64 protein-coding genes (2 of these 64 running past the window's edge) are annotated in these 55,130 nt (G+C 60.9%); 42 read left to right on the forward strand and 22 right to left on the reverse strand.

The features are described from left to right. Together fabD and ASG19_RS01045 are read right to left on the reverse strand one after the other, a co-directional pair. Window positions 1-141, reverse strand: partial view of an ACP S-malonyltransferase gene (fabD, locus tag ASG19_RS01040; RefSeq protein WP_062453339.1) — the beginning only. It extends 819 nt beyond the left edge of the window; 141 of the gene's 960 nt are visible here — the first part of the coding sequence; its start codon is at window positions 139-141; the stop codon falls past the left edge of the window. A 108-nt stretch (window positions 142-249) separates the two neighbouring features. Beyond that, complete coding sequence (locus tag ASG19_RS01045) at window positions 250-1,551, reverse strand: Nramp family divalent metal transporter (RefSeq protein WP_062453340.1); 1,302 nt, start codon at window positions 1,549-1,551, stop codon at window positions 250-252. 212 nt (window positions 1,552-1,763) lie between these two features. On the opposite strand from ASG19_RS01045, the gene ASG19_RS01050 reads away from it, so the two are divergent. Together ASG19_RS01050 and ASG19_RS01055 are read left to right on the forward strand one after the other, a co-directional pair. After that, window positions 1,764-2,807, forward strand: a complete 1,044-nt coding sequence (locus tag ASG19_RS01050; protein WP_062453341.1) for an aldo/keto reductase — start codon at window positions 1,764-1,766, stop codon at window positions 2,805-2,807. A gap of 85 nt (window positions 2,808-2,892) precedes the next feature. Beyond that, window positions 2,893-3,147 carry a hypothetical protein gene (locus ASG19_RS01055; RefSeq protein WP_062453342.1) on the forward strand — a complete coding sequence of 85 codons (255 nt, stop codon included), beginning with the start codon at window positions 2,893-2,895 and terminating at the stop codon, window positions 3,145-3,147. Window positions 3,148-3,224: 77 nt separating this feature from the next. Here the strand turns inward: ASG19_RS01055 and ASG19_RS01060 are convergent, their stop codons facing one another. Continuing rightward, window positions 3,225-4,727, reverse strand: coding sequence for a Dyp-type peroxidase domain-containing protein (locus ASG19_RS01060; RefSeq protein ID WP_062453343.1), 1,503 nt, complete (start codon window positions 4,725-4,727; stop codon window positions 3,225-3,227). A 361-nt stretch (window positions 4,728-5,088) separates the two neighbouring features. Between ASG19_RS01060 and rpsF the strand changes: the two genes are divergently transcribed. The 5 genes from rpsF to ASG19_RS01085 all read left to right on the forward strand — a co-directional run bounded on the left by rpsF (window position 5,089) and on the right by ASG19_RS01085 (window position 9,336). After that, the gene (gene rpsF, locus ASG19_RS01065) at window positions 5,089-5,556 is read left to right on the forward strand and encodes a 30S ribosomal protein S6 (RefSeq protein ID WP_062453344.1); all 468 of its coding nucleotides are present in this window, start codon (window positions 5,089-5,091) and stop codon (window positions 5,554-5,556) included. Window positions 5,557-5,579: 23 nt separating this feature from the next. After that, window positions 5,580-5,828 (forward strand): 30S ribosomal protein S18, encoded by a 249-nt coding sequence (rpsR, locus tag ASG19_RS01070; protein WP_062453345.1) that lies wholly within the window; start codon window positions 5,580-5,582, stop codon window positions 5,826-5,828. Window positions 5,829-5,990: 162 nt separating this feature from the next. Continuing rightward, window positions 5,991-6,968: a DUF2232 domain-containing protein gene (locus tag ASG19_RS01075; protein ID WP_062453346.1), complete on the forward strand. Its 978-nt coding sequence runs from the start codon at window positions 5,991-5,993 to the stop codon at window positions 6,966-6,968. Window positions 6,969-6,988: 20 nt separating this feature from the next. Then, window positions 6,989-7,567 carry a 50S ribosomal protein L9 gene (gene rplI / locus ASG19_RS01080; RefSeq protein ID WP_062453347.1) on the forward strand — a complete coding sequence of 193 codons (579 nt, stop codon included), beginning with the start codon at window positions 6,989-6,991 and terminating at the stop codon, window positions 7,565-7,567. Window positions 7,568-7,833: 266 nt separating this feature from the next. Beyond that, window positions 7,834-9,336, forward strand: a complete 1,503-nt coding sequence (locus tag ASG19_RS01085) for a replicative DNA helicase (RefSeq protein WP_062453348.1) — start codon at window positions 7,834-7,836, stop codon at window positions 9,334-9,336. Between the two features lie 93 nt (window positions 9,337-9,429). Here ASG19_RS01085 and ASG19_RS01090 read toward each other — a convergent pair whose 3' ends face one another. Continuing rightward, complete coding sequence (locus ASG19_RS01090; protein ID WP_062453349.1) at window positions 9,430-9,804, reverse strand: tudor domain-containing protein; 375 nt, start codon at window positions 9,802-9,804, stop codon at window positions 9,430-9,432. Between the two features lie 255 nt (window positions 9,805-10,059). Between ASG19_RS01090 and alr the strand changes: the two genes are divergently transcribed. The 8 genes from alr to ASG19_RS01125 all read left to right on the forward strand — a co-directional run bounded on the left by alr (window position 10,060) and on the right by ASG19_RS01125 (window position 17,089). After that, complete coding sequence (alr, locus tag ASG19_RS01095; RefSeq protein ID WP_062453350.1) at window positions 10,060-11,226, forward strand: alanine racemase; 1,167 nt, start codon at window positions 10,060-10,062, stop codon at window positions 11,224-11,226. A 76-nt stretch (window positions 11,227-11,302) separates the two neighbouring features. After that, on the forward strand, window positions 11,303-11,560 hold the full coding sequence (locus ASG19_RS01100; protein WP_062453351.1) for a type II toxin-antitoxin system ParD family antitoxin: 258 nt from the start codon (window positions 11,303-11,305) through the stop codon (window positions 11,558-11,560). Window positions 11,561-11,607: 47 nt separating this feature from the next. Beyond that, window positions 11,608-11,853, forward strand: a complete 246-nt coding sequence (locus ASG19_RS23360; protein WP_244476105.1) for a type II toxin-antitoxin system RelE/ParE family toxin — start codon at window positions 11,608-11,610, stop codon at window positions 11,851-11,853. A 4-nt stretch (window positions 11,854-11,857) separates the two neighbouring features. Continuing rightward, on the forward strand, window positions 11,858-13,261 hold the full coding sequence (gene radA, locus ASG19_RS01105; protein ID WP_062453352.1) for a DNA repair protein RadA: 1,404 nt from the start codon (window positions 11,858-11,860) through the stop codon (window positions 13,259-13,261). Between the two features lie 154 nt (window positions 13,262-13,415). Then, the gene (locus ASG19_RS01110) at window positions 13,416-14,003 is read left to right on the forward strand and encodes a CvpA family protein (protein ID WP_062453353.1); all 588 of its coding nucleotides are present in this window, start codon (window positions 13,416-13,418) and stop codon (window positions 14,001-14,003) included. A gap of 135 nt (window positions 14,004-14,138) precedes the next feature. Continuing rightward, on the forward strand, window positions 14,139-15,641 hold the full coding sequence (gene purF, locus ASG19_RS01115) for an amidophosphoribosyltransferase (RefSeq protein ID WP_062453354.1): 1,503 nt from the start codon (window positions 14,139-14,141) through the stop codon (window positions 15,639-15,641). Between the two features lie 84 nt (window positions 15,642-15,725). After that, a complete protein-coding gene (locus tag ASG19_RS01120) occupies window positions 15,726-16,466 on the forward strand; it encodes an SDR family NAD(P)-dependent oxidoreductase (RefSeq protein ID WP_062453355.1) in 741 nt (246 codons plus the stop codon). 41 nt (window positions 16,467-16,507) lie between these two features. Continuing rightward, window positions 16,508-17,089, forward strand: a complete 582-nt coding sequence (locus ASG19_RS01125) for a DedA family protein (RefSeq protein WP_062453356.1) — start codon at window positions 16,508-16,510, stop codon at window positions 17,087-17,089. Window positions 17,090-17,110: 21 nt separating this feature from the next. Here the strand turns inward: ASG19_RS01125 and ASG19_RS01130 are convergent, their stop codons facing one another. Continuing rightward, window positions 17,111-17,338, reverse strand: a complete 228-nt coding sequence (locus ASG19_RS01130) for a hypothetical protein (RefSeq protein WP_062453357.1) — start codon at window positions 17,336-17,338, stop codon at window positions 17,111-17,113. A 357-nt stretch (window positions 17,339-17,695) separates the two neighbouring features. Here ASG19_RS01130 and cysS point away from each other — a divergent pair, with 357 nt between their 5' ends. The 7 genes from cysS to ASG19_RS01165 all read left to right on the forward strand — a co-directional run bounded on the left by cysS (window position 17,696) and on the right by ASG19_RS01165 (window position 23,900). Next, window positions 17,696-19,093, forward strand: coding sequence for a cysteine--tRNA ligase (gene cysS, locus ASG19_RS01135; RefSeq protein ID WP_062453358.1), 1,398 nt, complete (start codon window positions 17,696-17,698; stop codon window positions 19,091-19,093). 139 nt (window positions 19,094-19,232) lie between these two features. Then, window positions 19,233-19,745: a GFA family protein gene (locus ASG19_RS01140; protein ID WP_062453359.1), complete on the forward strand. Its 513-nt coding sequence runs from the start codon at window positions 19,233-19,235 to the stop codon at window positions 19,743-19,745. Then, the gene (locus tag ASG19_RS01145) at window positions 19,742-20,248 is read left to right on the forward strand and encodes a GFA family protein (protein ID WP_062453360.1); all 507 of its coding nucleotides are present in this window, start codon (window positions 19,742-19,744) and stop codon (window positions 20,246-20,248) included. The genes ASG19_RS01140 and ASG19_RS01145 overlap by 4 nt, the downstream gene beginning before the upstream one ends. Continuing rightward, entirely contained in the window at window positions 20,245-21,204 is a 960-nt protein-coding gene (gene pip / locus ASG19_RS01150) for a prolyl aminopeptidase (protein WP_062453361.1), read from the forward strand. Before ASG19_RS01145 ends, pip begins: the two co-directional genes overlap by 4 nt. Before the next feature lie 189 nt (window positions 21,205-21,393). Further along, the gene (locus ASG19_RS01155; RefSeq protein WP_062453362.1) at window positions 21,394-22,509 is read left to right on the forward strand and encodes a metallophosphoesterase; all 1,116 of its coding nucleotides are present in this window, start codon (window positions 21,394-21,396) and stop codon (window positions 22,507-22,509) included. A gap of 111 nt (window positions 22,510-22,620) precedes the next feature. Beyond that, the gene (gene rarD, locus ASG19_RS01160; RefSeq protein ID WP_062453363.1) at window positions 22,621-23,547 is read left to right on the forward strand and encodes an EamA family transporter RarD; all 927 of its coding nucleotides are present in this window, start codon (window positions 22,621-22,623) and stop codon (window positions 23,545-23,547) included. A 23-nt stretch (window positions 23,548-23,570) separates the two neighbouring features. Then, window positions 23,571-23,900: a DHCW motif cupin fold protein gene (locus ASG19_RS01165; protein WP_062453364.1), complete on the forward strand. Its 330-nt coding sequence runs from the start codon at window positions 23,571-23,573 to the stop codon at window positions 23,898-23,900. A 9-nt stretch (window positions 23,901-23,909) separates the two neighbouring features. Here ASG19_RS01165 and ASG19_RS01170 read toward each other — a convergent pair whose 3' ends face one another. Together ASG19_RS01170 and ASG19_RS01175 are read right to left on the reverse strand one after the other, a co-directional pair. Then, the gene (locus ASG19_RS01170) at window positions 23,910-24,542 is read right to left on the reverse strand and encodes a LysE family translocator (protein WP_062453365.1); all 633 of its coding nucleotides are present in this window, start codon (window positions 24,540-24,542) and stop codon (window positions 23,910-23,912) included. A gap of 41 nt (window positions 24,543-24,583) precedes the next feature. Continuing rightward, complete coding sequence (locus tag ASG19_RS01175; RefSeq protein WP_062454748.1) at window positions 24,584-25,204, reverse strand: TIGR00730 family Rossman fold protein; 621 nt, start codon at window positions 25,202-25,204, stop codon at window positions 24,584-24,586. Window positions 25,205-25,360: 156 nt separating this feature from the next. On the opposite strand from ASG19_RS01175, the gene ASG19_RS01180 reads away from it, so the two are divergent. After that, the gene (locus ASG19_RS01180; protein ID WP_062453366.1) at window positions 25,361-27,268 is read left to right on the forward strand and encodes a LysM peptidoglycan-binding domain-containing protein; all 1,908 of its coding nucleotides are present in this window, start codon (window positions 25,361-25,363) and stop codon (window positions 27,266-27,268) included. Between the two features lie 160 nt (window positions 27,269-27,428). On the opposite strand, the gene ASG19_RS01185 is transcribed toward ASG19_RS01180, so the two are convergent. Continuing rightward, window positions 27,429-27,653 carry a hypothetical protein gene (locus ASG19_RS01185; RefSeq protein ID WP_062453367.1) on the reverse strand — a complete coding sequence of 75 codons (225 nt, stop codon included), beginning with the start codon at window positions 27,651-27,653 and terminating at the stop codon, window positions 27,429-27,431. 200 nt (window positions 27,654-27,853) lie between these two features. On the opposite strand from ASG19_RS01185, the gene ASG19_RS01190 reads away from it, so the two are divergent. From ASG19_RS01190 to ASG19_RS24160, 5 genes are all read left to right on the forward strand, one after another. Next, complete coding sequence (locus tag ASG19_RS01190) at window positions 27,854-29,755, forward strand: ABC transporter ATP-binding protein/permease (protein WP_062453368.1); 1,902 nt, start codon at window positions 27,854-27,856, stop codon at window positions 29,753-29,755. 26 nt (window positions 29,756-29,781) lie between these two features. Beyond that, window positions 29,782-29,922, forward strand: a complete 141-nt coding sequence (locus ASG19_RS23755) for a hypothetical protein (RefSeq protein ID WP_156461813.1) — start codon at window positions 29,782-29,784, stop codon at window positions 29,920-29,922. A gap of 245 nt (window positions 29,923-30,167) precedes the next feature. Further along, window positions 30,168-30,869, forward strand: coding sequence for a phosphatidylserine decarboxylase (locus ASG19_RS01195; protein WP_199864750.1), 702 nt, complete (start codon window positions 30,168-30,170; stop codon window positions 30,867-30,869). Window positions 30,870-30,891: 22 nt separating this feature from the next. Next, window positions 30,892-31,710: a phosphatidylcholine/phosphatidylserine synthase gene (locus tag ASG19_RS01200; RefSeq protein ID WP_062453369.1), complete on the forward strand. Its 819-nt coding sequence runs from the start codon at window positions 30,892-30,894 to the stop codon at window positions 31,708-31,710. Window positions 31,711-31,899: 189 nt separating this feature from the next. Beyond that, entirely contained in the window at window positions 31,900-32,037 is a 138-nt protein-coding gene (locus tag ASG19_RS24160) for a hypothetical protein (RefSeq protein ID WP_192076685.1), read from the forward strand. Window positions 32,038-32,043: 6 nt separating this feature from the next. Here the strand turns inward: ASG19_RS24160 and ASG19_RS01205 are convergent, their stop codons facing one another. The 3 genes from ASG19_RS01205 to ASG19_RS01215 are packed head-to-tail and all read right to left on the reverse strand — an operon-like array spanning window position 32,044 to window position 33,859. Beyond that, window positions 32,044-32,667 (reverse strand): LysE/ArgO family amino acid transporter, encoded by a 624-nt coding sequence (locus ASG19_RS01205; RefSeq protein WP_062453370.1) that lies wholly within the window; start codon window positions 32,665-32,667, stop codon window positions 32,044-32,046. A 59-nt stretch (window positions 32,668-32,726) separates the two neighbouring features. Continuing rightward, window positions 32,727-33,491: an SOS response-associated peptidase gene (locus tag ASG19_RS01210; protein ID WP_062453371.1), complete on the reverse strand. Its 765-nt coding sequence runs from the start codon at window positions 33,489-33,491 to the stop codon at window positions 32,727-32,729. Between the two features lie 41 nt (window positions 33,492-33,532). Next, window positions 33,533-33,859, reverse strand: a complete 327-nt coding sequence (locus tag ASG19_RS01215) for a YnfA family protein (protein WP_062453372.1) — start codon at window positions 33,857-33,859, stop codon at window positions 33,533-33,535. A gap of 150 nt (window positions 33,860-34,009) precedes the next feature. Here ASG19_RS01215 and ASG19_RS01220 point away from each other — a divergent pair, with 150 nt between their 5' ends. The 11 genes from ASG19_RS01220 to ASG19_RS01270 all read left to right on the forward strand — a co-directional run bounded on the left by ASG19_RS01220 (window position 34,010) and on the right by ASG19_RS01270 (window position 43,483). Further along, window positions 34,010-34,435 (forward strand): NUDIX hydrolase, encoded by a 426-nt coding sequence (locus ASG19_RS01220; RefSeq protein WP_062453373.1) that lies wholly within the window; start codon window positions 34,010-34,012, stop codon window positions 34,433-34,435. Window positions 34,436-34,443: 8 nt separating this feature from the next. Next, window positions 34,444-34,914, forward strand: coding sequence for a TIGR02301 family protein (locus tag ASG19_RS01225; RefSeq protein ID WP_244476053.1), 471 nt, complete (start codon window positions 34,444-34,446; stop codon window positions 34,912-34,914). A gap of 103 nt (window positions 34,915-35,017) precedes the next feature. Then, the gene (locus tag ASG19_RS01230; protein WP_062453374.1) at window positions 35,018-35,275 is read left to right on the forward strand and encodes a hypothetical protein; all 258 of its coding nucleotides are present in this window, start codon (window positions 35,018-35,020) and stop codon (window positions 35,273-35,275) included. Between the two features lie 70 nt (window positions 35,276-35,345). Then, window positions 35,346-36,065 (forward strand): hypothetical protein, encoded by a 720-nt coding sequence (locus ASG19_RS01235; protein ID WP_139283844.1) that lies wholly within the window; start codon window positions 35,346-35,348, stop codon window positions 36,063-36,065. A gap of 104 nt (window positions 36,066-36,169) precedes the next feature. After that, a complete protein-coding gene (locus ASG19_RS01240) occupies window positions 36,170-37,021 on the forward strand; it encodes a folate-binding protein YgfZ (RefSeq protein ID WP_062453376.1) in 852 nt (283 codons plus the stop codon). Beyond that, window positions 37,018-37,629, forward strand: a complete 612-nt coding sequence (locus ASG19_RS01245; RefSeq protein WP_062453377.1) for an HD family hydrolase — start codon at window positions 37,018-37,020, stop codon at window positions 37,627-37,629. Before ASG19_RS01240 ends, ASG19_RS01245 begins: the two co-directional genes overlap by 4 nt. Then, a complete protein-coding gene (locus tag ASG19_RS01250; RefSeq protein ID WP_062453378.1) occupies window positions 37,626-38,171 on the forward strand; it encodes a tyrosine phosphatase family protein in 546 nt (181 codons plus the stop codon). Before ASG19_RS01245 ends, ASG19_RS01250 begins: the two co-directional genes overlap by 4 nt. A gap of 98 nt (window positions 38,172-38,269) precedes the next feature. Beyond that, entirely contained in the window at window positions 38,270-39,118 is an 849-nt protein-coding gene (locus tag ASG19_RS01255) for a mechanosensitive ion channel domain-containing protein (RefSeq protein ID WP_062453379.1), read from the forward strand. 82 nt (window positions 39,119-39,200) lie between these two features. Beyond that, window positions 39,201-41,969 carry a DUF2339 domain-containing protein gene (locus ASG19_RS01260; RefSeq protein WP_062453380.1) on the forward strand — a complete coding sequence of 923 codons (2,769 nt, stop codon included), beginning with the start codon at window positions 39,201-39,203 and terminating at the stop codon, window positions 41,967-41,969. Between the two features lie 8 nt (window positions 41,970-41,977). After that, window positions 41,978-42,628, forward strand: a complete 651-nt coding sequence (locus ASG19_RS01265) for an HD domain-containing protein (protein WP_062453381.1) — start codon at window positions 41,978-41,980, stop codon at window positions 42,626-42,628. Between the two features lie 9 nt (window positions 42,629-42,637). Then, window positions 42,638-43,483: an MOSC N-terminal beta barrel domain-containing protein gene (locus tag ASG19_RS01270; RefSeq protein ID WP_062453382.1), complete on the forward strand. Its 846-nt coding sequence runs from the start codon at window positions 42,638-42,640 to the stop codon at window positions 43,481-43,483. A gap of 63 nt (window positions 43,484-43,546) precedes the next feature. Here ASG19_RS01270 and ASG19_RS01275 read toward each other — a convergent pair whose 3' ends face one another. Then, on the reverse strand, window positions 43,547-43,798 hold the full coding sequence (locus ASG19_RS01275) for a hypothetical protein (RefSeq protein ID WP_139283842.1): 252 nt from the start codon (window positions 43,796-43,798) through the stop codon (window positions 43,547-43,549). Between the two features lie 278 nt (window positions 43,799-44,076). Here ASG19_RS01275 and ASG19_RS01280 point away from each other — a divergent pair, with 278 nt between their 5' ends. After that, window positions 44,077-44,976, forward strand: a complete 900-nt coding sequence (locus ASG19_RS01280) for a DMT family transporter (protein ID WP_062453384.1) — start codon at window positions 44,077-44,079, stop codon at window positions 44,974-44,976. 106 nt (window positions 44,977-45,082) lie between these two features. Continuing rightward, window positions 45,083-46,309 (forward strand): MFS transporter, encoded by a 1,227-nt coding sequence (locus ASG19_RS01285; RefSeq protein ID WP_062454751.1) that lies wholly within the window; start codon window positions 45,083-45,085, stop codon window positions 46,307-46,309. Here the strand turns inward: ASG19_RS01285 and recO are convergent. Continuing rightward, window positions 46,290-47,072, reverse strand: coding sequence for a DNA repair protein RecO (recO, locus tag ASG19_RS01290; protein ID WP_062453385.1), 783 nt, complete (start codon window positions 47,070-47,072; stop codon window positions 46,290-46,292). The two genes, ASG19_RS01285 and recO, sit on opposite strands and share 20 nt — an antisense overlap. Before the next feature lie 221 nt (window positions 47,073-47,293). Between recO and ASG19_RS01295 the strand changes: the two genes are divergently transcribed. After that, the gene (locus ASG19_RS01295) at window positions 47,294-47,686 is read left to right on the forward strand and encodes a hypothetical protein (RefSeq protein WP_062453386.1); all 393 of its coding nucleotides are present in this window, start codon (window positions 47,294-47,296) and stop codon (window positions 47,684-47,686) included. 10 nt (window positions 47,687-47,696) lie between these two features. On the opposite strand, the gene ASG19_RS01300 is transcribed toward ASG19_RS01295, so the two are convergent. The 9 genes from ASG19_RS01300 to ASG19_RS01335 form a co-directional block, all read right to left on the reverse strand. Further along, window positions 47,697-48,212, reverse strand: coding sequence for a PAS domain-containing protein (locus ASG19_RS01300; protein WP_062453387.1), 516 nt, complete (start codon window positions 48,210-48,212; stop codon window positions 47,697-47,699). A gap of 208 nt (window positions 48,213-48,420) precedes the next feature. Next, entirely contained in the window at window positions 48,421-48,936 is a 516-nt protein-coding gene (locus ASG19_RS01305) for a hypothetical protein (protein ID WP_062453388.1), read from the reverse strand. Between the two features lie 196 nt (window positions 48,937-49,132). Beyond that, window positions 49,133-50,128: a GTPase Era gene (gene era, locus ASG19_RS01310; RefSeq protein ID WP_244476106.1), complete on the reverse strand. Its 996-nt coding sequence runs from the start codon at window positions 50,126-50,128 to the stop codon at window positions 49,133-49,135. 9 nt (window positions 50,129-50,137) lie between these two features. Continuing rightward, window positions 50,138-50,857 carry a ribonuclease III gene (gene rnc / locus ASG19_RS01315; protein ID WP_062453389.1) on the reverse strand — a complete coding sequence of 240 codons (720 nt, stop codon included), beginning with the start codon at window positions 50,855-50,857 and terminating at the stop codon, window positions 50,138-50,140. Continuing rightward, window positions 50,854-51,609, reverse strand: coding sequence for a signal peptidase I (lepB, locus tag ASG19_RS01320; protein ID WP_062454754.1), 756 nt, complete (start codon window positions 51,607-51,609; stop codon window positions 50,854-50,856). The genes rnc and lepB overlap by 4 nt, the downstream gene beginning before the upstream one ends. Before the next feature lie 200 nt (window positions 51,610-51,809). Beyond that, window positions 51,810-52,217 carry a holo-ACP synthase gene (gene acpS, locus ASG19_RS01325; RefSeq protein WP_062453390.1) on the reverse strand — a complete coding sequence of 136 codons (408 nt, stop codon included), beginning with the start codon at window positions 52,215-52,217 and terminating at the stop codon, window positions 51,810-51,812. Between the two features lie 15 nt (window positions 52,218-52,232). Beyond that, on the reverse strand, window positions 52,233-52,781 hold the full coding sequence (locus tag ASG19_RS01330) for a DUF2062 domain-containing protein (RefSeq protein WP_162238113.1): 549 nt from the start codon (window positions 52,779-52,781) through the stop codon (window positions 52,233-52,235). Window positions 52,782-53,051: 270 nt separating this feature from the next. Further along, on the reverse strand, window positions 53,052-53,204 hold the full coding sequence (locus ASG19_RS23365) for a DUF3563 family protein (protein WP_082471869.1): 153 nt from the start codon (window positions 53,202-53,204) through the stop codon (window positions 53,052-53,054). 158 nt (window positions 53,205-53,362) lie between these two features. After that, window positions 53,363-55,130 carry the 3' portion of a bifunctional (p)ppGpp synthetase/guanosine-3',5'-bis(diphosphate) 3'-pyrophosphohydrolase gene (locus ASG19_RS01335; RefSeq protein ID WP_062453392.1) on the reverse strand. 494 nt of this gene lie beyond the right edge of the window, so the window shows 1,768 of its 2,262 coding nt (coding positions 495-2,262); its start codon lies off the right edge, out of view; its stop codon occupies window positions 53,363-53,365.

Consider the following 55,130-nt stretch of genomic DNA (forward strand, 5'->3'; position numbering starts at 1 on the left):
TTTCTGGCCGAGCGCCTCGTCGACTTCATCGAACACGGCACGGGCTTCGGGAAAGGCGTCGGCCAGTTCCTTGCCCATGCCGACGGCCTGGCTTCCCTGACCCGGGAATGTGAATGCGATACTGCTCGCCGGACTACTCATAAGGTCGTTTCCTTTCCCTATTTTTGCCCTTTCCATTCACATTCCCGCCTTGCAAGTCAAGGGTTTCGGGCATTTACCCCGCTTTTGGCCGGTGCTTACCCCCTGTTATCAGCCCGAAATCAGGCTGATCACTTCGTTGACGCAAAGAACGACGAACAGCAGCGCTGCAGCGCCGAGCAGGCCGTTCGACAGCCAGCCATTGCGCCATTCCTTCGGGACGCGGGCAGAGTTCAGCAGCCAGATCAACGTGACCGCCAGGAACGGCATGAAGAAGGCTCCGAGCGCGCCATAGATGATGACGAGCGTGAACGGGCGGCCGAACCACAACAGCGACATCGGCGGGATCGTCAGCCAGAACAGGTAGAACTTGAAGGCCGGCGTCTTTTCCAGTCCCTGACGCGAACCGCTGGTTCCGCCGCGCACGGTGCGGACGAAATCGGCAAACAGCAGCGACACGCCATGCCAGACGCCAAGGATGGAGGATATCGTGGTGGCAAAGAAACCGACCAGGAAGGCCTTTGCGACAAACGGGCCAAACCGTTCCTGCAGAACCGCGTCGAGATCGAGCAGGCCGCGGTCACCGGTCGAGAGCGCGATCTGCGCCGTGTAGAGAAGCTCGGCGCCGACGATCAGCATGGCAATGACGAAAATGCCGGTCATGATGTAGGCGACGCGGTTGTCGAGGCGCATGACGCCCATCCAGGACGGGGTGCGCCATCCCTTGGCATTCACCCAGTAGCCGTAGGAGGCCATTGTGATGGTACCGCCGACGCCACCGATCAGGCCGAGCGTGTAGATGGCCGAGCCCTCGGGGATGGTCGGGATCAGACCGGTCAGCGCATTGCCGACATCAGGCACAACAAGAATCGCGATACCGACGACGATGGTGAACATGATGGCGATGAAGACCTTCATCACGGTCTCGAAGACTTCGTAGTTGTTGAAGGCAACGAAGGCCGCGCAGACGAGGCCTGAGATCATGGCCCAGGCCCAGAGCGGCAGGAACGGGAAGAGAGCCGCCAGCGGCAGTGCCGTCGCGCTCATGGCGGTAGCGCCGTACACGAAGCCCCAGATCATGATGTAGATGCCAAAGTACCAGCTCGTCCATTTGCCGAGCGACCGCCAGCCGTCGAGCATGGTCGAACCGGTAGCGAGGTGATAGCGGGCCGATCCCTCGGCAAGCGCAATCTTGACGATACAGCCAATGACCGCTGCCCAGAGAAGCGCATAGCCGAAACGCGAGCCGGCAATCAGCGTGGCGATCAGATCGCCTGCGCCGACGCCGGTAACGGCAACCACGATACCGGGACCGATCAGTTTCCATCGACCCGTCTTCGGCGGTTCGCCGGCGTCAGGAAACCCCTTGTCGTCGTATTGTGTCGTCTCATGCTGCGTCGCGTTATCGACCATTCAAAATGCCCTCCAAAAATTTGTTCTGCGCCAGACGCAAATCCGGCCGCAAAATTGCCGTATCGGGAACAAGTTGGAAAAAATTCTCTCCCGTCCAGCAAACTCTTGATAAATTTTACGCTACCGACGCGCGAAACCGGCACCGATCTGCTCTTGCACTGCGTCAAATCCGATCTAAAGTCCGGCCACTTTTTCAGACGGGATCGATCTTCATGAAATACAATAAACTGGGCCACACCGACCTCTCCGTTTCGGAGATCTGCCTGGGCACGATGACCTGGGGAACGCAGAATTCCGAGGCCGAAGCCCATGAACAGATGGACTATGCTTTCGACAACGGCATCAACTTCTTTGATACGGCCGAACTCTACCCGACGACGCCTCCGGGTGCCGAAACCTACGGTGACACGGAAACGATCATCGGCACCTGGCTGCAAAAGAGCGGCAAGAGACAGGACCTGATCCTCGCCTCCAAGATCGCCGGCAGCGGTCGCTCCTACATTCGCGACGGCCGCCCGATTACCCGCGAGACGATTCGGGAAGCACTCGATGCCAGCCTCTTGCGCCTCAAGACGGATTACCTCGACCTCTACCAGATCCACTGGCCGAACCGCGGCACGTTCCACTTCCGCAATTCCTGGAAGTTCGATGCGTCGAAACAGGATCGCGAACAGGCACGCACGAGTTTTCTGGAAAAACTCGAAACGCTCGGCGAACTGGTGAAGGAGGGCAAGATCCGCGCGATCGGGCTTTCCAACGAAAGCACCTGGGGCACGATGCGCTATCTCGATGTGGCTGAGGAGAAGGGACTGCCCCGCGTCGCGACGCTGCAGAACGAATACAATCTTCTCTATCGCCAGTTCGATCTGGATCTTGCAGAAATGTCCCATCACGAGGATGTCGGCCTGCTCGCCTACTCGCCGCTCGCAGCCGGTCTGCTTTCCGGCAAGTATCAGGGCGGCGCACGACCTGAAGGCTCGCGCGGCGCGATCAACCAGGATCTCGGCGGTCGTCTTCAGCCGCGGCAGGAGCCGGCGGTCAAGGCCTATCTCGACATCGCCAAGAAGCACGGCCTCGACCCGTCTCAGATGGCGCTCGCCTTCTGCCTGACGCGCCCCTTCATGGCCTCCGTCATCATCGGGGCTACGACGATGGACCAGTTGAAAACCAACATCGCCGCTACCGACGTGACGCTGTCGGATGAGGTTCTGAGAGAGATCGCCGCGGTCTATCGCGACTATCCGATGCCGATCTGAGGTCGCGACGGATTGCGGATGACCGGCTGAAACACGCTGTCGTCATCCGCAAACTTGCGCTATTTCTTCCGGCGGAGGACAAGCCATGATCGACATTCCAAGGCCCGGAAGCCCGTTCCACGAGGCCTATCTGGTCGCAGCCGCGCAATGTGGTCAGCTGCCGATTACCGAGATATCCGACACGAACGAGAACTGCATCGTCAGCTCGATCGCCTGGATCGCCATGCGCGACCAGGTCAGGGCGGACCGGACCTTCGTGGCGGAGGCTGGATTTCCGCTCGCCGTTCTGCTCGCCGTGATTGCAGTGGTGCGATACTGGAAAAGCCGGGCGGCGCGGTAGGTCAGCATAAAGGTGGCCGGAACGATAAGTCCCGGCCGCCGGATATATCTCTGTCGCCGCTCAATCGCTCGGCTATTTTACGACAACTCAGCCGGCGGGTTTGCGATCAAGGATGGTGCCGACTGAAGGAAGCTGATCGATGGAGCGAAGAAGTACTCGCCGCCCATCAAGGTCACCGTCTGCACGAAATCCATCACGCCGACCTTTTGTGGCTGACTATGGCCATCGATCCATTCCTTTTCGGACGGATCGCCACTGTTTGCGACCTGGCTGATGATGAAATCGACACCTTTCTTCGCCGGAACCGCCGGCTGGAATGGAAACGACGTATTGTTCGCCCAGGCACTCTGGGTGAACTCGAACTGCTGATTGACGTCGGCCATGTAAGCCATGAAAATAAGACCGACTCCCTTGTCTGGCTCATCTGAAAAATCGGGTGCCCGATCGCCATAGGTTATGCCTCGGCGCGCCATGATATGCGAGCGCTCGAATTCGTCGCCCGGCGTGCGCGGATTGGTCTTCCTGACATGCGCTCGAACGGGACATTTCAGCCCGACCGGGTCGAGTGTGTAGTCGAAGTCATTGGTTGGCGCGCCCGCCACTGGACCGCTCTGCAGTGCCGGTGTTCCGTCCTCGAAGCGACCGACAACCATCGCACCCGCGCGGTCCTCATCGGGGTTCTGTGGATCCACCGACTGCGCAAGCAGACGTTCCCTCTGCTTGGACAGCTTCACGTTCTGCTCGAGCTTGCGGTAGACGAAATAGCTGCCGCATGAAAATGTCGTGGGATTGCCCGGATCCGATACGACAAACTGGGAGGCCTTGAACTCCTCGTCCCATTTGCCACGAGGTTTGGGCATTCCATTGTTGTCGAGGAAGTCTTCGGTCAGAAACAATGGCTGGCTGATGCCATCGACATAGCCGAAATGCTCGATGCCTTCGCCTCGAACATCGCCGCCCGCCTGCTTGCGCCTCTGCGCCAGGCCGATGTCCGAACCCAGAACCGTTGCGCCGTGCTTTGCGAAAACCTTCTGCAACGCGCTGTAGGAATTGCCCACAAGTGAGGCCTGTTCGTCTGCAATCAGAACCATGGCGTCGGGGTCGTCCTTGGCGCTGTCCCAAGCCTCACCCTTTTCCCAGTGCTCCTTTTCCGGATCATTGATTGGAGGACCGGCAAACGGAAGCGGCATCGGATTGAGCCGTCCGCGGTTCCGCATCCCGGCCCTGAATGAGGCATCGGCGGGAATGTTGGCATCCGGCAAACTAAGGGCTGCATACCCTTTTGCGCTGAGGAAGACGCTGACGACCGTTCCGCCGCCGAGTTTCGTTGCCTTGAATGCTTCTGCCTCGCGCAGTTGCGTCAGCGCGGATGTCGTCACGAACGAAAGATCCCGCAGCAGGCCGGCGACCGCATCAGACTTCATGCCAGCGAAACTGAGAAAGACATTCTTGGTATGATCTCTGCCGTGCCCCTTCAGGATATTGGCCTGCAGGTCCGACAAAAGCGAAAGAAGATCCGCATCCGACGTCCAATTTTTCCAGGTGATGGTAGTATTCAAAATAGTATCGAGCTTAGCCATGCCTCCTGCTCCTCTTGGCAAAGGGTCGAATTGACCCGAACCCAAATTACAACCCAAGGTGCTATGAAGTCCATTTAACTATTTTTGCGAGCGTCGACCCCCTCCCCCTTGCCTTATCGTCAAAAATCCGTATAAGCCGCCTTGTTCGAAACACCCGGTCTTCTGGCTGGTGGCTGAACGGAGGGTAGGTCGCGTGAGCGGCCGTAGGAACGAAAAGCGTTCCGGCCTCCCGTGTCTCCGCTCTCGACCGTCTCGATACAACAGCTTTTCTTGCCTGGGCTTGCCCCATTCCAAGAGCAGTCGTTGAGGCTTAGCCGCCGAACCCGGGTGACAAAACAACCGCAAGAAAGGCAAAGCTTACATGGCTCTTTATGAACACGTATTCCTTGCTCGACAGGATATGTCCGCACAGCAGGTTGATGCCCTCGTAGAACAGTACAAGGGTGTCCTCGAAGCAAATGGCGGCAAGGTCGGGCGCGTAGAAAACTGGGGCCTCAAGTCCCTCACATACCGCATCAAGAAGAACCGCAAGGCGCACTACGCCCTTATGGACATCGACGCACCGGCAGCTGCCGTGCACGAGATGGAACGCCAGATGCGCATCAACGAAGACGTTCTTCGCTACATGACGCTTGCCGTCGAGAAGCACGAAGAAGGTGCGTCTGCAATGATGCAGAAGCGCGATCGTGACGACCGTCCGCGCCGTGATGGTGACGACCGTGGTCCTCGCCGCGACTTCGGCGATCGTGGCCCGCGCCGCGATTTCGGTGATCGTCCCCCGCGTGAAGGTGGTTTCGAGCGCGCACCGCGCCCGCCACGTGACGCTTAATCGGTTCGAAGGAGAAAACACCAATGGCTGACTCATCCTCCTCCGCGGCACGCCGTCCGTTCCACCGCCGTCGCAAGACCTGCCCGTTCTCGGGCGCGAATGCACCGCGGATCGACTACAAGGACGTTCGTCTTCTGCAGCGCTACATTTCCGAGCGCGGCAAGATCGTACCTTCGCGTATCACGGCCGTTTCCCAGAAGAAGCAGCGCGAACTGGCCCAGGCCATCAAGCGCGCCCGCTTCCTCGGCCTGCTGCCTTACGTTCTGTCGTAATCTGATATCGGACCTGCCGGCTTTAGCGCCGGCGGGTCCATCTTCCCTTCCGCGTTGGGCGCGGATCGGCAAAACCAAAACCCATGTTGGGGATCAAGGCCATTGCGACATCCGTCCCGGCCTATCCCCTAACTGCTTGATGTGGCAGGACAGCGAGACAAAGTGACGAACAAGTTCCAGACAGTGCTGCCGACCGGTATCCTTGCCGGTGTTATCGCCACCGTGCTTGTCATGGGTGCGAGCGCACAGTCGTCGTTTGCCTCCATTCTCTATGCAGCTTCCGCTCTTCCGATCCTGATCGCCGGCCTCGGCTGGGGCAATCGCGCTGCGATCGTCGGCGTCGTGACCGCCGGAGTGCTTGGTGCACTTCTCGTGTCGCCGATGTTTGCGCTTGCCATGGCGGTGTTCACGCTGATCCCAGCCGGATGGTTGTCACATCTTGCCAATCTTGCCCGTCCCGCCTCCGAACTCGGCGGCCCGGACAATCTGATGGCCTGGTACCCGATTTCCGACATTCTGCTGCATCTCTGCGGCCTCGTCACGATTGCCGTCATCGCGCTCGGCTTTGCGATCGGCTATGGCCCGGAACTGATCGACCAGATGGTCGATGCGATGACGACAGCGCTTCAGGCGCAGGAGCCCACCATCGCCCCCGATGTCGCGAGCCTTTCCCAGACCAAGTCGCTGCTGGTGCTGATGCTGCCGATGTTCCAGGGCGGCATCTGGGTAACGCTGCTGTTTGCCGCCTTCTATATCGCGGTACGCGTCGTGTCGCGATCCGGCCGCGCAGTTCGCCCGCGCGAGGACATGCCGTCAGCGCTGCGGATGAACCGCAATGCCATCTTCATCTTCCTCGCCGGCACGGTGATGACCTTCTTCGGCGGCGCTCCGGCGATGATCGGCGCAGTCGTCTGCGGCACGTTCGGCGCCGGCTTCCTCATGGCGGGCTATGCCTCGCTGCATTTCCGCACCCGCGACAAGGACTGGCGCCCGCCGGTTCTCGTCCTCTGCTACCTGTCGTCGATGCTTATCCTGCCGGCGATCGCCATTGTCGTGCTGGGTCTTTCCGACACACGCCGCACCATTGCCCTGACGCCTGCAAAATCCGCAGACGGCAGAGACGAACCACCTACGAATTGAAACTTGAAAGGAACCACAACATGCAAGTCATTCTGCTTGAACGCGTGGCCAAGCTTGGCCAGATGGGCGAAACGGTAAAGGTCAAGGACGGCTTTGCCCGTAACTTCCTTCTGCCACAGGGCAAGGCGCTGCGCGCCAACGAAGCCAACAAGAAGCGCTTCGAAGCCGAGCGTGCAACGCTTGAAGCCCGTAACCTGGAGCGCAAGGGCGAAGCCCAGACCGTTGCCGACGCGCTTGACGGCAAGACCTTCGTGATCGTCCGCTCGGCTGGCGAAACCGGCCAGCTCTACGGTTCGGTCGCTGCCCGTGACATCCTCGAGGCACTCGCTGCCGAAGGCTTCAACGTCGGCCGCAACCAGGTCGATCTCAACACCCCGATCAAGGCAATCGGCCTGCACAAGGTCGTTCTGCACCTGCATTCGGAAGTAGAAACCGAAATCGCCGTTAACGTTGCCCGTTCCGCTGAAGAAGCCGAGCGCCAGGCCAAGGGCGAAAGCCTTACCTCGGCTGACGCCATCTACGGCGTCGACGAAGACGCGCTTCGTCCGGAAGACTTCTTCGATCCGGACGCAGACGGCAACGCTGAAGACGACGAATAAGCCGTCATCGTCTAACCAATTCGAGAAACGCCCGGGTCATCAGCCCGGGCGTTTTTTTGTCTTCTTGGGCTATACTGATGCGACCAATGACTGAGTCGCAGCGAAACACAGTCAACCGGATTCATCGTTTCACTGCGTTCTTTCTGGCACCGGCAAAATGGCGCTGTGGATAGCTGTGGAAAAGCCGCTGGGGCAAAAGGCCGGTTTCAGCACGGCGCATTTACCAGTAGAACCGGCAGCTTCGACGGACAGGACGGACAGAGATCATGAACGAAGTCGCGCGCAACATCCCATCGCTGAGCAACAAGGATGCAGCGCCGCACTACCGTGAGGCTCCCAACAACATCGAAGCCGAGCAGGCGCTGCTGGGTGCGATCCTCGTCAACAACGACGCCTATTACCGCGTCTCCGACTTCCTAAAGCCGACCCATCTCTACGAGCCGCTGCACCGCAAGATCTTCGAAGTGGCGGGCGACATCATCCGCATGGGCAAGACCGCCAACCCGGTCACCATCAAGAATTTCGTGCCCGCGGACGAGAAGGTCGGCGACATGACGGTGGCGCAGTATCTCGCCCGTCTCGCTGCCGAAGCCGTGTCAATCATCAATGCCGAGGACTACGGCCGGGCGATCTACGATCTGGCGCTGCGCCGGGCGCTAATCACCATCGGCGAGGACGTCGTCAACATCGCCTATGACGCGCCGCTCGACATGCCGCCGCAGAGCCAGATCGAAGATACCGAGCGTCGCCTGTTCGAGCTTGCCGAAAACGGCCGCTACGACGGTGGCTTCCAGTCGTTCAACGACGCGGTGGCGCTGGCGATCGACATGGCCGGCCAGGCCTTCGAGCGCGACGGCCATCTGTCCGGTATTTCCACCGGCATCATGTCGCTCGACGGCAAGATGGGCGGGTTGCAGCGGTCCGACTTGATCGTGCTTGCCGGTCGTCCGGGCATGGGCAAGACCTCGCTTGCCACCAACATCGCCTACAATATCGCAGCCTCCTACGAGCCTGAGGTCCAGCCGGACGGATCGATGAAAGCCAAGAACGGCGGTGTCGTCGGTTTCTATTCGCTCGAAATGTCGTCCGAACAGCTGGCGACCCGTATCATCTCCGAACAGACCGAAGTGTCCTCGTCGAAAATCCGCCGCGGCGACATTACCGAGGCCGATTTCGAAAAGCTCGTCGCCTGCTCACAGATGATGCAGAAAGTGCCGCTGTTCATCGACCAGACCGGTGGTATCTCGATCGCCCAGCTCTCTGCCCGCGCTCGCCGCCTCAAGCGCCAACGTGGCCTCGACTGCCTCGTGGTCGACTATATCCAGCTGATGACGGGGTCAGGCAAATCCGGCGAGAACCGCGTGCAGGAAATCACCCAGATCACCACGGGCCTTAAGGCGCTCGGCAAGGAGCTCAACGTACCCATCATCGCGCTCTCCCAGCTTTCCCGCCAGGTGGAAAGTCGCGAGGACAAGCGTCCGCAGCTTTCCGACCTTCGCGAATCGGGCTCGATCGAGCAGGACGCCGACGTGGTGCTGTTCGTGTTCCGCGAAGAGTATTACGTGAAGAACTCGGAGCCGCGCGATACGGCCGATCCGAAATACCCGGAATGGGAACAGCTGATGGACAAGGTGAAGGGGACGGCCGACGTCATCATCGCCAAGCAGCGCCACGGACCAACCGGCACCGTCAAGCTCGCCTTCCAGGCGGAATTCACGCGGTTTGCAGATCTGGCCGAACCAAGCTTCACGCAATACGAAGAGCATTGATGAGCTCAGTGCGGCACAAGCCTCTGTGATAAGATGGTCGATGCCCGCCGCCGCAGAGCGGCCGGCATCGACCAGTCGAGGGTCGCTGATCGACTACTGGGTCCGGCAGCGTCCGGTCCGGGTGCTTTCCTTGTCGCCGTCATCATAGGCGATTCCGATTTTCTCGCCTGCCAGCGCGGTGATCTTGCCCGGGTACCAGTCGCCGGCGCCCTTGTAGTTGCATTCGACCTTCATGCCGATCATCCAGTCGTACGGCCGCACCGCGCTCGAAGCCACCGTTTCCCGGTCACCGTCATCGTAGCGGATGGTAACGCTGCCGCCGCCAATCTTTTCGATGACACCCGGAAACCAGTAACCGGCGCCCTTATAGTTGCCGAGAACCCAGTCGCCCTTCGTCTGCGCCAAGGCTGCAGACGCGCCGTAAGCAAGAAAGCTTGCTGTCAATATGACTGAAAGTACATTTTTCACATTAGTCTCTCGAAATATATTTCTGACCTCCCCCTGCCCAATGACGCGGGGAAATTCAATTAATTGAACAGTAAATCTGATACACAATACAATCTGAACACTGAATTAATACGTTGTGGATGTTTCTGTTTTTATCGGATTGCTTGGAATGTTTGAAAAAAGCGTGCGGCGCGCAAAATCTCGCCCGTACGTCTTTTTCCGGCCGTGGAAACGGGTAAGGATTGGCGTCGATCCGATCCATTCTGCTGAGCGCTCATGACAGATTTCGACGACGACGCCCTGCCTTTCGACGAATTCGATATCGCCCCTGCCCGGCTGACCATCGATCTCGTAGCGCTTGCCGACAACTGGCGGGAGATGGCTGAGCGTTCCGGCAGTGCCTCGACTGCGGCCGTGGTCAAGGCGGATGCCTATGGGCTCGGTCTTGAGGATTGCGGTACGGCGCTTTACGAGGCCGGCGCGCGCGATTTCTTTGTGGCCGTGGTTCAGGAAGGTGTGACGCTTCGAACCTATGCGCCGGATGCCCGCATCTATGTGCTGTCAGGCGTCTGGCCCGGTCAGGAAGGGACGTTCTATGAACATGGACTGGTCCCAGTCCTCGTTTCAGAAGAGCAACTCAGCTTCTGGATGGCGGTGACCGCAGAACACGGCGATCATCCTTGCGCGCTGCATATCGATACCGGGTTCAACCGGCTCGGCATTCCGCTGGAGGACGCGCTCGCCTTTGCCGACGACGTGTCGCGGCCGGCGAGTTTCTCGCCCGTCCTCGTTCTGTCGCATCTGCACAGCGGCGATACGCCCTCCTCTTCCTTCAACCGCCAGCAGCTTGAATCATTCCAGAAGGTTGCGGCGGCTTATGAAGGCATTCCTGCAAGTCTTGCGGCGTCTTCCGGTATCATGCTCGGCTCCGAATACCATTTCGACCTCACGCGCCCAGGAATTGCCGTCTATGGCGGCGAGGCTGTCGGTGGCGTCAGCAATCCGATGCGGCCGGTCGCCAAGGCCGAGGCGCGCATCATCCAGATCCGCAGCGCCAAGACCGGCGAAACCGTCAGCTATGGCGGCACACACCGCCTGACCCGCGACAGCCGGCTGGCGATCGTCGCGGCGGGCTATGCGGATGGCTACAAGCGGTCGCTGTCCGGCTCCGGCGTTCCGATCCGCGACAGCATTCACGAAGGCGGTTTCGGTTTCATCGCCGGCCACCGCGTGCCGGTCGTCGGGCGCGTCACCATGGACCTGACGATCTTCGACATCACCGATGTGCCGGAACGCGATGTTCGCACCGGCGATTATATCGAGCTGTTCGGTCCCAACATGCCGCTCGACGACGTCGCGCGCGCGGCCGGCACGATCGGCTACGAACTCCTCACCAGCCTTGGCCTGCGATACGAGCGGCGGTATCTTTACGCCGACGAGTGAGACCGCAACTGCATGCGGAGATCCCCTCTTTCGCGGGCGAAATCTTCGTGCTAAATGAGAACAAAAGGAGATCGAAATGACCGAGATCCATCTCAATGACGAGGCTCTGGCGTTTATCGAAGAGCAGGTGAAGACGGGCGCTTATGAAAGCGCTGAGGATGTCGTCGCGGCGGGACTAAGCCGTCTTGGAAGCGAAGACGAGCTCTTGAGGACGATGATCGCCGAGGCGGATGCCCAGCTGGAGAGAGGCGAGTTCGTGCGTTTCGACAATGCCGACACACACGCGGATTCGATCATCGAACGGGGGATGCGCATATTGAACCGAAAGAGCTGATTTATTCCCCGCTGGCCGATCAGGATCTCCTCGACATATTCCTGTACATCGCCGTCGACGATCCGGTCGCGGCCGGCCACTTCGTCCGAGATCTTACTCGAAAGGCTGCGTGGATTGCCTTCACCGGTTTTCCAGGTTCGCCGCGCGATAATCTCACACCCGGTCTCAAAGCACTCCCATACCGCAAGCGCTGTATCTATTTCCGCCGAACGGAAACGGCTGTCCGCATCGTCCGGGTCCTGCACGGCCATCAAAACCTTCATCCCGACCTCTTCAAGACTGACGAAAACTGATCTCATGGCAAAACCTAAAACTCAATTCGTGTGCCAGAACTGCGGCACGGTGCATAGCCGCTGGGCGGGCAAGTGCGAAGGCTGCGGCGAGTGGAATACGATCGTCGAGGAAGATCCGATGGGCGGCATCGGATCGGGGCCTGGCAAGGTGCCGAAAAAGGGCCGCGCCGTGACGCTGACGGCTCTTTCCGGTGAAACCGAGGAAGCACCGCGCATCCATACCGGCATTTCCGAACTCGACCGTGCCACCGGCGGCGGGTTCGTGCGCGGGTCGGCGGTGCTGATCGGTGGCGATCCGGGCATCGGCAAGTCGACGCTTCTGATGCAGGCGGCAGCCGCCCTTTCGCGTCGTGGTCATCGCATCATCTATGTCTCGGGCGAAGAAGCCGTCGCCCAGGTTCGCCTTCGGGCCCAGCGGCTGGGTGCTGCCGATACGGAAGTGCTTCTGGCGGCCGAAACCAATGTCGAGGACATTCTCGCCACGGTGTCGGAAGGCAAGCGGCCGGATCTCGTGATCATCGATTCGATCCAGACGCTGTGGAGCGATACGGCCGATTCGGCGCCGGGCACCGTCACCCAGGTGCGCACCGGCGTGCAGGCAATGATCCGCTTTGCCAAGCAGACGGGTGCCGCCATGGTGCTGGTCGGCCATGTCACCAAGGAAGGCCAGATCGCCGGTCCGCGGGTGGTCGAGCACATGGTCGATGCGGTGCTTTATTTCGAGGGCGACCGCGGCCATCACTACCGCATCCTGCGCACGGTGAAAAACCGGTTCGGCCCGACGGACGAGATCGGCGTGTTCGAAATGTCCGACAAGGGTCTCCGCGAGGTCACCAACCCGTCAGAACTGTTTCTCGGCGAACGCAATGCCAAATCTCCGGGGGCCGCGGTCTTTGCCGGTATGGAAGGCACACGGCCGGTTCTGGTCGAGGTTCAGGCGCTGGTGGCGGCAACCTCGCTCGGCACGCCGCGCCGCGCGGTGGTCGGCTGGGACTCGTCGCGTCTCGCGATGATCCTTGCGGTTCTCGAAGCCCATTGCGGCGTGCGTCTCGGCCAGCACGACGTCTATCTGAACGTCGCCGGCGGCTACCGCATTTCGGAGCCGGCCGCCGATATGGCGATTGCCTCGGCGCTTGTTTCTTCGCTCGCCGGCATCGCTCTTCCGGCCGACCACGTGTTCTTCGGAGAGATCAGTCTCTCCGGTGCGGTGCGTCCCGTCTCGCAGACGGCGCAGCGCCTGAAGGAAGCTGAAAAGCTCGGCTTTTCCGGTGCCATGCTGCCGGCCACATCCGCCGAGTTGCCGAAGGGTTCCAGCGCCCGCTGGACGATGATCGAGGACCTGCCGGATTTGGTGTCGCGCATCGCCGGTTCGGTCAAAAAACTGGGGAAGCAGGAGGAAGATGATTGATCTTCCGTTAACGCCACGGCTGATGTAAGACACGCGCTCGACGCTCTGGATCAGGTTGGCAACTCCGCCCTGATCCAAGCACGAAAACGGCTGGCCCACATTGGCTTCACCAAGACGGCAGGCATGCAACGGCAGGTTCTGGAGTAGAGTTTACATGCCCATCACCATCTTTGACGGTATTGTCATCGGCGTCACCCTGTTTTCGGCCGTGCTTGCCATGGTTCGAGGTTTCTCCCGCGAGGTTCTGTCGATCGCAAGCTGGGCCGGCGCCATTGCCGCCGCCTACTATCTCTACCCGCTGCTTGTCCCTTACGCGGAAAAGTACACATCCGATCACCGCATCGCCATTGCCGGTTCGGCGGGCGTCATCTTCCTCGTGGCGCTGATCATCATCTCCTTCATCACATCCAGAATTGCCGACTTCATTATCGACAGCCGCATCGGTGCGCTCGACCGCACGCTCGGCTTCCTGTTCGGAGCTGCCCGCGGCATCCTGCTTCTCGTCGTGGCCGTCGCGTTCTGGAACTGGCTGGTCGCTGAAAGTGCCCAGCCGACCTGGGTCACCAACGCCAAGTCGAAGCCATTCCTCGATACGCTGGTCGGTCGCCTCGAAGCCGTGCTGCCCGCCGATATCGAGCCGCAGATCAGGGCCCGCATCCTCGGCAAGGAAGAAGCCCCCGCCGATGGCGCTGTCGGCACCGACCAGACACCGGCCGAAGACGCACCGGTTACAAATAATTGACGCTGTGTTGCGCTTGATGCAGCGCACACCATCACCATTTGTGGTAACATTCGAAATCTGATGATAGACGGGCTGGTCTCCGGGGGAAATCTCCCCCGGCCAGCCTTTCCATTTTTCCTGAAAGGGTACGGCCAGATGCAGCAGCCGGGATCGCAAACATTCGATGTCAACCGCTCCAACGTATGGGACGAAGACACCCTTCATGAAGAATGCGGCGTCTTTGGCGTCCTCGGCCACCCGGATGCGGCAACGCTGACGGCGCTCGGCCTGCATGCCCTGCAGCATCGCGGTCAGGAAGCCGCCGGTATCGTCTCGTTCGACGGTTTGCGCTTCCATTCGGAGCGCCGGATGGGCCTGGTCGGCGATCACTATACGGACCCGGTCACGCTCGCGAAGCTTCCCGGCAATATCTCGATCGGCCACAACCGCTATTCAACAACCGGCGAAGTCGCTCTTCGCAACGTCCAGCCGCTGTTTGCGGAACTGGAAGTCGGCGGTATCGCGATTGCCCACAACGGCAATTTCACCAACGGTCTCACGCTGCGCCGGCAATTGATCGCCGGCGGCGCCATCTGTCAGTCGACATCCGATACGGAAGTCGTCCTTCACCTCATCGCGCGCTCGCGCTACTCCTCCACCGCAGACCGCTTCATCGATGCCATCAGGCAGATGGAAGGCGGTTATTCGATGCTTGCCATCACCCGCACCAAGCTGATCGCGGCGCGTGATCCGACCGGTATCCGTCCCCTCGTTATGGGCGAACTCGACGGCAAGCCTGTGTTTGCCTCTGAAACCTGCGCGCTCGACATTATCGGTGCCAAGTTCATCCGCGACGTCGAAAACGGCGAAGTGATCATCTGCGAGATCCAGTCAGACGGCTCGATCTCGATCGATGCCCGCAAGGCCGGCAATGGCCAGCCGGAACGGCTCTGCCTGTTCGAATACGTCTATTTCGCTCGTCCCGATTCCGTTGTCGGCGGCCGCTCGGTCTATGTGGCGCGCAAGAACATGGGCATCAACCTCGCCAAGGAAGCGCCTGTCGATGCTGATGTCGTCGTGCCGGTTCCCGATGGCGGCACGCCGGCAGCTCTGGGGTACGCCCAGGAGAGCGGCATTCCGTTCGAATACGGCATCATCCGCAACCATTATGTCGGTCGCACCTTCATCGAGCCCACTCAGCAGATCCGCGCTTTCGGTGTGAAGCTGAAGCATTCGGCCAACCGGGCGATGATCGAGGGCAAGCGCGTCGTGCTGGTCGACGATTCGGTCGTGCGCGGCACCACGTCGCTGAAGATCGTCCAGATGATCCGCGATGCCGGCGCCAAGGAAGTTCACCTGCGCGTCGCAAGCCCGATGATCTACTATCCCGATTTCTACGGCATCGACACGCCGGACCGGGAAAAGCTGCTGGCCAACCAGTACGACAGCCTCGAAGCGATGTGCAAATATATCGGCGCGGACTCGCTCGAATTCCTGTCGATCAACGGGCTTTACCGCGCCGTCGGCGGCGAAGACCGCAACGATGCACGGCCGCAGTTCACCGACCATTATTTCACCGGCGACTACCCGACGCGTCTTCTCGACAAGGACGGTGAAGCGGTCGGCCGCAAGGTGTCGCTTCTGGCCAGCAACGGCTGAATGGTTTTCAATCGATCATGAACGTTTTAGAAGGCTGCGGGAACGCGGCCTTCTTTTTTGGTCGCGACTGGCAGGGATGGAACAATGACGATCGACTTGAAGGGTAGGATTGCGCTGGTGACCGGCGCCTCGCGCGGCATCGGTTACTTCACGGCACTGGAGCTGGCAAAGGCCGGCGCGCATGTGATCGCCACCGCACGCACCGGCGGCGGGCTGGAAGAGCTGGATGACGCGATCAAGGCCGTCGGTGGTTCGGCGACGCTCGTGCCGTTTGATCTGACCGACATGGAGGCGATCGACCGCCTCGGTGCCTCGATCTTCGAACGCTGGGGCAAGCTCGACATCCTGGTCGCCAATGCCGGCATCCTTGGTACAATTTCGCCGCTCGGGCATATCGAGGCGAAAGTGTTCGAAAAGGTGATGCTGACCAATGTCACCTCGATGTGGCGGCTGATCCGCTCCGTCGAGCCGCTGCTGGTGCGCTCCGATGCGGGTCGCGCCCTGCTCTTCTCGTCAGGTGCTGCCGCAAAGGCCCCGGCTTTCTGGGGTGCCTACGCGATCTCGAAATCAGCAGTGGAGACCATGGGCCGCATCTGGGCTGCAGAAAACACCCACACGACGCTGAAGGTCAACATGGTCAACCCGGGCGCCACAAGGACCGCGATGCGGGCGCAGGCCGTGCCTGGCGAAGATCCGGAGACACTGCCGCATCCGTCGGAGGTGGCGCAGAAGATCCTCTTCCTCGCCTCGCCAGAGCTTACCGACAGTGGCCGCATGTTCGTGGTGCGCGAAAACCGGTTCGTCGATTTCAGAATGCCGGAATAACCGGATAGACCGACAGCCCGGACGTTTGGGGGAATCTAGTCATGAGCCTGGAACAGTTGATCGGTGAGTATGGACCGGTGGCCGTGTTTCTGGGAGCGGCTGTCGAGGGCGAGACGGCAGCGTTTCTCGGCGGCGTGATTTCCCACCGCGGCCTCATGCCCTACTGGCAGGCCGCGGCGGGTGCCTTCTTGGGATCGCTGATCGCTGACCAGGCGCTGTTTTTTGCGGGCCGCCACGCCAACCGCTTGGCAATCGTCCAGCGGATGATGCGGGTAAAGGCTGCAGAACGCGTCCGCACCCTGCTTGCTGCGCATCCGACGGGCTTCATCCTCTCGTTCCGTTTCATCTACGGCATCCGCACCGTCAGTCCCTTGATGATCGGACTTTCCGGCATCTCGCCTCTTCGCTTCTTCTTTCTCAATCTCATCGCCGCATTCGTCTGGGGCGTCGGGATAACGGCGATCGGGTACCTGTTCGGCAACGCGGTCGAGGCGCTGTTTGGACATTTGAGACTGCATGTTCACATGCTCGCAGCCCTCGGCGTAATCCTTGTTGCGGTTGCCGTCACCGCATTCCTGGCGCGCAAGACGTTGTCACGCGTGTGGGCGGGAACCCGAAATTAGGTCGCACGCCGTTCGGACATCTCAGTTGCTCGTGAGAGCCGAATGGGTGCTGAGCACCTTTTCGAGAAGAACATCGTCGTCGCGCACGCCGAGCTGGTAGAAGCGGATTGCCATGGCCGCCAGCCTTGCGGCGGACGGATCGTGCCTAGAGCGACCGGTCATCCAGCGCGCGACGTTGTATATTCGCGCCAGCCGTTCCAGCTCACCCGGATCAAGCGGCTTTCCCACGAAGGTCGTTCTTACGTCCATGACCCTGCCTCCCACTCTTCATCAGTGATTTCTAATATTAGGCAGAATGGACAAAACGCAAAACACAGGTTTTGGTTAAGATTAACCGGTAACTAAACGCGGGCGGTGAAAACCTCTTTTCAACAGCTTTTTAGATGGGATTTCGGACCGGGAACGCACCAGCAAATCTCTTGACCAAACAGTGGCCTCGCGCCATAAACGACGGATGAACACGGCGATTTCCATCTGCGGGATCATTATTCGCTCAGCGTAAAGCGCTGGCCTGGCCGTTTTCGTCTCTCGAAAAGCTTTGAAGACAAACGCTCTGGTCCGCTCGCCATAGATGCATGCGACGTCAGGATTTTGGGAGATTTTTTGATGAGCGTCACGCTCAAACTATACAATACCTTGATCCGCCAGAAGACGGCGTTCGAGCCCATCGATGCCGACAACGTCCGCATGTATGTCTGCGGCCCGACGGTCTATGATTTCGCCCATATCGGTAACGCCCGGCCGGTGATCGTGTTCGATGTGCTATTCCGGCTGCTGCGGCACGTGTATGGCGACGCCCACGTGACCTATGCGCGCAACATTACCGACGTGGATGACAAGATCAACGCCCGGGCGCTGCGCGATTTTCCGCATCTTGCGCTCAACGATGCAATCCATGCGGTGACCGAAAAGACGGCGAAGCAGTTTCACGACGACGTCGCGGCCCTTGGCTGCCTTGAACCCACCGTCGAGCCGCGCGCCACCGACAATATTGCGCAGATGATCGCCATCATCGAAAAGCTCGTCGGCAACGGCAACGCCTATGTCGCTGAGGGCGAAGTGCTGTTCGACACCAAGTCGATGGCCGATTACGGCCAGCTTTCCAAGCGTCCGCTGGATGAGCAGCAGGCGGGTGCGCGCGTCGCTGTTGATGCGCACAAGAAGAACCCGGGCGATTTCGTGCTGTGGAAGCTTTCCTCCCACAACGAACCCGGCTGGGACAGCCCCTGGGGACGCGGTCGCCCCGGCTGGCATATCGAATGCTCGGCGATGAGCGGCCGCTATCTCGGCGAAGTCTTCGACATCCATGGCGGCGGGCTGGACCTGATCTTTCCGCACCATGAGAATGAGATTGCCCAGTCGCGCTGCGCCCACGGCACCGACGTGATGGCAAATGTCTGGATGCATAACGGCTTCGTGCAGGTCGAAGGCCGAAAGATGTCGAAGTCCGACGGCAATTTCATTACCATCAACCAGTTGCTGGATACCGATACATTCGGCGGCCGCAAGTGGCCGGGCCAGGTGCTGCGCCTCGCCATGCTGATGACGCATTACCGCGAACCGATCGATTTTTCGATCAAGCGCATCGAGGAGGCCGAGCGGCTTCTTGCCAAATGGCCGGCCGTCGACCTCGCCGACATTCCTTCGAGCACGCAGCCCTGCCCGATCGTCCTCGACGCGCTCGCCGACGACCTCAACACGGTGGCCGCGATCCAGCGCATCCATGCGCTGGCGCAGGAAGCCAATGCCGACAGCACGCTGCTGCCGATGTTTGCCGCCAGTGCCGCCCTTCTCGGCGTCGCGCCGGAAAAGACGGAAGTGGACGGGGCGCTTGCCGAAGCGGTGGATGCGCTCGTCGCGCTGCGTCTCGAAATGCTCAAAGCGAAGAACTTCGCCGAAGCCGACCGCATCCGTGACGAACTGTCAACCAAGGGCATCCAGCTGAAGGATCGCAAGAACGCCGAGACCGGCGAACGGGTGACCACCTGGGAGGTAAAGCGCTAACGCTTGCCGCATGGGCGGGGTGGTCCTATGCTTTTGGCACGGGACCACCCAAAGGATGAGGGGAGGATGACATGAGTGCAGAGCGCCAACCAAACCCTGTGGGCAGTCGCGGCCGTCAGACCTCGCTACGGGGCAATGCATGACGAGCCATGACATTTGCACCGGCGGCTGTCAGTGCGGCGCCCTGCGTTTTCGCCTCGACGGCAAGCCCGACCATGTCTCCATCTGCCATTGCCGCATGTGTCAGAAGGCGTTCGGTGCCTATTATGCGCCCCTCGTCTCCACCCGCGGCACCGGCTTTTCATGGACGCGCGGACAGCCAAAATATTTCCACTCTTCGAACCATGTGCGGCGCGGCTTCTGCGACAATTGCGGCACTCCGCTGACCTATGAGGCGGCGGATGGCATTGCGGTCTCGGCCGGTGCTTTCGACGATCCGTCGGTGCTGCCGCCGTCGGTCCAGTATGGCACCGAAGGCAAGGTGGCGTTCGTGGATCATCTGCACACCCTGCCCGGGCACGATACGATGGATGATATCGACGAGGCGCCTTTCCTCAATGATATCGTTTCCAACCAGCATCCGGATCACGATACACAGACGTGGCAACCAGTTCCCGCCGATCGCGGAATGACGAAGGAGGACGATGCATGAGTGAGACGGAAAAAGCCGGCCAGCCGAGAACCGGCGGGTGCCAGTGCGGTGCCGTGCGTTTCAGGATCAAAGGACAGCTTGGTCGTGCCTCCATCTGCCATTGCCGGATGTGCCAGAAGGCGTTCGGCGGGTTCTTCGGGCCGCTTGTCTCAGCACCACAGGACGGTGCGGAAACCGGGGTCGAGTGGACCCGCGGGGAGCCAAAATACTTCCAGTCATCGATCAATATCGACCGCGGCTTTTGCGCGGAATGCGGCACACCGCTGACCTATCGCACACCGACCAGCCTTGATATCGCCATCGGCGCCTTTGACGAGCGCGACGACCTGATGCCGCAGGTGCAGGTCAACCACACTTTCCGGCTGCCCTGGGTGGAGACGATCTTCGACGCTCCGGTGCATACCGGCGATACGGACTATTATTCGAAGCAGGAGCAGATCATCTCCTTCCAGCACCCCGATCACGATACGGAAAACTGGCCCGCGAAAGGTCTGCATCTATGACGGAAGTGCTGCGCACGCTCTACCCGGCAACGACTGCCTTTGAGACCGGCACGCTCGATGTTGGCGACGGTCACTCGATCTATTTCGAACGGCATGGCACGAAGGGGGCAAAACCCGTCGTCTTCCTGCATGGCGGCCCCGGCGGCGGCATCACGCCGATCCAGTCGCGACTGTTTGACCCCGAACTCTACGACATCCTGCTGTTCGACCAGCGCGGTTGCGGCAAGTCGACGCCGCATGCAAGCCTTGAGGCCAACACGACCTGGCATCTGGTCGCCGATATCGAGCGGCTGCGCGAGATGGTCGGCGTCGACAAGTGGCAGGTGTTTGGTGGATCCTGGGGTTCGACGCTCGGCCTCGCCTATGCCGAGACACACCCCGATCGGGTGACCGAGCTGCTGCTGCGCGGCATCTATACGCTGACGAGAGCCGAGCTCGACTGGTACTACCAGTTCGGCGTCTCCGAGATGTTTCCAGAAAAATACGAGGCGTTTGTCGCACCGATTCCCGAGGACGAGCGCCACGAGATGATGGCAGCCTATCACCGCCGCCTGACCGGATCAGACACGGCGGCGCAGCTTGAGGCGGCCAAGGCCTGGAGCATCTGGGAGGGATCGACGATCACGCTTCTCCCCGATGCGGCGCTGACCGAAGGCTTCGGCGAGGACCACTACGCCATCGCCTTTGCCCGCATCGAAAACCACTTCTTCATGAATGCCGGCTGGCTTGAGGAAGGCCAGCTCTTGCGCGATGCGACAAAGCTCAAGGGCATTCCTGGCATCATCGTGCACGGCCGATACGACATGCCCTGCCCGCTCAAATACGCCTACCAGTTGTCGAAGGTCTGGACTGACGCAGATTTCCACATCATCGAAGGCGCCGGCCATGCCGTGTCGGAACCGGGGATTACGGATCAGTTGATCCGCGCGACGGATCGGTTTGCGGGGAAGGCATAAATGCGAAAGCTTGCGGGGCGTCTCGCCCCGCATTCGGCTCCCGCCAACGTCTCCCTGCGGGCGGGGAGAAGCGATATGCCTCACCCCTCCCGATCAACATCCCGTTATGCCGGTTGAGATTAACCGCCGGCCGGCACAGTTAGGGGCTCCCTGTCCTATCCCATCCTCCTGAAGCCGAGCCTCATCGACGTGTTTCATCTCGCCAAAGCCCTTCTGTGCCTCTACGTCGTCCTCCGCTTCCTTCTGCCGCTGCCTTGGCCCCGCTGGGCGAAGGGAACGATCGCGGTCGTGCTGATGGTGGTGTTCCAGCACAGCCTGATCAGCCGGATTGTGTTTGGCACGATGTTTTCGCCTGAAGTGCCGCGGATGACGATGATCGTCGTCAACTGGATGGCGGGCACGATCCTGTTGCTTGGCATATTTCAGCTGGCGCTCGATCTGGTCGCGCTTGTCACGGCAGCCCTTCGACGTCGGCGGATCAGAATACCGGTCGGGCTGCGCTACGGGATCGGCGCAGCTGCCATGTCGCTTGCAGCTTTTGCCGTCAACCAGGCGATCCGGGTGCCGCCGGTCAAGGAAGTGGAGATCCGCATCCCCAACCTGCCAGCGCAGTTTGATGGCTACCGGTTGATCCAGCTGACGGATCTTCACATCAGCCGCCTGTTTCAGGCGCCCTGGGTCGAAGAGACGGTAGCCAAGGCCAATGCCCAGAATGCCGACCTCATCGTCATCACCGGCGACCTGATCGATGGCGATCTGCAGGCCCGCAATCTGGATGTTGCCCCGCTTGCCAAACTGCGCGCTCCGGACGGCGTCTTCACCATTCCGGGCAATCACGAATATTACTTCGGCCATGACGACTGGATGCGGCAATACGAGACGCTTGGCCTTCGCACCATTTCCAACGGCCATGTCGTTCTGTCGCGCGGCGGTGCGCAGATGGTGCTGGCCGGCGTCAACGATCTCAACGCCACGCGGTTCGGTCTGGAAGGCCCTGACGTCGGCAAGGCGCTATCAGGTGCGCCGGCTGATGTTCCGGTCATCCTCCTCAACCACCAGCCACGCGATGCGAAGCTTTCGGCGGATGCCGGGGCCGATCTGCAGCTGTCCGGCCATACCCATGGCGGCATGATCTGGGGGTTCGATCGCCTTATCGCCCGCTTCAACAACGGCTTCGTGTCCGGCCTCTACGACGTCGATCAGATGTCGCTCTATGTCAATAACGGTACGGCCCTGTGGATCGGTTTTGCGCTGAGGCTCGGCGTGCCCTCCGAACTGACCGTGATCACGCTGAGGCCGAACTGAAGGCTGTATCGGTCGCGCCACTGATCCATGCTTCACAGAAATGAATTGGCCGGGGGCTCTGCCTTGGTGTATCCCGCCAGCCAACGATAACAAATTGCCGGAAACGCCCTGATGGCCACCGATACCGTTCCCGTCGCCGCACAACCCGCGGGAGCGAAGAACGAGGACACGCCGCGCGGCTTTGCCTTCGGCATCACCGCCTATCTCCTGTGGGGCGTCCTTCCCTTCTACCTGAAAGCGGTCGCGCATCTTCCGGCGCTGGAAGTGCTGGCGCACCGCGCCATCTGGTCGGTGCCGATCGCCGGCCTCGTGCTGATCATTCTCGGACGCACCGGGGATGTAAAGACCGCGATCCGGACGCCGCGCATGCTCGGCATGGCCTGCGTCACCGCCGCCTTCATCACCGCCAACTGGGGTATCTATGTCTGGGCGGTCTCGAACGGTCATGCGATCGATGCCGCGCTCGGCTATTTCATCAATCCGCTGTTCAGTATCCTCATGGCAGCGCTGGTGCTGAAGGAAAAGCTTTTGCCGATGCAGAAGGCGGCGATCGGGCTTGCCGTGGTCGGTGTCGCAATCCTCACCTGGGGTTCGGGCGGACTGCCGTGGGTGTCGCTGGCGCTGACATTTACCTGGGGTTTTTATGCCCTCTTCCGCAAGACGCTGCCGATCGGTCCGAACCAGGGGTTTTTCCTCGAAGTGCTGCTGATCAGCATTCCGATGCTGCCCTACCTCATCTGGCTGGAAGCGACGGGCCAGGGCCATTTCCTGAACGGTGTCGGCTACGATGCGGCCCTGCTTGCCTTTGCCGGTATAGCGACAGCCGTGCCGCTGATGATCTATGCCAATGCCACCAAGCTGCTGAAGCTGTCGACCATCGGCATCATGCAGTATATCGCACCGACAATGATCTTTCTGACCGCTGTGTTTATCTTCAAGGAGCCGTTGAGCGGCATCAAGCTCACCGCCTTCGTGTTCATCTGGTCGGCACTTGCCGTCTATACGCTGGCGATGCTGCGGGACCTTCGCAGCCGCTGACCGCCCATCAGGAGATTTCGTTCATGCAGATGTCAGATATCCCCTTCGGCACGACGGACTGGTCGCAGATTGAGCCGACCGTCCACAAGGGTGACACCGGACACTCGACCTGGCGCACCCGCCATTTCGGACCAATCCGGGTGCGGATGGTGGAGCATTCGCCGGGCTATCTCGCCGACCACTGGTGCGAGAAGGGCCATATCCTGCTGTGCCTCGAAGGCAAGATGACGACCGAACTTGCCGACGGACGCGTCTTCGTGCTGAAGCCCGGGATGAGCTATCAAGTGGCCGACAGTGCCGAACCGCACCGGTCCTCGACGACACTGGGCGCCAAGCTCTTCATCGTTGACTGAGGCTCGTCTCTAGCTTCTCTGCAGCGCGAGATGCGCGCCGAGACCGACCAGGATGGTCCCGCCTGCCCGCTGGGCAAGCTTCTGCGCCGTGCTCGATCGGTTGAGCCGTGCCATCACCAGGCCGGCAAGGGCAACAGCGAAAACATCGGCGATCGTGAAGATGATGCTGACGGCCAATCCCAGAACCACGAATTGAAGCCAGACCGGAAAGCTGGCCGCGCTGTCGATGAACTGCGGCAGGAAGGCCAGGAAGAAGATCGCGGTCTTCGGGTTGAGAACCTCGACGACGATGCTTTCGGCAAACGCCTTTCGGGCAGATCTCGGCGTCTCCGCCTGCAGATCGCCTGAACCCGCAGCCTTCGCGCGAAACAGGGAAATGCCAAGCCAGATCAGGTAGATCGCGCCTGCAAGCTTCACCAGCGCATAAACTACTGGGACGGCGTGAAAGAGAACCGAGAGCCCGGTAGCTGCCGCAACGATATGCGCGTAGGATCCGAGATGGACGCCGAGCACGGCCATCATGCCCGCCTTGCGGCCGGCAGCGATCGTGCGGGCCGCTACGTAAAGCATCGCGGGTCCCGGAATGAAGGCGAAGATGGACGTCGTCACGAGGAAGGCGAACAGGATATTCCAGTCTGGCATGCGGTGCTCCTGCTCCCTACCCGTGGCGAAAGCCTGAAACCCTAGAGTTTCGAAATGACGGCGGCTTCGCCCTTTGACGCGGCCTGCTGTTCGTCGCGGTCGAGAATGGCCGGCACGATGTCATCGACTTCGGCGATGACCAGCGGCTGTACCAGATGCGCCCGGTGGATGAAGCCTTCCTCGCGCATGTGGGTGACGAGCGACAGCATCGGATCCCAGAAGCCGCCGATATTGGCAAACACCATCGGCTTCTCATGACGGCCGAGCTGGCCCCAGGTCATGATCTCGACGATCTCTTCCAGAGTGCCGATGCCGCCCGGCAGGGTGACGAAGGCATCGGAGCGTTCGAACATCTTGTGCTTGCGCTCATGCATGTCCTTGGTGACGATCAGTTCATCAAGCTGGCCGAGCGAATGGCGGGTTGCCTCCATATCGACAAGAAAGTCCGGGATGATGCCGGTGACCTTGCCGCCATGCGCCAGAACACCTGCGGCAACCGCACCCATGATGCCCTTGGTGCCGCCGCCATAGACCAGCCTGAGATCATGGGCTGCAATGGATTTTCCGAGCGCGCGGCCGGCCTGGATATAGGCGGGATCGCGTCCCGGCTGGGAGCCGCAGTAAACGCAGATGGATTGTATTGGCACAGTTTTCTCCGTCAGGCACTTCAAAGAGTTGGCACGCGACGCACCAACCATGAGATTTGGCTGGAAATACTGCGCAGAGCAAGGCTGAAACACTGGAAAAGCTTGTTATGACTAGAGGAAACGGATAATCCGGAAAGACGATGGGGGGTCCATCGGGAAAAGGCTTTGCTCATGAAAAACCGCGCCGGTTGGCTCGCTCTGGTCGTACTCGCCATCGCATCGCTGCTGATGGTCTTTTTCGTGCTGCCGCGGATCAATCATGATTCCAAACCGCTCGGCGATGCGATCAACGCTGCCGGCGATGCGGTCAAGGACGCGGTCGAGAGCACCAAGCAGGCGGTGAAGCCGACAGACGCACCGAATTCCCCGGACGCGCCGAAGCCGCAGGAGCAGGCATCTGTGCCCGCGACGACGCCGGCCGCTCCCGTATCTCCCCCGGCAACCCCTTCCGCTCCGGCAGCGCCCTCCGCTCCGGCCGCACCCGCAGTAACAGCTGCACCGAGCGCGGAAAGCCCGGTCACCGCCCAGCCGAACGCTGCCCAGACGCCAGCCAAGCCCGCCTTTGACGTGCTGCGCGTCGAGCCCGACGGTTCGGCCGTGATTGCCGGCCGCGCGCTGCCCAATTCGACACTCGAAATCTCCAGTGGCAACTCGGTCGTCGCCAAGATCGACGTCGGCCCGAGCGGCGATTTTGCAGCCGTTCTCGACAAGCCTTTGCCGCCGGGCGATCACCAGCTGGTTCTCAAAGCCACCGGCAAGGACGGCAAGACGGTCGTCTCGGACGAGACCGCGACGGTCTCCGTACCCAGCGATCCGAAGACCGGCAAGCTGCTTGCCATGGTGACGACGCCGGGCAAAGCGAGCCGGGTCATCGCGACGCCGAACGCGTCTGCGCCTGCCGTACCAAATGCCGCGACATCACCGACACCCCCTGCCCCTGCCCCTGGCGCTGCGCCGTCCACTGCAGGCCAGACGGCTGCGGGTCAGTCTCAGACGCCAGCCGTCACTCCGGCCTTGCCGCAGGCATCGTCGCAGATCGCATCCAGCGCGCCAAACGTCTCTGCTCCGTCCTCGACCGCGGCTCCCGACGCGACGCCTGCTCCGGTTGGAACACCGGATTTGCAGATCACCGCCGTCGAGCTTGAAGGCTCGAAAATCTTTATCGCCGGCATCGCCCGCTCGGGTGTCACGGTGCGCGGTCTTGTCGACGGCGAGCCCGTCGGCCAGTCGCGCGCAGGCGGCAACGGCCATTTCGTCATCGAGGGCAACACGCAGCTTTCGGTCGGTGATCACCGGATCAGCGTCGAGGCACTGAACGGTGCCGGCCAGCGCACCGTCATGGTCGAGGTTCCGTTCAACCGTCCGGCCGGCGAACAGGTGGCGGCAGTCGCAGCCCCCGCAGTTTCAAGCCCGATGTCGACGATCGATGGCGGCGCCTTCGAGAAGCTTCGCAACGAAGTGGTACGCGCCTTCAACCTGCTGCAGAACCTCTACGCCGACGGCAAGGTGCCGAGCGGCGAACAGATGGCGGCGGCACGTTCGTCTACATCAATCACGCTCAAGTCTTTGACCGAATACCGCCTGCCGGCCGACGCTTCCGTTTCCGCCCGCTCCGTTGCCGACAATGCCGCCAAGGATGCAGCGTCAGCACTTGCCGCACTCGACAAGGTTCCAAACGACGTTGCCGCCGTTGGCGCAGCCCTCAAGGACCTCGGCGCCTTGATCGCCCGCGCCGTCGGGCCCGCCATGGCACGGCAGATGGATGGTGGCAACGAACAGGAGATGGCCGGCACGCCGGCGGCTCCCGCCACAGGCGTTGACGGCACAAAGACGTTCCAGCAGGCACCACTGACGCAAAGCGAACGCAACTCGGTGATCATCCGACGTGGCGATACGCTGTGGCAGATTTCGCGCCGGATGTATGGCCAGGGCGTGCGCTACACGACGATCTACCTCGCCAACGAGGATCAGATCCGCAACCCCGACATCATCCAGCCCGGCCAGATCTTCGGCGTACCGGAGGAGTTCCGGCCGGATTCGGAAGAGCTGCACCGCGAACGGATCCAGCATCGCAAATAATGACGCGGCTCCAAGGCATCTGAAAAACGACTTAAAGCCGCAGGGCCAATGCTTCGGGTTCCCCAATCTCCACATTCCTGTGCTCGTCACGGGAAGGCGGGAGGTTGAGCCTCACGTCGCGGCGGCGGCTATCGGTGCAACACTCTGCAGAAAAACAGACTTACGACCGATCGCCGATCATCAGTTGCGACGGCGTGACTGCCAGTGAATGGGCGGCAACGTGCAGTGAAAGACTGTTGCGCTCGACAAGTGCTGTGACCGTTTCCAGTATATTCAGATGCGGTACATGCTTGACCACCGTATAGGCAGTGAAAGCCGCGCCGGCCGAGGCTCCCCACAGAAGAGTGCTCAGGGCAGTCGCAACGGCAATCGTCTTGAAGCGCATGATATTCCTCCCAATGCGAGCTTCCCTCGAATAGCCAGACCTCCTCCGCCTCGCAATTCGGACTTATACACTCCGTAGTCATACCTACTTTCGACCGATGAGGCCAGATGAGGTTTCATGCGAGTTTCATTTGCAACATGGCCCTGCGCAGCCTATTTGCCGGGAAGGCGTTTCTTCGCCCTCAGATTCAGGTAAAATCCATGGCAGCAAAAAAGAAGACCGTATCTGCGGATAGCGGCAATCCCTTCAGCACACTCGTCAACCTGTGGCCCTATATGTGGCCGGTCGGACGCGCGGATCTGAAAGCGCGCGTCATCTGGGCGACGGTGTTTCTGCTGCTGGCAAAGCTGGTGCTGATCTCTGTCCCCTATTTCTTCAAGTGGGCGACGGATGCGCTAAACGGCAAGCTCGACATGGCGGGCATCCTGCCGGTCTTTCTGCTGGGCGCCGTCGTGCTGGTCGTCGCCTACAACTTTACCCGCATCCTGCAGGTGGGTCTGAACCAGCTGCGTGACGCGCTGTTTGCCTCGGTCGGCCAGCACGCGGTGCGCCAGCTTGCCTACAAGACCTTCGTGCACATGCATCAGCTTTCGCTGCGCTTCCATCTCGAACGCAAGACCGGCGGCCTGTCGCGCATTATCGAACGCGGCACGAAGGGCATCGAAACGATCGTTCGTTTCACCATCCTCAATTCGGTGCCGACGGTGATCGAATTCCTGCTGACGGCGATCATATTCTGGGCCGCCTACGGGTTCGCCTACCTCGCCGTCACGGCTGTTACGGTTGCCGCCTATATCTGGTTCACGATCAAGGCCAGCGACTGGCGCATCTCCATCCGCCGGACGATGAACGACAACGATACCGAGGCGAACACAAAAGCCATCGATTCGCTTCTGAACTTCGAGACGGTGAAATATTTCGGCAACGAGGACATGGAAGCAAAGCGCTTCGATTCCTCCATGGAGCGCTATGAAAAGGCGGCGACCGACGTCTGGACCTCGCTCGGATGGCTGAACTTCGGCCAGGGCGTGATCTTCGGGCTGGGACAGGCCGTGATCATGATCATGTCGGCGCTTGCAGTGCAGCGCGGCGACCAGACGATTGGCGATTTCGTGTTCGTCAACGCGCTGCTGATGCAGCTCGCGGTTCCGCTTAACTTCATCGGCTTCGTCTACCGCGAAATCCGCCAGGGGCTGACCGATATCGAGCAGATGTTCGACCTTCTGGAAGTCGAAGCAGAAGTCGTGGACCGGCCGGACGCGAAGGATCTTGTCATCGGACAGGGACCTGAAAAAGGCGCCATCGCCTTTCGCGACGTGCAGTTCTCCTATGATCCGGCACGACCGATCCTTAAAGGCATCTCCTTCGACGTGCCAGCTGGAAAGACGGTGGCGATCGTCGGCCCTTCGGGTGCTGGCAAATCCACCATTTCGCGCCTGCTCTATCGCTTCTACGATATCCAGAGCGGATCGATCACCATCGACGGCCAGGATGTGCGCAACGTGACGCAGAAGTCGCTTCGCTCGGCCATCGGCATGGTGCCGCAGGATACGGTCCTGTTCAACGACACGGTCGTCTACAACATCCGCTACGGCCGGCCGGGTGCCTCGGATACCGAAGTCCAGGCGGCGGCCGAGATCGCTCAGATCGACCGGTTCATCAAGGCTCTGCCGGATGGTTATGAGACAAAGGTCGGCGAACGCGGGCTGAAACTCTCGGGCGGCGAAAAGCAGCGCGTGGCGATTGCCCGCACGGTTTTGAAGAGCCCGCCGATCCTCATTCTCGACGAGGCGACCTCGGCGCTCGATACGACGACCGAGCACGAGATCCAGTCCGCACTCGATCTCGTTTCGAAGAACCGGACGACGCTTGTCATCGCCCACCGCCTCTCGACGGTTATCAATGCCGACGAGATCATCGTTCTGCGCGACGGCCAGATTGCCGAGCGCGGCACCCATTCGGGGCTGCTGCAGCAGGAAGGCCTCTACGCCTCGATGTGGAACCGTCAGCGCGAGGCGACGGAAGCGGAAGAGCAGTTGAAGAAGGTGCGCGAAAACGACGATCTCGGCATCGTCCGTCGCGGCGCACCTGCTGCTGAGTAACGGCAGCAGAATAACAGGAGAACAGCATGAGACGATATACGAACAGGCGGATGCTGGTACTCGGCGGTATCGCCATCATCTATATGCTGGTGCTGGTCTTCTACGGCTCGCCTCTGCTCGCCTTCTCGACCTGGATGGGCTGGGTAGACCCTGAGGCGGTTCGCTGAGGCGAAGATTTCTGTGGCAATGCACCGCGTCTGCGAGTGTCAGAAGACGAGGATGGGCCTTTGGGAAACTGACGCGTCAGGGATAAACCGCGTTAAAGCAGAGGTCGCTGAGCGCTTCAAACGGTGTATTCCGTCAATTATACCGGGAAGTTGTATGACGTCACGGGCGCATCGACGGAACCGGATTGCCGCAAATAGGGTTTTTCTATAGGCAGGCAGCACAGACCATTGAGGAGAACCAAGGGTTGATCAATCTTTTCGACACCATCCGCAACACGCTCGTGCCGATCCACAAGGAAGGCTACGTTTTCGTCGTCATCTTTTTCGTCGTCTCGCTGATCCTCGGCTACTTCGCCGAGCCGCTGTTCTGGATCGGCCTGGTGCTGACGCTCTGGTGCGCCTACTTCTTCCGCGATCCGGAACGGGTCGTACCGCAGGATGACGATCTCGTCATCAGCCCTGCCGACGGCCGCGTCAGCCATGTTGCTCTGGTCGTGCCGCCGGCCGAACTGGATCTCGGCATCGAGCCGATGCTGCGCATCTCGGTCTTCATGAACGTGTTCGACTGCCACATCAACCGCGCCCCTGTTCGGGGCCAGGTGACACGCATCGAGTACCGCGAAGGGCAGTTCGTCAACGCGGAACTCGACAAGGCGTCCAGCGACAACGAGCGCAACGGGCTTGTCATCGACACCCCACACGGCCGCGTCGGCGTTGTACAGATCGCCGGTCTTGTGGCACGCCGCATCGTCTGCTGGGTCAAGCCAAACGAGCCGGTTAGCGCCGGTGAGCGCTTCGGCCTGATCCGCTTCGGTTCGCGCCTTGACGTCTTCGTTCCGGCCGGTGGCCAGGCGCGCGTCGTGGTTGGCCAGAGAGCGGTCGGCGGCGAAACCGTATTGGCCGAATTCGGCTCCACCAAGGGACCGACCATCGGCCGTCGTGCCTAACTAAACGCAAGGAGATCATCTGATGGAGACGCCCGTCTCGCCGCCGGAACAGAACCATACGACCGACGAGGCCCGTGGGCCGCGCCTGCGCGAGATCCCGGTCCGCCTGATGATCCCCAACCTGATCACGGTGCTGGCGATCTGCGCCGGCCTCACCGGGATCAGACTTGCCTTCGAGGGACGGTTCGAGCTCGCTGTCGCGATGGTGCTGCTGGCAGCCTTCCTCGACGGGATCGATGGTCGGATCGCACGGCTTCTGAAGGCAACGTCGAAATTCGGCGTGCAGATGGATTCGCTCGCCGACATCATCAATTTCGGCGTTGCGCCCGTCCTCGTCTCCTATGCGTTTCTGCTGGACGGAGCGAAATCCTTTGGCTGGATAGCTGCACTTCTCTATGCGATCGCGGCTGGCCTGCGGCTTGCCCGGTTCAACGTGATGGAAGACCGCGGCATCAAGGCTCCCTGGCAGTCGGAGTTTTTTGTGGGCGTTCCGGCGCCCATGGGTGCGCTTCTGGTGCTTCTGCCGGTCTATCTCGGCTTTCTCGGCGTCGAACAGACGAAGTTCTTCGTGTATGCCAGCGTTCTCTACACGCTGTTGATCGGCTTCTTGTTGGTCTCGCGTCTGCCGGTCTGGTCGGGCAAGTCGGGCCGCATCCGCCGTGACTTGATGCTGCCGATCATGCTTGTGGCCGTTCTCTATGTCGGCCTCTTGATGAGCTACACCTGGGAAATCCTAGCAATCACCGCGATTGCCTATCTCTGTGTTCTGCCGTTTTCTGCCCGTGCGTGGAAAAAGCGTTATGGCACGATCACCATCGAGGACGAGCGCACGCACGTCTGATCGTCCTGCCCTTGCGACTGATGCTGCGGCGCACACGAATTGTTGCGTCGCAGCCCCAGCTTGCGGCAAGTTGGCGCGTCCATTCTTTCTCTATCGCATCGTCAAGCCGCAGCCATGATTCCGCCCGGATTGGCGGCGAAATGCGCCGGCCCGCCCTTGAGCGGAACAGAGATTCGTGAGGAGACAGACGTGAGCAGCGAAACCAACAAAACCAACATCGAGACCAAACCGGACCTCTCCAGCCACTACCGTCCGCTCGGCCTCAAAGCCGTTGCTGCTGCGGCGATGATGCTGAAGCGCAAGCCAGCGCTCAGCCCGGCTCGCTGATCCGTCTCAGGCGCCGCGCAGGAAGCTTATGAGAAGCCCGAGCGCGAGCAACCCCATGACAACGCCGATCAGGCCATCCAGCACCCGCCACGCGGCGGGTCTGGCAAATAGCGGCGCCAAATAGCGGGCGCCGTAGCCGAGGCCGAAGAACCAGGCGAAGGATGCGATCACCGCGCCCACGCCATAGGCTACCCTTTCCAGGCCTTGATAGGCCGCAGACAGGCTGCCGAGCAGCACGACCGTATCGAGATAGACATGCGGGTTTAGAAATGTGAAGGCGAGACAGGTCATCACCGCCGCCTTCAGTGCCATGCCCTCAGGCGCGCCGGCGACCATCGCACCGGGCTTTACCGCCCGCCGGAATGCCACGGCCGAATAGGTGGCGAGGAACAGCGCGCCGCCGAGCGTCACCACCGAGATCAGCAGAGGCGACTGCGACACGATCGTTCCAAGCCCGCCGACGCCCGCGGCAATCAGCAAGGCGTCGGATGCCGCACAGATCAGGCACAGCACGAAGACATGGCTGCGGATCAGCCCCTGGCGCAGGATAAACGCATTCTGAGCGCCGATCGCCACGATCAGCGAGCCGCCCAGCGCAAAGCCGGAAAAACCGGCGGATATCAGGTTCATGGGGAAATCCGTTCAGGACGTGATTCGATGGCTGGATGGTGTGACGCGGTCGGAACGGATCAAAACAGCGACATCTGGCCGCTGCTGCCGGATGCCTTTGGCGGCTTCTCCTGCGGCTGTGCCACCGCGACCGGTTTCTGCAGATCCTTGCCCATGTTGGACACCTTGTTGACCAGATCTGATACCGGAAACGCCTCGAAGAAATCGTCCTGTACCGGCCGCATCAGATCCGCCACGTGGCGTGGCTCACCGTTCTTGCAATCCAGCCAGCGATCGAAATCCTCCGGCGCGATGACGACGGGCATGCGGTCGTGGATCGGCCGCAGGGCGTGGTTGGCAGCCGTCGTCAGGATCGCCGCGGTATCGACTTCCGAGCCATCGGCAGATGCGTAGGTTTCCATCAGTCCCGCAAAGGCGATGACGCCACCATTCTTCGGGCGGATCCAGAAGGGCTGTGAAGGCAGTCCCGTTTCCTTCGGGGGCCGGCGCCATTCGTAGAAACCGGAGGCCGGAATGAGAACGCGGCGGTGACGCATGGCGGCCCGGAACGACGCCTTTTCGGCCGCCGTCTCGGAGCGCGCGTTGATCATCAGGGGAAAGTCCTTGATATCCTTGACCCAGCCCGGAATCAGGCCCCACCGGGCAAGTACGGTGCGACGCGGCGGAAGATTGCTGCCGGGCTTCACATGTTCGTTCTGCATGACGATCAGGATCGGCTGCGTCGGGGCAATATTGTAGCGGGCCGGGAAACCTTCCTCCCCCAGCGCCTGCATGACCTCCAGAATTTCCTCAGAAGTCGCCGTCAGGGCGTAGCGTCCGCACATACAAGATTAGATGGCACCGGGGTAGGCAGACGTCAAGCGGATCAGGCGCTGCGGGGACCGAAGAGAATGATCGCGCCGCCGAGGAGGCACACGGTGGTGCCGATCAAGTCCCAGCGGTCGGGCATCCGGTTCTCGACGCCAGCGAGCCAGAGGATGGAGGCCAGAATGTAGATCGATCCATAGGCGGCGTAGGTCCGCCCGGCCGCGTCGCTTGGCACGAAGCTCAGCACCCAGGCAAACAGCGCGAGCGACACCATACCCGGCACCAGCCACAGAGCCGGCTTTTCCAGCCGCCACCAGGCCCAGAAGGCAAAGCAGCCGGCGATCTCGAACAGGGCGGCAAGCGAGTAGAGGAGATAGGTTTTCATGCTGTCCAGCCGTTGAGGTTCACCGGCATGGTTCGGGCCGTGTCATGCCGTGAGAGAGGGTTTTTGCGCGCGACATGATATGTCCTTGATGGGCGGCTATTCCCGCCTACACTATCCTGACCTTATCGCTCTTCAAAGCTTCAGCAGTCCATGACAACAGCCACGCCCTCCCCGCAGGCCGCATCGTCGGCCATTCTCGAACGCGACGGCAAATTTCTGATGATCCGGCGATTGAACCCGCCCTCGGCCAATCTGTTTGCCTTTCCAGGGGGTCGGGCCGAGCCCGGCGAGACGCCATCGGAGACGGCGGTGCGGGAATTCTTCGAGGAGACCGGCATCGCTGTGCGCAATCCGACCCTGTTTGCCACCTACGACCTTAAGAAGGACAAGGACGACAACCGCCATTTCTCGCTCTCGGTGTTCCGTGTCGAAGCGGACCCCGAAGGAGAAGCGATTGCCGCCGACGATGCGGCCGATCCGGGATGGTATTCGGTTGAGGAGATCCGCAATCTTCCAGTGCCTGCGAGCGTGCTGGAATGCGCCGAAAGGCTGGCGGCGGAACTGAAACGCGGTTAGGAGTTCGTATGCACCGCCTGATGTCTTTCTTCACGTGTTCTCACCGATTCGCGATCGTTGCTGCGATCGCGCTGAGTTGTGCCGCCGCGCCGGCTGGCGCCCAGTCGCAGAAAGCTCCCGCGAAACAGGCGCCTTCAGCGACCACAGCAGCGCCACAGGCGGAAACCGAATCAAAACCGGCTCCGTATGATTCGCAGATGATGCGGCTTGCGGAAGTGCTGGGATCGGTCACTTATTTGCGGTCGCTTTGCGGTGCAACCAGTGACGATTGGCGCGGATCCATGCAGAAACTGCTGGATTCTGACACCGCCAGCGAGCCTAAACGGCGGGAACGCTTGACCGCCGCCTACAACCGCGGCTACCGCTCGTTTGCCGCGGTTCACACATCCTGCAATGAACCCGCACGCATGGCTGAGGAACTCTACCGTGCCGAAGGCGCAACACTTGCCGCCGAAATAGCCAGTCGCTACGGAAATTAGCGGTTTATTTACCTCTTTTGACCTCAAGCCGTGTCGTTTTGATAAAAGGCTGATAAAGTTCTTAATGGGTCAGTAATTAATACGGGTACCGAGGATCAAGAGTATGCAGACAGGCCGCAACGAAATCGATGACATGATCGTCCACGAGAAGATGCAGGCTGCGTTGGAATATCAGAATGAAGCCTGGGCCGATGGCCGTGCCGATGGCATCGAGGCTGAAATCATTGCTGATGTCGCGATGGCCTGCGCCATTCGCGAGACGATCCGCCTGCTGGGCGAAACCGGCGCCGAAGCGCTGCTGGATTCGCTGAAGAACCGCATGCTGGCCGGAGAGTTTTCGCCGGAACGGATCGTTCAGTAATCTCGCACATCCTTATCAGGCACAGGAAAAGCCGAGAATTCCCCTTCGGAAGGCGGCCGGAATGCACATTATGACAAATTTCAACGGTCTGCGTCTGGCGCTTGCCGCAACATGTTTTTGCGGCTTGCAGGTTATGGCACCGGCTTCCGCGCTGGCGCTGAGCACCACCGCGCAGGGTGAAACAGGCGGCAGCAAGCCATCGTCCGGCGTCATGCAGGCTTTCGAGGGTCCGCAAGTGCCGGCGACCGGGTCGGCTCAGGCCCCCGTAGCAGCGCCCGCTGCACCTGCCGCCGGCCAGCCAACGGCTGCGGCGACCGACACGATCCAGGCCGACATCATCCGCGACATGACCACGCTGCCTGAGCCTGTAAAGAAAATGCGCGCCGCCTTGATCGAGGCCGCAGCCTCCGGCGATATCGAACGGCTGAAGCCGCTGACCAATCCCGGCCCGAACCAGACCCAGGTGATGGACTATCAGGGCGACGATCCGGTCGGCGCGCTGAAGAACTTTTCCGGCGATCCAGACGGCCAGGAAATTCTGGCGATCGTCATGGACCTTCTCTCCGCCAGCGCCGTGAGGCTCGAGGCCGGGCAGCCGGAAGAGGTTTACGTCTGGCCGTATTTCGCCGGCAAGTCGATCTCTGCCCTCACCCCACCCGAGCGCGTCGAGCTGCTGCGGATCGTCACGGCTGGTGATATGATCGGCATGGAAGAAAACGACGCCTATAATTTCTACCGCATCGGCCTGTCGCCCGACGGCCAGTGGAAGTTCTTCACCGGCGGCGACTGACTCCTGCCGATCCGCTTGCGGCACCGCGACTGCACTTGTTCGCGCGATCGGGAGGGCTTACCTGTCGGGTTCGACCTTCCGGCTCAACAATCGGACCTTTCGCCATGCCTGCCGTCCATCTTCCTTCGCGCCAGCTGATCCGGGTTTCCGGTGTCGATGCACGCGATTTTCTCCACAGCCTGATCACGACAGATATCGAATCCCTGCCTGAACGGACGGCGCGTCCCGGCGCGCTTTTGACGCCGCAGGGCAAGATCCTGTTCGACTTCATGATCTCCCGTGACGGCGACGATTTCCTGATGGAGACCGATGCCGCCCAGCGTGACGCGCTGATGCGCCGTCTCACCATGTACAAGCTGCGGGCGGCCGTGACGATTGCAGCCGACGATGCCGATGGCGTGACGGTAGCCTGGGGCGACGGTTCGGTTACTGGTGCTGCGGATGCGGCGTTTGCCAAAGCCGGCGTGACTTTGTCGCGATATCCGGGAAAGCCCGAGGGCATCGCGATCGACGCGTCGGAAGCCGAGTACGAGACGCTGCGGGTCGCGTCCGGCATTCCGGCCTCCGGATTCGACTATGCCCTGCAGGATGCCTTTCCGCACGACGTTCTCCTCGACAGGACCGACGGGCTGTCGTTCCGCAAGGGTTGCTATGTCGGTCAGGAAGTCGTCTCTCGCATGCAGCACCGTGGCACGGCACGGCGGCGTGTCGCGCTCGTCACAAGCGAGACTCTCCTGCCCGTCTCAGGCACTGACATCATGGCCGGTAGCAAGCCGGTCGGCACGCTCGGATCTGTCTTGGGTGACAAGGGGCTTGCAATCGTGCGGATCGACCGGGTCGGCGATGCGATCGCCAATGGTATTCCCCTGACGGCGGGCGATGTGACCGTGGTTCTCTCGCTGCCGGAATGGACCGACCTGTCGTTCCCGACAGCGACGCAAGAGGCCGAGCCGTGAGCGGATCGAAATCCATGCGCGCCTGGCAGCGGATGCTTTCCGGCCGCCGGCTCGACCTGCTGGATCCCTCGCCGCTCGATGTCGAGATTGCCGATATCGCCCACGGGCTTGCCCGCGTTGCGCGCTGGAACGGCCAGACCAAAGGCGACCACGCGTTTTCGGTGGCGCAGCACAGCCTGATCGTCGAGCAGATCTTTTCTCGCACCAATCCCGATGCCTCCAGCGAGGCGATGGCGATGGCGCTGTTGCATGACGCACCCGAATACGTCATCGGCGACATGATCTCGCCCTTCAAGTCGGTGGTCGGCGGCGGTTACAAGGCGGTCGAATTGCGGCTCGAGGCTGCGATCCATATCCGCTTCGGCCTGCCGCCGCATCCGATCAAGGAGCTGAAGGTGATGATCAAGAAGGCCGACACCGTTGCCGCGTTTTTTGAAGCGACGGAGCTTGCCGGGTTTTCCGTCACCGAAGCCCAGAAATTCTTCGGCGTGCCGCGTGGCATAACCCGCGACATGCTGGAACTGAAGCCGATGCCGGCCCTCGATGCTCAGGCGCGCTTTCTCGAGCGCTTTCATGCGCTTGAAGCCGATCGCGGTGTGACGGCATGAGCCGGATCATCGTCTGTCCGCTCGACAAGATCGCCGAACTCTCGGTCCGCCACGGCGCCCGTGAAATGGTGAGCCTGATTGCCGAAAAGCAGGATTTCCACCGGCCTGCCGTGATTGCCGCCGCGCGCCACCTGAAGCTCAAGATGAACGATATCGGCTTTGCCGGCACCGGCACTCTGATTGCGCCGAGCGAGGCACATGTGGAGCAGCTGATCGCCTTCGCCAAAGACTGGGATCAGTCCGCGCCGCTCGTCGTGCATTGCTGGATGGGCGTGTCGCGGTCTCCGGCAGCGGCCGTCATTGCGTCGCTTTCACTTTATCCCGATCAGGACGAGGTCGAGCTCGCGACAAGGCTGCGCAAGGTCGCGCCGCATGCGACGCCGAATACAAGGCTGATTGAGATCGGCGACCGTCTTTTGCAGCGTGACGGACGGCTTGTGCAGGCGATCAAGCGGATCGGGCGCGGCGCTGAAATGGATGGTCGGGCCTCGTTCGTGCTGCCTGTTACGGCACAGGCCGAAATCGAAAACCGCGCGTCCTGATCCCCTGCGGCGGGTGAGAAACGTCGCTCCGTTTGCCTTGACCTGACAGTCACCCGCGCCAATTAGCCTCCTCTTTGCAGCAAAGGATCAGGCCCCGAATGGAACAGGCATCGGCTTTCGTCGTCGCAACTCGTACGGCACTCTCACAGCTCACAGCCCTCGGCATCCAGTATTCATTCTCGGTCATCGGCGCCATTCTTCTTCTGATCGTCGGATGGGCCGCCGCCCGCCTGCTCAGTCGCTGGGCGCACAACGGTCTGTCGCGGGTGAACGGCATCGACGCGACGCTGGCGCAGTTCTTTTCCAACATCATCCGCTACGCGGTGCTGATCATCGTCGTGGTGATGGTGCTCGGCCAGTTCGGCGTCCAGACGGCATCGGTCCTTGCGGCACTGGGCGCGATCGGCCTCGCGGTCGGTCTTGCCCTGCAGGGCACGTTGCAGAATATCGCAGCCGGCATCATGCTTCTGGTTCTGCGCCCGTTCCGCGTGGGCGAATCGATCGAAACCGGCAATGTGAGCGGCACGATCGTCGATGTCGGCCTGTTTGCAACCGAGCTTCGCACCGCCGAAGGCGTTTATCGCCTGGCGCCGAATTCGACGCTTTGGAACGTGCCGATCACCAACTATTCGCGCCTGCACACGCGCCGGCACGAGATCTCGGTGACGCTGTCGGCCGACCAGAGCCTCGACGAGGCCGAAGCCAAGCTCAAGTCGATCGCCAAGGCGGAAACGCGGGTGGAGAGCAACCCGGCACCGACCACCTATCTTGCGGATTTCGATGCCGGCAGCGCCAAGCTGACACTGCGCTACTGGATCAAGAGCGCCCAGTGGTGGGCGGTCAGCCGCGACATGACCAAGGCCGTCAAGCTTGCATTCGACAAAGTGGTCGAGGAAGAAGTGCCGGCCGATGCGCAGGACGACGGTCCGGCTTCATACACCCCATAACGGTATCGACGGGTAGATCGGCTTTTCTTTGCGGACCAATGGTATAACGTCCGCTGACCTTCTCAACCGAGCCCGCTAGCATATGATCCTCCAGCTTCTGCTGATCGTTCTCATTCTCTCCCTCGTCGTCTCGCAGCGAAAGCTGTCGGGCCGGGTCGCTTCGCTGGAGAAAGAACTTGCGGATGTCCGGGCGCGCCTGCTGAGCGGCGTTCCCGTCACTTCCGAGGCGCTCGTGTCGCCCGAGACGGCGCTTGCCGAGATCCGCACCGAAGCCGCGGCTGAGATGGCCGCCGACACGGGCTTTGCAAAGGCTTCGGCAGAACCGTCGAAGACCGAAGTTCTGGCAGAGATCACGGCGCCCGAGGAGAGGACGTCCAATCAGGCAGCCGAAACACCTCCGCTCCCCGCGCCCGCTCCGCGCTTCCGCCGTGAAAATCTGGAAAGCTATCTTGGTGCTCGCTGGCCGGTCTGGGTGGGTGGCGTGGCACTCGCCTTTGGCGGCATCTTCCTTGTCCGCTATTCGATCGAAGCCGGTCTGCTCGGCCCCGGTGCCCGTCTGTCGCTGGCAGCGATGTTCGGCCTGGTGCTGATTGCCGCCGGCGAGCTGGTGCGCCGTCGGGCAATGCCCAAGATGTCGGAGCTCTACGCCAATGCGATGATCCCCGGTGCGCTGACGGCCGCCGGTAGCATCACGCTGCTGGGCGCGTCCTTCGCGGCCTACGCCTTTTACGATTTCATCGGCTCCGGCACCGCCTTCATGCTGATGGCCCTGATTTCGTTTGCAACAATAGGGCTGTCGCTGCTGCACGGGCAGACGCTGGCCGGGCTTGGCCTGCTCGGCTCGCTGATCACGCCGCTTCTGGTGACGACCGACGACCCGGACGTCAACGCGTTGTTCCTGTTTCTCGGCGTGAGCTGGCTGGCGTTGAACGCCGCCTCGCGCATCCGCCGCTGGACCGTGGTGCCGATGATCGCCAATTTCGGGATCGGCCTCTGGGTTCTCGCCTACACGTCACAATCGCTGCCGATCGACATGATGCCGCCTTCGCTGGTGCTGCTGATGATGATTGCCGGAACGATCCTCATCTGGCCCGGCCGCGTTTATACGCGCGGCTTGACAGGGAGCGGCGGCTGGCGGGCGCTGCTGAAGAGGCCACCGCTGCGGATCACCCTCTCGTTATCAGTCACGGTCGCGATTTCGGCGCTTGCCATGCTGGTCGCCACGCCTGGGGGCTCTCTTCATCCGCTGTTCGTCTTCGTCGCCCTGATCGGCGCGCTGGCCGCCGTCGGCAGCAGTCGCAGCTACGGGGTGTGGACGGTCGTGGTTGCAGCGCTCGCCGCGCTTGCCGGTATCGCGACCGTTGCGTCGACATTGCTCGCCTATGTGATGCCCGAACCGGTGACCGGCACAACCGCGCCTGTCGTTGCCGCTTTCGGCCACGAGATTGCAGGCTTCCTGCTCCTCGGCGGCATCTTCACGCTGCTCGGGGCCGGGTTCCTCAGGCGCTTCCGGCATGAGGAACCGACGTTTTCGGTACTCTGGTCCTTTATGATGGGGGCAATGCCGGTCACGATCGGGTTCATCTCGTTTCTGAACTTCGGCAATTTTTTCCGCGACTGGACGCACGGCCTCTACGGCATCGGCATCGGACTTGCGATGCTCGCGGTGGCGGAGTGGCTGTTTCGCGGACGTGATGAAAGCGATGGCGACGGCATCGATTGGCCGGCAAATATCGCCGTGCTCGGCTCCTTCGCGGGCTTCACGCTGGCACTGCACGCGCTCACCAACGGCATCGTCACGACGATCCTTCTCTCCGGTCTCGGCTTTGCCTATCTGATGGCGATGCGAGTGCGGACATGGGCTGCCCTGCCCTGGATGATGGCGGCGGCAATCGCGATCGTGTTCGGTCGCATCGCCTGGCAGCCGACGCTAGTCGGGCCGGACAGTCTCGGCACGACGCCGTTCTTCAATGCGCTGCTGCCGGGCTACGGTATTCCGACCCTGCTCGCGATTGTAGCAGCCTGGATGCTGCGCAATTCACCCGATGTCCGTGTCCGCAACGTTTTGCAGGGACTGGCATCGCTTGCAGCCCTGCTGACACTTGCCGTGCTGATACGCCACGCGATGAATGGCGGCGTGCTCGATGCCCGCACGCCGACGCTTGGCGAGCAGTCGATCTACACGCTCTTGACGATCGGCTTCTCCGGCATTCTGATGACGCTCGACCTGAAAAGCCCGAGCCCGGTCTTCCGCTACGGCTCGATGATCGCCGGCGCGATCGCGACGGTGAACGTGCTCTCGGCGCATGTGTTTGCGCTCAATCCGTTCTTTTCAGGCGAAAGCACGGGCTCCTGGCCCGTCCTCAACCTTCTGCTGCTCGGTTATCTTCTCCCGGCGCTCGCCTATGGACTGACCTCGTACTTGGCTCGCGGCCGGCGGCCAGCGCCCTATGTGGCAATGCTCGCCGTCTCGGGCGCCCTGCTCGGCTTTCTCTGGGCGACGCTTTCGGTTCGACGCTTTTTCCAGGGCCAGAATATTGCCCAGTGGAAGGGCTTTCTCGCTTCCGAAACCTATGCGTATTCTGTCGTCTGGCTCCTGATCGGCATCGGCCTTCTGGTAGCGGGCTCGAAATGGAACGCCAAGAGCCTGCGGCTTGCTTCTGCAGTGCTGGTGCTGGTGTCCGTGGCGAAGGTTTTCCTGATCGATATGGCCAATCTCGAAGGCATTATGCGGGCCCTGTCCTTCATCGGGCTGGGGGCAGTTCTGATCGGAATCGGGCTTTTCTATCAACGGATTCTGGTCAACAAGAGCGACACATCTAAGACAGACGATTCTCACGAACCCTCGTAGAAACCAGCATGACCGCGTCACTCGCAGAATCCTTTTCGCCCCACCAGGATCTGGCTAGAAGCCTCATTCCGCATGCCAGTGCTGGCGACGATGGAAGCCACGATCTGGCTCACATCGCCCGCGTCTTCAAAAACGCGATGCGCATTCATCAACACGAAGGCGGCGACGGGCGGGTGCTGGCAGCCGCGGTGCTGCTGCATGACTGCGTTGCGGTGGAAAAGAACTCGCCGCTGCGCAACCAGGCATCTCGTCTTGCCGCGGAAAAGGCGGCGGGCATTTTGGGCGAGATGGGCTGGAGCGAGACCGATATCGATGCGGTTTCCCACGCCATCCTCACCCACAGTTTTTCGGCAAACCTCGAGCCGCAGACGATCGAGGCGAAGATCCTGCAGGATGCGGACCGGCTCGATGCAATCGGCATGATCGGTGCGGCACGCTGTTTCTACATTGCCGGGCGGATGGGTTCGGCGCTTTACGATCCGGCCGATCCGCTCGCCAAGCATCGACCGCTGGACGACAGGACGTTTGCAATTGATCATTTCGAGACGAAGCTGTTCAAGCTCGCCGACGGCTTCAAGACGCAGGCCGGCAGGCAGGCGGCAAACGAACGACACCAGCGTCTGAAAAGTGTTCTCGACCTCTTTCTCGATGAAATTTGAGGAAAACCCATGCATGTCAGCGAGATCAACTACTACCCCTTGAAGAGCGGCCGCGGCATTTCGCTCACTGAGACGCAGATGACGTCCACGGGCATACCCGGCGATCGCAGCTTGATGCTGGTCGATACCAGGGGGCATTTCGTCAACCAGCGCGATCTTCCAGAAATGGCGCAGCTGCAGGTCCTGCCCGACACGGACGGGTTCCGGTTTTCGATGGAGAGCAAGGGTGAGATCACCGTCACCCGGCCGCCGGGCTACCGGCGTACCGATGTGGTCGTTTGGAATTCGATCGTCAGCGCCGCGCTGGCCGACAAGGATGTCAACACGACCCTTTGCGACTGGCTGGGCTGCGACGTGCGGCTTGTTTTCTTCGATGAACGTTCGAAGCGGACCGCAAGCGACGACTGGGCAGGACCCGATACGCCTGTCACATTTGCCGACGGATACCAGGTCCTGGTCACGACCACCGGCTCGCTCGAGGCGATCAATGCCGACATGGAGAAGCATGGAGAAGGCGCCGTCGGGATGGACCGGTTCCGCGCCAACGTCGTCATCGACGACGGGGACGCCTTTGGCGATGACCATTGGGAGGCGATCGAGATCGGCGGCCTTCGTCTCGATCTCGTCAAACCCTGCGCCCGCTGCATCATGATCACCCAGGATCAGGTGACCGGTTCACGGGATGTCGCCAACCCGATGCCGGCACTCGGTCGCCTGCGCATGTCGGCCGACCGGCGTGTTCCCGGCCCGCTGTTCGGATGGAACGCCGTGCCGCGCGGCAGCGGCATGATCGCAATTGGTGACGACGTGAAAGTGGTCTCAACACGCGGCGCGTGGGCCATCAAGCAGCGGTAAAGAACAGCGGCCATGTTGTTGTCTGGCCGCGTCCCCTTACCGGACTTGAGAACTGTCGTGAGCTTACCGCGCCAGGCGCATTGCCTGGCCCTGGCAATCCAGCACCTCGTCGATGGCGTGACCAATCTTTTCGATCAGTTCCTGCAGGTTCGGGTTTTCCGGATCGAGAAAATCGCCAACGAAGGCGACAACATTATCCGCCGTCAAAGGAAAACCGCTGATGCTACACTTCAGGATTGCCTGGTTTGCAATCGTGGTCGCGGTGATGCGCTCCAGAAATTCGTTTCGCTGGTCTTCCGTCATCCCAGTGAGCATCGTTTCTCCTGATTTGCTTGCCCAAGTCTAACTCAACCTTGAGAACATATGTTCCAGTCGCCAGTACGGGGAAGACCTCAAGTGCAGGTCTCCAGAACTATTTGCAGTTTCTCATATACCTTTTTCGGGTCTGAAGGTTCCCTCTGACGGCACCGCATGGCAGACATGTCCAATCGGCGTTTGTTGACAAAGGTCAAAACCGGTCAAGAACACCGATCTCACAAACGTAGGGCGTCACGGCGGCGCTTGCGCGCTCCGCACTGGAATCGATCACCATCATGACATCTCGGTCTACGGGACTTCTCTTCGCGTTGACTGCTGTCATTATCTTCGCGGTTCAGGACGGCATCTCGAAACACCTGGGCGGCGCCTATCCTCCCATTTTCGTGGCGATGATCCGCTACTGGGCCTTCGCAGGTTTCGTGCTCATCGTGGCCGGTCGCTCGTCCGGCGGTGTCAAAGGTGCAGCGTCCGCGAACAGGTTGTGGCTGCAGATTGCCCGCGGGGTCATTCTGGTTTTCCAGATCGCGCTGTCGATCTTCTCCTTTGCCGAGGTCGGTCTTGCGGCCACCCATACGATCTTTGCGGCGACGCCGCTGCTCGTTGCCTGCCTTTCGGTGCCCTTGCTTGGCGAGAAGGTCGGCTGGCGGCGGTGGACCGCGATCGGCGTCGGCTTTGCCGGCATCCTGATGATCATCAATCCGCTGCATGCGACATTCGATTTCCGGATCGTCATCCCGCTGATCGGCACCACGATGTTTGCGCTCTACTCGGTGCTGACCCGGCTCGCGAGCCGCACCGACACGGCCGATACCGCGTTTTTCTACACGGGTATTGCCGGTGCTGCGGCGATCACGCTGGTCGGTCCGTTTTACTGGTCGCACATCACGCTTTCCGACTGGTTCTGGATGTTGACGCTTTGCGTTACCGGCATGACCGGGCACTATCTGCTGATCCGCGCCTACTCGCTCGTCGACGCCGTCGCGGTACAGCCGATGTTCTACGTACAGTCGGTGCTCGTCTGCCTGATCGGTGTGATGCTGTTTGGCGAGATGATGACCATCAACATGGTGGCCGGGTGTGCGATCGTCATTAGCGCCGGCGCCTTCACGCTCTGGCGCGAATCGCGGCTTGGCAAAGTCCCACCGCCCCCGATCGAGCCGCCCGGCGCGCTGTAGAAAAGGCTTTGTCGCATCAGCTGTTGTGATGCATCGCGTCAGGAAAAGTCGTTTCCCATTTCACACCTGCGCGGCTATGGATAATGCCTCAATTCAGGAGGCAAGCATGTCCAACCCCGCGCGCGCATCGATGCCCTGGCTGATCATCACGGCCGGTGCCTTGGTTGCGATGCTGACCTTCGGCCCGCGTTCGGCAATGGGCTTCTTCCAACTGCCGATGTTGTCCGATCGGGGCTGGGATCGCACCACGTTCGGGCTCGCGATGGCGATCCAGAACCTCGCCTGGGGCCTTGGCCAGCCGATCTTCGGAGCGATAGCGGACAAATACGGTACCGGCCGCGTGCTCGCCCTGTCCGGTCTCCTCTATGCGGGCGGACTGTTTCTGATGTCGTCCGCGCAATCAATTCCGATGCTGCACCTGTCGGGCGGCCTGATGGTGGGGCTTGCCGTCGGCGCCGGTTCGTTCGGCACGATCCTGTCAGCCTTTGCCCGCAACGTGACGCCCGAACAGCGCTCCTTCGCGTTCGGGATCGGCACTGCCGCCGGCTCCGCCGGGATGTTTCTGTTTGCGCCGCTCAGCCAGGCGCTGATCACGGCCTACGGCTGGTCGGACAGTCTGATGATCATGTCGGCGATGATGCTTGCTGTTCCGCTGCTTGCCATCCCGCTCCGTGGCAACGCGAGCTCCGGCACGCAGAACCAGACGGAGTTCAAGCAGACCGCGGCGCAGGCACTGCGGGAAGCCTTCGGGCACAAGTCGTACCTGTTGCTGACCTCGGGTTTTTTCGTCTGCGGTTTTCAGGTAGCTTTCATCACCGCGCATTTTCCGGCCTATCTTCGCGATATCGGCATCGAGGCTCGGTATGCGGTGATCGCCATGGCCCTGATCGGTTTCTTCAACATCATCGGCTCGCTTGGCGCCGGCGTGCTCGGGCAGCGCTACTCGAAACCCTATCTGCTCGCCTATATCTATATCGGCCGCTCGATCGCCGTCACGGCCTTCCTGCTTTTGCCGCAGTCTCCGACCTCGGTCATCATCTTTGCCGCCGTGATGGGTCTCTTGTGGCTGTCCACGGTGCCGCCGACCAACGGACTGGTGGCGATCATGTTCGGCACGCGGCATCTGGGCCTGCTTGGCGGTTTCGTGTTCCTGTCGCACCAAGTGGGGTCGTTCCTCGGCGTCTGGATGGGCGGCGCGCTTTACGACAGGCTCGGTTCCTATGACATGGTCTGGTGGTTCGGCGTCGTGTTCGGCCTGTTTGCCGCGGCCGTACACTGGCCCATTCGCGAAAAGACGGTGAACCGACAACCGGTCATGCAGCCGGCGGAATGATACCTGATCCTTGCGGCGTCTGATCGTCAGGGGCTTTCGACAGCGCCTTCAGCGCCGCCTGAACGAACCCGTCGCGGGCGGTACTCTGGGTCATTCCGCGCGGTTCATAGACATGCCGGGATAGGAAATGGCCGGTCAGACGGAAGGCCGCGGCCATGCCGTCGCGGTCGGCAGTCCTGGATGCCCCCTCTCCCAGAAAATCCGGCAGGGCCAGCATGCGGTCCGCATAGGGAGCGCCGGCATCGCGGCTCACGGCGCGACCGGACTTCGGCGACACATAGACAAGATCGCTGCGTGAGCCGGTCGCCGCACATTTCGAAAGATCCAGTCCGAAACCAAGATCGTTCAGCACCGCGAGTTCGAACCGGACGAAGAGTTCGCCCGCATCGGACGGATCATCCATCGCATCGAGAATGATATCGAGGGCCTCGAACAGGTGCGGATGCGGATCACGCTCGGGAAGCAGCCGAAGCAAAGCCCCCATCGCCTGGACACCGTAGACCGCCGTTGCGGTTTCCATCAGCTTTGCTGCACGCAGTTGCAGCGGTTCGAGCTTGAATTCGCCGAGATGCTCGTCGAGACGCGCGCGCCAGACCACCTCCACGCGGTTTCCCGGCTGCAGCACCGGTTGCATCGAGCGCGAGCGGCCGGACCGGACGATGCCGAGATGGCGGCCGCGTTCGCGCGTCATCAGTTCGGCGATGACACTCGTCTCGCCGTGGCGTTTCACGCCGATGATGATTGCCTCGTCCTGCCACTGCATCGATAGGTGAACTTCCTGTCTGCGTTGATCAGTTCTACCGTATAACCTCTTGGGACTGAATCGGTTTCTGCGTCTTTCCGGCACGGTTTGCGGGCTCTGTCGGTATCTAGGTGTGGCTGTCGCGCCTCCCTCGATTTATCTCTCGACCGGGCTGGAACAAATTGCCTTCGCCGCGGATTTCTCCGCCGAACAGCCAAGAGCAATACGCTGCCGGAGATCACATGAAAAACGCCCTGCTCGCTACCGCTATCATTGCCGCGATGCCCTTTGGCCTCGCCTTGCCAACGCCTGCGGCCGCACAGTCGCCGCAGCTTGAACAGGCTTGCGTCGCGGTTGCCAAGAACTTCCTGCTCATTCCAGACGTCAAGACCGGCATTGTGCAGTCCTTCCCGGAACTCGATCCGCCGGGCGCACGTCTCACCTATTCGACCCGCCAGGACGCCAAGCCGACCGATTTCACCAACGAGATCGATTGCGAGTTCGGCAAGGGTGGACCTCCCTTCACGCTGCTGCGCTTCTGCATCTCGAAGACATGCTACGGCCCGGGTGAGCAGGAACCCGAAAATCGTCGTCGCTTCGAAGAGGTTAAGGCGCTGATGGAGCGCAAGAAGTAAGATCTCCGTCTCAGCCGAGATCCGGCGTCAGCATGTTGAGTGCTGAAGACAGATATCGCGCGGCCAGAGCATGGCCGCGCGCTGAAGCGAGATCCAGCGCTGCCCGGCAGTGGCTCTCGAGCGGATCACTGATCTGAATCGGTTCGGCGAGAGCTGGCTGCACGATGACAGTGCCGCTGTAGATCGAAGGCAGTCCATCGACATCGCGCAGACAGCGTCCGTTCGCGCGAACACTAACCTTACGGCCATCCGGATGGGTCAGGCTGTATTCGGCATTGTAGGCTGCACCATCGACGATCGCCATGTGGATAGCCTTGGCCACACGCTGCTTGTCGCCTTCGTCGATGTAGCGCACCAGGACGTCGATCGGCATTCCGATCGACAGGTCCTCAATCGAGAGACCAAACACATGGGCGATGACCTCGTCACCATAGACGCGGTTTTCTGCAACATTCCAGCTGTAGAACCCCACCGCGTTGATGAAATCTTGATCCGCTTCGTCAGAAGCGATCGTTCTGCGTGCCATGTCCGCTCCCTATGCCAATACGACGCGTAGTTGTACCATCACCATCGCGTTAGCAATCGCGTACATTGATAGATGACAAGTTGCTACGGGGTTCTACGTAACGAATCACGAGCGACCTTTGGCTGACAGGAATGTCCAAGGGAGCGATTCTGCAGCCATCGTGCACGACCGGAGGATGCAGACGCAATTTGCCCGAACCATGGATGCTTTACGCTTTTTTGCCGCCATCCAGCACGTTGAGTGCGGAGGACAGGTAGCGGGCCGCAAGCGCGTGGCGGCGGCTGTTGGCGATTTTCAAAGCCTCGAGACAATGGGTCTTGAGTGGATCGCCAGAATGAGCACCACTGCCCACTTCGACAGCGGTAACGGAACCTGTGTAGATCGACGGCAGGCCGAGCTTGTCGCGAAGGCATCGTCCCTGCCCTGTCACCGTGACGCGGCGACCGTCCACATGGGTGATCCCATAACTCTGGTGGCACTTTTTGCCAGAAATGATGGACTCGTGCAGGGCTTTTGCGACGCGCTGCTTGTCGCCATCGTCGACGTTGACGATGACCTGTTCGATCGGCGCGCCGCTCTCGAGGTCCCTGTAGGGGACCCCGTAGATGAATGCGAAGACCTGATCGCCGTAGACCTTGTTCTCCTGAACGTTCCAGCTGAAGAACCCAACCGCATCGCTGAGATCCATACCACTGAAGGCATCAAAACGTCTTATATCGCTCATGCCTGGCACCACCTCCACGATTTGCCGAGATCGCCTCAGTCCTTCAATACAACCAGCGTAACCCGTCGGCGTATTTTAGGAAATAACAATTAAGCATTTCCGAATTTACTAACATTCGAAATTACACAGCAGTTCCTTCTCCCGATATCAAGCTAACGCATCGGAAGGAGTCGGCAAGCCAAAAACGGTCAAACATTCAGTTTTTCGGGAATTCCAGGCCCATTTCGCGGAAACGTTGTGGATCGTCTCCCCAATTTTCCCTGACCTTCACAAAAAGGAACAGGTGAACGGGCTGTTCAAGGATCTCGGTCAGTTCCTTGCGCGACGCTGTCGAAATTGCCTTGATGGCGTCGCCGTTCTTGCCGAGAGCGATCTTCTTCTGGCTTTCGCGCTCGACATAGATGACCTGTTCGATCCTGACGGAACCATCCTTGCGCTCTTCCCACTTCTCAGTCTCGACATGCGAGGCGTAGGGAAGCTCTTGGTGGAGCCTGAGAAAGAGCTTCTCGCGGGTGATTTCGGCAGCAAGCTGGCGCATCGGCAGATCGGAAATCTGATCCTCCGGATAGTACCAGGGGCCTTCCGGCAGGGTCGTGGAGAAATAGTCCATCAGATCGTCGCAACCCGAACCGGTCGTCGCCGAGATCATGAAGGTGCGCACGAAGTCGATCTTTTCGTTGGCCGCAGCAGCAAGCGCCAGAAGATCCTCGCGCTTGACCTGATCGATCTTGTTCAGAAGCAGCAGTTTCGGCTGATGCACATCCTTCAGACCCTCGAGGATCGCGTCGGCATCGCCGCGCAGGCCGCGTTCGCTGTCAATCAGCAGCGCGATCATGTCGGCATCCTTGGCGCCGCCCCAGGCGGTGGTCACCATGGCGCGGTCCAGCCTGCGGCGCGGCTTGAAGATGCCGGGGGTATCCATGAAGACGATCTGGGCGTTGTTGTGGATCGCGATGCCCCGAACGATGGCGCGGGTTGTCTGCACCTTGTGGCTGACGATCGACACCTTGGCGCCGACGAGACGGTTGACCAGCGTCGACTTGCCGGCATTGGTCGCGCCGATCAGCGCCACGAAACCGGAATGGGTCGGACCGGCTTCAGCCAGTTCCGCCGCCGCCTTGTCGGACGAGGTTTCCGGCTGAACGGCGTTTACGTCTTCGTCTCTGCCTTCGATGGTGTTGTCTTCGATCATGATGTCCAATCAGTCTTCAGCAGAGGTCTTCTGCCAGACGCCTTCGCGTTCGAGTATCCTGGTGGCAGCCACCTGTTCGGCTGCACGTTTCGACCGGTCGGCGCCCGTTTCGGGCGAAACACCGGGAATCTCGACCGTCACGGTAAAGCGCGGGTCGTGATCCGGGCCGGAGCGGTCGTCAATGCGGTAGGACGGGGTCACACCGAATTTGGCATGTGCCCATTCCTGCAATTCCGTCTTGGCGTCGCGGCGGGCGCCATCGGCGCGGGTCGCACGCGCCTTCCAATGACGCAGAATGAAACCGCGGGCAGCTTCCAGTCCGCCATCCAGATAAAGGGCGGCAATCAAGCTCTCCACCACATCGGCGCGGACGTTCATCATCCGCTTGCCGGTGATCTTCTTGACGTCGGCGCCGGTTCGGATGAAACGGTGCAGTTCCATCTCGTCTGCAACAATGGCACAGCTTTCGGCGCTGACCAACTGATTAAGGCGCACAGACAGCTCACCTTCCGGTGCGGACCGGAAGGTGGTGAACAGAAGTTCGGCAACGCAGAGCCCGAGCACACGGTCGCCCAGAAACTCCAGACGCTCGTAATTGGCATCCTTGGCAAGACCGACGCTGGCATGGGTCAGCGCCCGGTCAAGCCACTGCTTCTCGGAAAAGACATGGCCGATTATCGTCTCGAGACGGCCGCGTTCTTCTTCCGAGAGTGAGAGCGGTTTCATCAATGAACGCCCTTGAAGAGACGGTCCCAACGCATGTTGGACGGCCATTTCCAAATCTCGCGGAAGGACGTGTCGTTGCCGAGCGAGAAGAAGATGACGCTGGCGCGACCGACGAGGTTTTCGGCAGGAACCATGCCCGGACCTTCATCGAAGCGGCTGTCGAGCGAGTTGTCGCGGTTGTCGCCCATGAAGAAGTAGTGTTCGGCCGGCACGACGAACTCGCGGGTGTTGTCGCCGCGCGAGCTTGGGGACTGGTCGAGCGTGTCAAAGGTCACGCCGTTGTCGAGCGTCTCGCGGAAGACTGGAACGTTGGTGCCGGGATCGGAGCGGTAGTCGGATGTGAAAGCGCCGTCGCCCTGCTTGGGTACAGCGGTTCCGTTGACGAAGAGCACGCCGTCGCGAACCTGGATGCGGTCACCGGGAAGGCCGATCAGGCGCTTGATGTAATCGATCTCGGGCTGCTGCGGCAGGCGGAACACGATCACGTCGCCGCGCTTCGGCTCGCTGAACTGAAGGACACGGCCTTCAAACAGGTCCGGCGAAAACGGCATCGAATATTTTGAGAACCCGTAGGCGAACTTGTTGACGAAGATATAGTCGCCGACCAGGAGCGTCGGCATCATCGAGCCGGACGGAATCGTGAAGGGCTGGAACAGGACGGTGCGGATCACCATAGCCAGCAGCAAGGCCTGGATGATGACCTTGATGTTTTCCCAAAGGGCATTCTGCGGCTTCGTCTCGGCGTTATCGGACACGTATTTCAATCTCTCTCTTCACGGCGGATGGCTACCTGTGTGAAACGTGCCGCAATCTTCGAGAGATCACGCCCGCCGTTCAGGTCATTCCTGCGTGGCACCTTGTAGCTACAAAACCGCTGCGCGCTTTTGCGGGACATGCTTTAGCGTCTTCACAGAGCGGCGGCAATGGGCCACCGCTTCGCCAAATTCGGGTACGCTCATGGAGCGGCCACCGGTCGCGCCTCAATGATCACGAAGGCCTGCGCATAGGGATACTCGTCGGTGATCGTGACGTGGATGAAAGGCTCCTGACCGGCGGGCATCAGTTCCGCCAGCCGCTCACCCGCGCCACCCGTCAACACCATGGTCGGCTTGCCGCCCGGCAGGTTGACAACGCCCATGTCTTTCCAGAACACGCCGTTTGCAAGGCCGGTGCCGAGAGCCTTGGAGCAGGCTTCCTTGGCGGCGAACCGCTTGGCATAGGATTCTGCGCGGTTCTTCCGACGATCGGACTTCGCGCGCTCGATATCGGTGAAACAACGATGGGTGAACCGTTCCCCGAAACGTTCGATGGATTTTTCAACTCGACGGATGTCGATGAGGTCACTGCCCATGCCGATAATCATCAAAGTCCCTCTTTCTCAAGCATCGACTGACTTGCGGTCTGCCGGCTGCGCCGTCAAGTTCCCCGGCTGATATTCCCGCTCATAGGCCTGCTGATATTCGCTGCGGCGGGCAAGGCGACGCTCCGTCTGGCTGTTGCGAAAACTGCGGATTCCGAAATAGGTCGCGACATAGACAAGCAGTCCGCAGAACAGTCCGGGAGGCAGCGAGCCGATCAGCATCGGCTCCAGGATCGGGTCCCAGAGTTCCGATAGCTTGAGCTGGGAAAACAGCGCCGCTAGATCGACCGGCCGCGCTTCGCCGCCGCCAGCGCGGCCAAGGATGAACTGGCCGATTTCCCACGTAAGGGGCCAGATGATGGGACAAGTAACGGGATTGGCGAAAGCCGTGCCAAGCGCCGCAGCGACCATGCTGCCGCCCAGCACCCAGGCAAAGGGGATAGCAAAAAGGATGTGGAAGCCGAGAAAGGGTGTCCAGGCGCTGACCATGCCGATCGCAAGACCGGCAGCAACCGCATGCGGCGAACCGCCGATGCGCAAGATCTTGAGCCGGTAATATCCGAGCACACGGCGGAACCCCTTCGGAGGGAATATTGCGCGATGCAGCTTTTCTCGGAAAGTCGGGGCTTTGCGGCGCCGAAAGGGCATGAAGCAGCTTCTTTCTGGTTCGGTCCGGTCAAGGATCCGAGAACCATCATCTCAGTTCGGAAACGGTCTTCGTAGCGGAAGCCCAAGATGATGGCGAAAATTGGCCGCTGGCATCGGGCCGCTTCGCGCACGGCCCCCGGATAGATCTACTGCACGACAGACGGCCGAGCCGCTGCCATGTCATTGAATTCAGATGGACTTGCGGAACATGCCACGGTCGATCTGGCGAACGCGGTGCTCGAGATCGAAGCGATCGCAGGCTTCATTGAGGTATGCCATTTCGCGTTCCTGGACGGAAGGACCGCGCAGGACGCGGGCGAACTTGCGGACGGAGGTAAACATTCGACGTCTCTTTCGGTAAATGTTGCGGTGCAGCAGATATAGGCTGAACCAGCGGGCTTTACCAACGCAAGGGTTACCTCCCAGCCCTGCATTGAATGCATACCCGTTCCAGGGGAGCGCACTCAAAACAGGCAGTCCGCGTCGACTGTCGGCTAGGGTTAGTCGTAGACACGCTTCAGGTTGGAAACGCAGTCCAGTTCCTTCAGCTGCGTCAGGAGCTGATTGAGCTGGCGCACGTCCCAGACTTCGACTTCCATGGCGATCTCGGAGAAATCGGCGGCGCGATTGCTGGCCATCGACAAGGATCGGATGTTGATGTCGAGACCGCCGATTGTCTTCGCGACCGTCGCAAGGGTGCCTGGCTCGTTGATCGTGTTGACGTCGATACGGGCCAGAAAACGCGACTTGTTGGCCTCGTCGAGATCCCAGCGCACATCGATCCAGCGCTCCGGTTCCTCATCGAAGTGCTGCAGGATCGGGGCCTGGATCGGATAGATGGTGATCGCCTCGCCCTTGTCCATGATCCCGACGATACGGTCTCCGGGCACGGCGCCGCTCGGTGCGAAACGCACCTGCATATTGCCGGCAAGACCGCGGATCGGAACCGGTTCCGGGCTCAACGCCACGACATCGCCGGCATTGACGGCCGCCTGGGAGTCCTCCAGCGGTGCCTTTGGCTGGTTCGGCAGCTTGAACATCATGCCGGACGCGCTGCGCATGTTGAACCAGCCGTCATCGGCCGATGGCTTCACGGTAACGCGTTCGTCCTTGAAATCAGGGAAGACGGCGCGCAGCACGTCGAGCGACGACAGCTCCCCTCGCCCGACGGCAGCGATCGCATCCTCGACATCCTTGTGGGCAAGCCGATGAAGAGCAGGCTTCAGCGCCTCGCGGGTAAAGGTCTTTGCGGCGCGATCGAAGGTACGCTCCAGGATACGGTAGCCGAGGCCAGCATACTGTTTGCGGATCGCCATGCGGGTGGCGCGGCGGATGGCCGAGCGGGCCTTGCCGGTGACGACGATTTCTTCCCAGGCGGCCGGCGGAACCTGCACGCCCGAGCGGATGATCTCCACCTCGTCACCGTTGTTCAGCCGGGTGACAAGCGGCATGATACGGCCGTTGATCTTGGCGCCAACCGTGGTGTCGCCGATATTGGTATGAACCGCATAGGCAAAGTCGATCGGCGTGGCACCGCGCGGCAGCGCGATCAGCTTGCCCTTGGGCGTGAAGCAGAAGACCTGATCCTGGAACAGTTCGAGCTTGGTATGCTCCAGAAATTCTTCCGGATTGTCGCCTTCGGCAAGCGACTCGATCGTATGGCGCAGCCAGGAATAGGCGCTCGATTCCTTGGGCAGAAGATCGTCGCCCTTGGCACCACCCGACTGGCCGTCCTTATAGAGCGCATGCGCGGCGATCCCGTATTCGGCAATCTCCTGCATCATCTCGGTACGGATCTGCAATTCGATACGCTGCCTGGACGGGCCGACGATCGTCGAGTGGATCGAGCGATAGTCGTTCTGCTTCGGGTTGGAGATGTAGTCCTTGAAGCGGCCCGGCACGACGCGCCAGCGGGTATGAACGATGCCGAGCGCCTTGTAGCAGCAGGCGACGTCGTCGACGACGATGCGGAAACCGTAGAGGTCGGAAAGCTGCTCGAAGGACAGCGACTTCGACTGCATCTTGCGGAAGATGGAATAGGGCTTCTTCTGGCGTCCCTTGACCGCGGCGTCCGGCAGGCCGTTGGCGACGAGAAGATCGCGCAACTCGTCCTCGATCTTCTTGATCAGCCCTTCGTTGCGGGCCGAAAGATCGGCCAGCCGCTGGGTGACCGTCGCATAGGCTTCCGGGTTGATGTAGCGGAAGGACAGGTCCTCGAGCTCGTCGCGCATGTCCTGCATGCCCATGCGGCCGGCAAGCGGCGCATAG

It is taken from the genome of Rhizobium sp. Leaf306, from assembly GCF_001423425.1.
GTDB classification, from domain to species: domain Bacteria; phylum Pseudomonadota; class Alphaproteobacteria; order Rhizobiales; family Rhizobiaceae; genus Neorhizobium; species Neorhizobium soli.

Coding starts and splice junctions, on each gene's coding strand:
- ASG19_RS01045 (WP_062453340.1), bottom strand. CDS start 1,551: ATGGTCGATAACGCGACGCAGCATGAGACGACACAATACGACGACAAG.
- ASG19_RS01235 (WP_139283844.1), top strand. CDS start 35,346: ATGACAAATTTCAACGGTCTGCGTCTGGCGCTTGCCGCAACATGTTTT.
- ASG19_RS01305 (WP_062453388.1), bottom strand. CDS start 48,936: ATGAGCGATATAAGACGTTTTGATGCCTTCAGTGGTATGGATCTCAGC.
- ASG19_RS01215 (WP_062453372.1), bottom strand. CDS start 33,859: ATGAAAACCTATCTCCTCTACTCGCTTGCCGCCCTGTTCGAGATCGCC.
- ASG19_RS01295 (WP_062453386.1), top strand. CDS start 47,294: ATGAAAAACGCCCTGCTCGCTACCGCTATCATTGCCGCGATGCCCTTT.
- ASG19_RS01240 (WP_062453376.1), top strand. CDS start 36,170: ATGCCTGCCGTCCATCTTCCTTCGCGCCAGCTGATCCGGGTTTCCGGT.
- era (WP_244476106.1), bottom strand. CDS start 50,128: ATGATCGAAGACAACACCATCGAAGGCAGAGACGAAGACGTAAACGCC.
- ASG19_RS01170 (WP_062453365.1), bottom strand. CDS start 24,542: ATGCCAGACTGGAATATCCTGTTCGCCTTCCTCGTGACGACGTCCATC.
- ASG19_RS01220 (WP_062453373.1), top strand. CDS start 34,010: ATGACAACAGCCACGCCCTCCCCGCAGGCCGCATCGTCGGCCATTCTC.
- radA (WP_062453352.1), top strand. CDS start 11,858: ATGGCAAAACCTAAAACTCAATTCGTGTGCCAGAACTGCGGCACGGTG.
- ASG19_RS01145 (WP_062453360.1), top strand. CDS start 19,742: ATGAGTGAGACGGAAAAAGCCGGCCAGCCGAGAACCGGCGGGTGCCAG.
- ASG19_RS01250 (WP_062453378.1), top strand. CDS start 37,626: ATGAGCCGGATCATCGTCTGTCCGCTCGACAAGATCGCCGAACTCTCG.
- ASG19_RS01190 (WP_062453368.1), top strand. CDS start 27,854: ATGGCAGCAAAAAAGAAGACCGTATCTGCGGATAGCGGCAATCCCTTC.
- ASG19_RS23365 (WP_082471869.1), bottom strand. CDS start 53,204: ATGTTTACCTCCGTCCGCAAGTTCGCCCGCGTCCTGCGCGGTCCTTCC.
- ASG19_RS01205 (WP_062453370.1), bottom strand. CDS start 32,667: ATGAACCTGATATCCGCCGGTTTTTCCGGCTTTGCGCTGGGCGGCTCG.
- rplI (WP_062453347.1), top strand. CDS start 6,989: ATGCAAGTCATTCTGCTTGAACGCGTGGCCAAGCTTGGCCAGATGGGC.
- ASG19_RS01280 (WP_062453384.1), top strand. CDS start 44,077: ATGACATCTCGGTCTACGGGACTTCTCTTCGCGTTGACTGCTGTCATT.
- ASG19_RS01125 (WP_062453356.1), top strand. CDS start 16,508: ATGAGCCTGGAACAGTTGATCGGTGAGTATGGACCGGTGGCCGTGTTT.
- ASG19_RS01120 (WP_062453355.1), top strand. CDS start 15,726: ATGACGATCGACTTGAAGGGTAGGATTGCGCTGGTGACCGGCGCCTCG.
- ASG19_RS01270 (WP_062453382.1), top strand. CDS start 42,638: ATGCATGTCAGCGAGATCAACTACTACCCCTTGAAGAGCGGCCGCGGC.
- ASG19_RS01200 (WP_062453369.1), top strand. CDS start 30,892: ATGGAGACGCCCGTCTCGCCGCCGGAACAGAACCATACGACCGACGAG.
- ASG19_RS01225 (WP_244476053.1), top strand. CDS start 34,444: ATGCACCGCCTGATGTCTTTCTTCACGTGTTCTCACCGATTCGCGATC.
- ASG19_RS01165 (WP_062453364.1), top strand. CDS start 23,571: ATGCAGATGTCAGATATCCCCTTCGGCACGACGGACTGGTCGCAGATT.
- rpsR (WP_062453345.1), top strand. CDS start 5,580: ATGGCTGACTCATCCTCCTCCGCGGCACGCCGTCCGTTCCACCGCCGT.
- ASG19_RS01210 (WP_062453371.1), bottom strand. CDS start 33,491: ATGTGCGGACGCTACGCCCTGACGGCGACTTCTGAGGAAATTCTGGAG.
- ASG19_RS01265 (WP_062453381.1), top strand. CDS start 41,978: ATGACCGCGTCACTCGCAGAATCCTTTTCGCCCCACCAGGATCTGGCT.
- purF (WP_062453354.1), top strand. CDS start 14,139: ATGCAGCAGCCGGGATCGCAAACATTCGATGTCAACCGCTCCAACGTA.
- ASG19_RS01110 (WP_062453353.1), top strand. CDS start 13,416: ATGCCCATCACCATCTTTGACGGTATTGTCATCGGCGTCACCCTGTTT.
- cysS (WP_062453358.1), top strand. CDS start 17,696: ATGAGCGTCACGCTCAAACTATACAATACCTTGATCCGCCAGAAGACG.
- ASG19_RS01275 (WP_139283842.1), bottom strand. CDS start 43,798: ATGCTCACTGGGATGACGGAAGACCAGCGAAACGAATTTCTGGAGCGC.
- ASG19_RS01180 (WP_062453366.1), top strand. CDS start 25,361: ATGAAAAACCGCGCCGGTTGGCTCGCTCTGGTCGTACTCGCCATCGCA.
- ASG19_RS23755 (WP_156461813.1), top strand. CDS start 29,782: ATGAGACGATATACGAACAGGCGGATGCTGGTACTCGGCGGTATCGCC.
- pip (WP_062453361.1), top strand. CDS start 20,245: ATGACGGAAGTGCTGCGCACGCTCTACCCGGCAACGACTGCCTTTGAG.
- rpsF (WP_062453344.1), top strand. CDS start 5,089: ATGGCTCTTTATGAACACGTATTCCTTGCTCGACAGGATATGTCCGCA.
- ASG19_RS01100 (WP_062453351.1), top strand. CDS start 11,303: ATGACCGAGATCCATCTCAATGACGAGGCTCTGGCGTTTATCGAAGAG.
- recO (WP_062453385.1), bottom strand. CDS start 47,072: ATGCAGTGGCAGGACGAGGCAATCATCATCGGCGTGAAACGCCACGGC.
- ASG19_RS01255 (WP_062453379.1), top strand. CDS start 38,270: ATGGAACAGGCATCGGCTTTCGTCGTCGCAACTCGTACGGCACTCTCA.
- ASG19_RS01185 (WP_062453367.1), bottom strand. CDS start 27,653: ATGCGCTTCAAGACGATTGCCGTTGCGACTGCCCTGAGCACTCTTCTG.
- ASG19_RS01300 (WP_062453387.1), bottom strand. CDS start 48,212: ATGGCACGCAGAACGATCGCTTCTGACGAAGCGGATCAAGATTTCATC.
- ASG19_RS01140 (WP_062453359.1), top strand. CDS start 19,233: ATGACGAGCCATGACATTTGCACCGGCGGCTGTCAGTGCGGCGCCCTG.
- ASG19_RS01230 (WP_062453374.1), top strand. CDS start 35,018: ATGCAGACAGGCCGCAACGAAATCGATGACATGATCGTCCACGAGAAG.
- ASG19_RS01260 (WP_062453380.1), top strand. CDS start 39,201: ATGATCCTCCAGCTTCTGCTGATCGTTCTCATTCTCTCCCTCGTCGTC.
- ASG19_RS01130 (WP_062453357.1), bottom strand. CDS start 17,338: ATGGACGTAAGAACGACCTTCGTGGGAAAGCCGCTTGATCCGGGTGAG.
- ASG19_RS01050 (WP_062453341.1), top strand. CDS start 1,764: ATGAAATACAATAAACTGGGCCACACCGACCTCTCCGTTTCGGAGATC.
- ASG19_RS01285 (WP_062454751.1), top strand. CDS start 45,083: ATGTCCAACCCCGCGCGCGCATCGATGCCCTGGCTGATCATCACGGCC.
- ASG19_RS01055 (WP_062453342.1), top strand. CDS start 2,893: ATGATCGACATTCCAAGGCCCGGAAGCCCGTTCCACGAGGCCTATCTG.
- ASG19_RS01085 (WP_062453348.1), top strand. CDS start 7,834: ATGAACGAAGTCGCGCGCAACATCCCATCGCTGAGCAACAAGGATGCA.
- alr (WP_062453350.1), top strand. CDS start 10,060: ATGACAGATTTCGACGACGACGCCCTGCCTTTCGACGAATTCGATATC.
- rarD (WP_062453363.1), top strand. CDS start 22,621: ATGGCCACCGATACCGTTCCCGTCGCCGCACAACCCGCGGGAGCGAAG.
- ASG19_RS01060 (WP_062453343.1), bottom strand. CDS start 4,727: ATGGCTAAGCTCGATACTATTTTGAATACTACCATCACCTGGAAAAAT.
- acpS (WP_062453390.1), bottom strand. CDS start 52,217: ATGATTATCGGCATGGGCAGTGACCTCATCGACATCCGTCGAGTTGAA.